Below are 57,671 nucleotides of genomic sequence, written 5' to 3'. Positions count from 1 at the left end.
ATCCGAGGCGCCACCGGCACCGAAAATCCGAGGTGCCACCGGCACCGAAAATCACAGTCGCCAATGCAGTTGATAACAAGGCGGTGACGGCCCCGCGTCGGGCTTCTCGGCCCCCGAACCCCTTGCTAGCTTGCCGTTGTCGGGGCAACGGACGGGGCGGCGGAAGGTGAATCGCACGTGACGGTCAGTGGGGTCCACATCTGGCGCGCGGTGATGGTATTTGCGCTGGCGGGGCTGCTGGTGTTCGCCGGGCAGCCGGCGCCCGCGGGCGCGTACTCGCAGAACCCCGGCGTCGAGCAGCTCGACGTGCCCTCCCCGTCGATGGGCCGCACCGTCCGGGTGACGTTCAAGAACAACGGGCCGCACTCGGTGTACCTGCTCGACGGGCTGCGCGCGCAGGACGACTTCAACGGCTGGGACATCAACACCGCGGCCTTCGACTGGTTCGACGGCTCGGGTGTCTCGGTGATCGCGCCGGTAGGCGGGCAGTCCAGCTTCTACTCCGACTGGTACCAGCCGGCCTGCGGGAACAACGGCTGCTCCACCTACAAGTGGGAGACCTTCCTGACCCAGGAGCTGCCGGCGTGGCTGGCGGCCAACCGCGGCCAGTCCCCGTTCGGCAACGCGGTGGTGGGTCTGTCGATGGCCGGCGGCGCCGCGCTCACGCTGGCCATCTGGCATCCGCAGCAGTTCGTGTTCGCCAGCTCGCTGTCGGGGTTCCTGAACCCGTCGCAGGGGCTGTGGCCGACGCTGATCGGGCTGGCGATGAGCGATGCAGGCGGCTACAACGCCCGCAACATGTGGGGCCCCTCCAGCGACGTGGCCTGGCGGCGCAACGACCCGATGATGAACATCAACCGGCTGGTCGCCAACGGCACCGCGCTGTGGATCTACTGCGGCAACGGCTTTCCGTCCGACCTGGACGGCGGATCCGACTTCGGGACCAACTTCAGCGCCCAGTACCTGGAGAACATCACCCTGAGCACCAACAAGGAATTCCGGCAGCGCTACCTGGCCGCCGGGGGCCGCAACGCGGTGTTCAACTTCCCCACCAACGGCACCCACAGCTGGGGGTACTGGGGCAGCCAGCTGCAGGCCATGAAGCCCGACATCGTGCGACTGCTCAATCCGCCACACCGGCTGCCGGCTGAGCGCCACGGCGCTAGGTTGAAGGCATGGTCGACACCGGCTGGGGCCTCGACGCCTCCGATGGCGAACTGACAGTGCACACCGGCGTGGACGGGCGGGCCGCGCGGATGGGCCACCGGCTGACGATCCGGATGCAGACCTGGCGCATCGCCGTGGACTGGAACGGGGACGTCCCGGTGTCGGGGCAGCTGGTCGTCGACGTGGACTCGCTGCAGGTGCTCAGCGGCGAGGGCGGGGTGACGCCGTTGTCCGGTCCGGAGAAGGGCATCGCCCGCTCCAACGCGCTCAAGACGCTGGGCGCCGAGAAGTTCCCGACGATCGAGTTCAGCGCCGAGACCATCGCTGCGCGCCCGGGTGGCTATCGGTTGAGCGGGCCGCTGCGGATCCACGGGGTCAGCCGGGCGATCGAGGTGGACCTCGACGTCGACCAGGACGGTGAGGGCGGGTCCCAGTGGCAGATGTCGACCTCCGCCACGGTCTCCCAGCGCGACTTCGGCATCAAGCCGTACTCGATGATGATGGGCACCATGAAGGTGGCCGACGAGGTGACCGTCCGGTTCGCCGCGCACCGGTCCAAACCCTGACCGAGTCCGTCGCCACCGCGTAAAAGTGCGTTAACACGCGAATGTCAGACTGACCCGTCCTCCCCCATATCGGGGCGAGCAGCAGGGAGAGAACCAGTGACCGATATCGCGCAGACACCCTCCGGGAATCCGACGTCCATCGACGGTGCGGCACTTCCGAATCGCGAACATTCGCGCACCGGCCTGTCGGCCGAGGCCCTGCGCCGGGCCGTCGCCGATCACCTGCTGTATTCGATCGGGCGCCCGCAGTCGGTGCTCCAGCCCGAGCACTACTACCGGGCACTGGCCCTGGCGGTGCGCGACCGGATGCAGCAACGCTGGATGGCCACCACCCAGGACTGGCTGGATCTGTCCAACAAGGTCACCTGCTACCTGTCGGCGGAATTCCTGATGGGCCCGCAGCTGGGCAACAACCTGCTGAACCTGCAGATCGAGGATGCCGCGCGGCAGGCATTGGCCGAGCTGGGCCAGGACCTCGACGAGATCATCGCCTGCGAGGAGGAACCGGGGCTGGGCAACGGGGGGCTGGGACGGCTGGCCGCCTGCTACCTCGATTCGATGGCGACGCTGCAGCGGCCGTCGATCGGGTACGGCATCCGCTACGAGTTCGGGATCTTCGACCAGGAGATCAAGGACGGCTGGCAGGTCGAGAAGACCGACAACTGGCTGGTGCACGGAAACCCTTGGGAGATCGACAAGCCGGACGCCAGCTACCTGGTGTGCTGGGGCGGCCATACCGAGCAGTACAAGGACGTCGCGGGCAAGCTGCGGGTCCGCTGGATCCCCCGCCGGGTGCTCAAGGGCATCTCCTATGACACCCCGGTCCAGGGGTACGGCGTCAACACCTGCAACACCCTGACGCTGTGGAGCGCGCGCTCGGTGCAGTCCTTCGCGCTGGACGCCTTCAACACCGGCGACTTCTACAAGGCCGTCGAGGACGAGGTCCTCTCGGAGAAGGTCTCCAAGGTCCTCTACCCCAACGACGAACCCGAGGCCGGCAAGAGGCTGCGGCTGCAGCAGCAGTACTTCTTCGTCAGCTGCTCGCTGCAGGACATCCTGCGCATCCACCAGGAACGGGTGGGGCAGCCGCTGCACACTCTTCCGCAGAAGTGGGCCATCCAGCTCAACGACACCCACCCGTCGATCGCGGTGGCCGAACTGATGCGCCTGCTGCTCGACGAGCACCACATGGACTGGGACGAGGCCTGGCGGATCACCGTGGCCACGTTCGGCTACACCAACCACACGCTGCTGCCGGAGGCGTTGGAGACCTGGCCGCTGGCGCTGTTCGGCCAGGCCCTGCCGCGGCACCTGGAACTCATCTACGAGATCAACGAACGCTTCCTCGACGAGGTGCGGGCGAAGTTCCCCGACGACGACGACCGGGTGCGCCGGATGTCGCTGATCGGCGAGGAGGGCGGCAAGAGCGTGCGGATGGCGCACCTGGCCACCGTCGGCAGCCACGCCGTCAACGGGGTCGCCGCGCTGCACTCCGAGCTGCTGAAAGACAGTGTGCTCAAGGACTTCTACGAGATGTGGCCGGAGCGCTTCGGCAATGTCACCAACGGGGTGACCCCGCGCCGGTTCCTGGCGTTGTCCAATCCGGGACTGCGCGAGCTGCTCGACGAGACGATCGGCGACGGCTGGCTGACCGACCTGCAGCAGCTGCGCGGGCTGGAGGCCCACGTCGACGATCCCGCCTTCCGGCAGCGGTGGCGGGAAGTCAAGCGCGCCAACAAGAGCCGGCTGGCCGAGTACGTGCATTCGGTGACCGGCATCGAGCTGGACCCCAGCTGGATGTTCGACGTCCAGGTCAAGCGCATCCACGAGTACAAGCGCCAGCACCTCAACGCACTGCACATCGTCACGATGTACCGGCGCATCAAGGCCAACCCGGGTCTCTCGATCTCACCGCGCGCCTTCATCTTCGGCGGCAAGGCCGCACCGGGCTACTTCATGGCCAAGCGGATCATCAAGATGATCACCGCGATCGGGGCGACGGTCAACAACGACCCCGAGGTCAACCGCTTCATGCGGGTGGTGTTCCTGCCGAACTTCAACGTCAAGAACGCCCACCTGGTGTATCCGGCGGCCAACCTCTCCGAACAGATCTCGACGGCCGGCAAGGAGGCCTCGGGCACCGGGAACATGAAGTTCATGATCAACGGTGCGCTGACGATCGGCACCCTCGACGGCGCCAACGTCGAGATCCGCGAGGAGGCCGGACCGGAGAACTTCTTCCTGTTCGGGCTGACCGAGGACGAGGTGGAGGACGTCAAGGCGCAGGGCTACCGGCCGGCCAACTACATCGAGCACGACCCGGAGCTGGCCGCGGTGCTCGAACTGCTCGCCGGTGGGCGATTCACCCACGGCGACACCGAGGTTCTGCGCCCGGTGGTGGATTCGCTGATCCACCACGACCCGTTCCTGGCGCTGGCCGACTACCGCTCCTACGTGGACTGCCAGGACATCGTGGGCGCCGCCTGGCAGAACGGCGAGGAGTGGACGCGCAAGTCGATCCTGAACTCGGCACGCAGCGGCAAGTTCTCGTCGGACCGGGCGATCGCGGAGTACTGCGACGACATCTGGGACGTCGGCCCCATGTCGGTGCGGCTGTAGGCGCCGGGGCGCGGGGACCGATCCCGGCGAAGCCCGCCGGACAGCAGCGCCGTTGGGCCCCCACGCCTTAGGGTCAAGACGTGAACCGCCTCGACCGCTTCTTCGAGATCTCCGCCCGCGGATCGTCGGTCGCCACCGAACTGCGCGGCGGCATCGTCACTTTCATCGCGATGGCCTACATCATCGTGCTGAACCCGATCATCCTGTCGGGCACCGCCGACGTCGCAGGCAACGAGCTGGGCTTCGGCCAGGTCTCGGCCGTCACCTCGCTGGCGGCCGGGTTCATGACCATCCTGTTCGGCGTGGTGGCCCGGCTGCCGTTCGCGTTCGCCGCGGGCCTGGGCATCAACTCGTTTCTGGCCAGCTCCGTGGTCGGCTCGCTGACCTGGCCGGAAGCGATGGGGCTGGTGGTCATCAACGGCCTGATCATCGTGGCGCTGGCGGTGACCGGGTTGCGCCGGCTGATCTTCGACGCGGTGCCGATGCCGCTGAAACTGGCCATCACCTCCGGTATCGGACTGTTCATCCTGTTCATCGGGCTGGTCGACGCGGGCTTCGTGGCCGCCACCGGCCTGCCGTCGCCACCGCTGGGGCTCGGTGGCGACGGTGCGGGATCGATCAACACGGTGCCGACGGCGATCTTCGTGTTCACGTTGCTGGTGACGGGCGTCCTGATCGCCCGCCGGGTGCGCGGGGCGATCCTGATCGGCCTGATCGCCGGGACGGTGGTGGCCGTCGTCGTCGAAGCGGTCTGGCACCTGGGACCGGCCACCGAGAATCCCGGCGGCTGGGGCCTGTCGGTGCCCACCCTGTCGGGATCGCCGTTCTCGCTGCCCGACCTGTCGCTGGTCGGCCAGGTGAGCCTCGACAGTTTCGGCCGGGTCGGCATCCTGGCCGGGGTGATGCTGGTGTTCACGCTGCTGTTCACCAACTTCTTCGACGCGATGGGCACCTTCACCGGGCTGTCCCGGCAGGCCGGGCTGGCCGACGACAGAGGCAACTTCCCCCGGCTGCAGTCCTCGCTGGTGGTCGAGGGCACCGGCGCGGTGGTCGGCGGCGCGGTCTCGGCGTCGTCGAACACGGTGTTCATCGAGTCGGGCGCCGGGATCGGGGAGGGCGCACGCACCGGGCTGGCCAGCATGGTGACCGGGACGCTGTTCCTGGCCGCGATGTTCCTCACCCCGCTCGCCGCGATCGTGCCCACCGAGGTCGCCGCCGCGGCCCTGGTCGTGGTGGGCATCATGATGGCCGCCCACCTGCGCGAGATCGATCTGTCCGACTTCACCGTGGCCCTGCCGGTGGTGCTCACGGTGGCCGTGATGCCGTTGAGCTACTCGATCGCCAATGGGATCGGCGTCGGATTCATCTCCTGGGCAGTGGTGCGCAGCGCCGCCGGAAAGGCGCGCGAGGTCAGCCCGCTGCTGTGGATCGTGGCGGTGGGGTTCCTGCTCTACTTCGCGCGCGGCTGGATCGACACCATGGTCGGGGTGTAGCGGGATCCTCCCCGCGTCACCAGATGCGCACGTAGTCCACCAGCATCTGCGCGGGATAGCTGCCGCCGCCGGGGTCGCCGCCGCCGGAGCCGGCGACCGCCAGGTTGAGCACCGGCACGAAGGTGTAGCCGGGGTTGTTGAACGGCCACGGGTCCATCGAGAAGGCCGGCACCTGGAAGTACGGCTGCATGCCGTCGACGTAGTCCTTCCAGAAGTAGAAACCGTTCTGGTCCCACATCGCCCGCCAGGTGTGCCAGTTGCCGTCCACGGACATCGGCATCGTTTCGTGTGACGTGCCGTCCAGGGTGGAGTGCACGGTGGTGCCCGAGGGCCACTCCCCGTTGCCGTACCACTCGATGAGGTCGACCTCGCCGCCGACGGCGGGGTGGTCGTTGAGGATCCACCAGGCCGGCCAGCACCCCGCGGTCAGGCATTCCATCTTGATCCGGGCCTCCCAGTTGCTGCCGATACCCACCGGCCGGGTGCCCCAGATCTTGGCGCTGACGTAGTTACTGCCCTGTTTGGTGGCGCGGATGACCAGGTTGCCGTTGCCGTCGAGGAACAGGTTCTCCCGGCTGTCGCGGTACTGCCCCATGTTCTCGGGGCGATCCCAGAACACCGGGTTGCGGATGGTCTCGCGCTCCAGCGCCGGGCGCCATTTCGAGTAGTCCGGCGGCGCACCGGCGGGGCCGTCGAACTCGTCGGCGAACAGCAGACCGCCCTGGTTGGCCGCTCCGGGCGCCGGCGGCGCCCCGGGACCCGGCAGCGGCGGCCCCGGCGGGTTGTCCGGTTGCGGCGGCTCGGCCAGGGCCTTCGGCGCAGACAGGGCCGCGCCGAGCACACCGACGCCGGTCATCAACATCATCTTGCGGCGATCGATCACAGTCGAAGAATAGGGGCCGATCCGTCGTCGTGAGGGGATTCCCGCCCCGCGTCGCCGCGATTCGGTGGCCGCGACCGCGCGGCGGTTCAGGCCGTCCGGTCGGCTTTCCTGGCCGCCGGAGCCGGTCCCACCAGGCCCGATTGCACCAGAGCGGCGTCGATGAACCGCTGCACGGGGCGGGTGAAGAAGCCGGTGTGCCCGCCGCGGTACCAGACGATCTCGGGTTTGCCCCAGTGCTCCCACAGCCGCTCCACCTGGTGGCGCGGGTGCACCACCCGGTCGGCGACCCCGCCGTAGACGAAGCGGCCCGACATCGGCACCCTGGGCTGCAGCGACAACGGGGAGACCATCCGGCCCAGCGGCGCCGCATGGTCCACGGCCTCGCGGCGGGGATCCTCGGGCCCCATCCAGGAGTGCCGGCCCAGGAGTTCCACCAGGTCGGCGACCGGAACACCGAGGATCGCGCAGGTCAGGCCGTCCTCGAGGCTGGCCACCAGCGAGGTGACGTAACCGCCCAGCGAGATGCTGTTGAGCCCGATGGCCGACTCCGGCTCCTGGGCCCGGATCCAGGACAGCACCCGACGAACGTCCCACACCGACTGGGCCGCGAAGTGCACGTCGTCGAGGACGTCCTCACCGGGGATGGACCTGCCCTTGGGCAGGTTGCGCGCCCGGGGGCCGTGCATCGGCAGCACCGGCAACAGCAGGTTCAGGCCGAAGTCCTCGTGCAGGTGCCAGGCCCGGAACAGGGTGAGGTCCACCCCGGCGCGGCCCATCTCGGCGCCGTGCACGCAGACCAGCCAGGGGCGGGGCTCCGGATGCCGCAGCAGCAGACCGTACACGCGCCGGTTTCCGGTGTAGCTCTGCCACCGCTCGGCGCCCGGTTCGGCGGGGTCCGGGGCGTATCCGCTGTCGAACACCAGACGCTGGTAGCTGTGGCGCCGGGTCTTGACCGGCTCCAGGGTCAGGTCGGTCAGCTTCGGCGGACGTTTGAAGAACTTCTCGGGTTTGTCCAGGTAACCCTTCGCGCCGTAGAACTCCAGCGCCTCGGTGACCTCGAGGTTGATCCGGTCGAAGGCGTCGCCCTGGCTCAGGGGGCGCTGCACCCGCAGGCCCTGCAGGACGATCTCGTCGCGGAGCGCGTGCGCCGCCAGGGACAGGGTCGGCCGGGTCAGCGGAAGCTCGCCGCGGCCCCGTCCGCTCAGGTAGTGACGCCACGAACCCGCGTAGTACCGCCCGGTCCTGGCCAGCGGGCCGATTGCGGCGTCCAGCAGGGCGTTGCCGGGAAGCGCTCGGTGCTGCTCCCCGGCACTCGGCTCCGCGGAATCGTCCGAAGCATCCGGTTCGGTCACAGTTCGATCGTAAGACGGCTTACGACGTCGTCAAGCCCCGGGGTAACGCCATTACCGATCGATCGATCGAATCCGCAGGCGAATCGCGGCTCCATCGACCGGGTGCGGCCTACACTCACCGGCGAGTCGCTCGAACCGGAATCGAGGCGCCGTGGTCGACCGCAGCCGCACCGCACCGCGCGTCCTCCTGCCCGCCCTGCTGCTGCCGGTGGCGCTGATCGGCGCCTGCGGCCACGGTCCGGGGCCAGCCAGCGGCACCGGCACTGGCACTGGCACCGGCACAGCCGCCTCCTCCCCCGCTGCGGCCGCACGGCCGGCCGCAACGCCGCCGTCCCCGGCGCCCGGGCCGCACCCGGAGCGCTGGATCGACCTGGCCGCCGGCGAATGCCTGTCCGCGGCGCCGCCCACCGACCCCGGCGTCGTCATGGTCACCGTGGTCGACTGCGCGGCACCGCATGCCGCCGAGGTGTACCAGCGGGCGCCGGTCGAGGTGAACGCGGCCGTCGCCGACGTGGCCAACCGCAGGTGCGCCGAGAGTCTCGCCGACTACACCGGCACACCGGTCGACGCCGGCGACTACGTGATCTCCTATCTGATCGACTCCCGCCAGGACCGCACCTCGGCGAATCCGTTGCCCAGCACCGTGATCTGCCTGCTCCAGGCCCCCGACGGTGCGACCCTGACCGGGTCGGCGGCCGGGCCCCGGTAGGCGTCGCCGCACACGCCGGCCCGATTCGTCCGACAGGACCGCCAGCGGCCCCGCGATGCACCGTGGCCGGGCACCCGCGTCCTAGAGCTCCATCTGGTCCCGCATCGCCTCGAACGTCGGTTCCCGGTCCCGCTCGATGTGTGCGTAGGCGACGGACTCCGCCACCCGTTCGTTGCCGGAGGCGATGGCGTCACGCAGCACAACGTGGTCATGGAAGGCCTCGTCGGCGGGCAGTCCGCTGGTCAGGTAGAACAGCCAGGTGATGCGCCCGGAGATGGTGCCCATCAGCCGGACCATCAGTTCATTGCATGAGGTTTCGACGACGGCTTCGTGAAATGCGGTACTGCCCTGGGCAATAGCGTAGGGGTCCCCGTCGGCGACGGTGCGCTGCGCGCGCTCCAGCGCTCCGTCGAGGATCTCCATCGACGCGCCCCGGCCCACCGCCCGGGCCGCGTAGCGGGCGGCCCCGACCTCCAACGACAACCGCACGTCGAAGAGATCGTCGATGGACTTGGCGTCCCACCGCGCCACCACCGCACCCCGGCGCGGATAGGAGTGCACGAATCCGTCACGTTCCAGCAGGGGAACGGCCTCACGCAGCGGCACCCGGGAGACGTGCAGTTCCTCCCCGATGCGCTGTTCGGGCAGCCGGCTGCCCTGCGGATACTGCCCGAGGATGATGCGCTCACGCACCGTGGCATAGATGTGCCGGGACAGTGATTCCCGGGCTGATTCCCGGGCTGATTCCCGGGACGACCCGTTGACCGTCTCCGCGGGCTCGGTCCCGAAGGCATCGACAGTGCCGGACATTTTCCTCGCTTCCAGACCGGCCTTCGGGCCGCACTCCGGGCCCGCCGGGGTGGGGTCGCACGCCTGCGCGTGCGACCCCACCGTCTCACGTGGACACACCGAGCAGTGAGAAGTTCAGCTCGTTGGCTCCGATGTTCTGACTTTCCGGCACACCGGTCAACCAGTCCTGGGCGAGCACCCAGTCCTGGTTGTAGGACAGGTTGAAAAAGCAGCCGGTCTTGCCGTAGAGATCGCCGGCCTTGACGTAGGTGGCCATATCGCCGGTGCGCAGGCCGTCGTCGAGCAGTGTGTTGACCTCCTCGGACTGGCAGCCGAAGTAATTGATCCCGCCGGAGGCGTCCCAGAACACGTGACCCCACATGTAGGGGTCTCCGCCGTCGGGCCCGTTGTTACCGTCGACGAAGGCGTCCGGGCCGGTGGGCGGATCGTTGATCCAGCCGAACACCGTCGAGGTGTCGTAGCCCTGCGCGGAGGCATCCAGCCCGATGGACTGCAGGTTGGCCACCACGATGTTGGCCATGGACTGCGCGTTGACGTTGCCGTTGGCATAGCCGATCACCAGCTTCTTGTCGGTGCCTGCGGGCAGCCCGTCGACGTAGCCCTTCAACGCGCCCGCGTCATACGAGATGGCCTGCTTGTCGACCACCGCGGGGTCATCGGAGTGGATCATGCCCTTGGCGTACATCGTGGTGGCCACCTCGGAGCGCTTGCCCAGCACCTGGTTCACCAGCGACTGCTGGTCGATCGACTTGAGGAACGCGACACGCGCGTCGGCCCCGGCGAAGAACGGGTGGGTGGGGTTGACGGTCACCATCGCCCCCTGCAGCGTCGGCAGGAAGTAGTTGGAGACACCCTCCCTGTCGGCGTACTTGTCCAGGCTCGACGAGGGCAGGGCGGCCACGATCACATCGACGGTGCCGTTGTCGAACGCCAGCTCCAGCGCCGACTCGTCGGTGTACACCGGCAGCTCGATCTTCGTGAAGGGCGACTTGGGACCCCAGTACCCGTCGTAGGCGCTCAGTTCGTACTTCACCCCGGTCTCCGCGGCGGTGAGCATGTACGGCCCGGTGCCCAGGTCGTGGCTGGACAGGTAGGTCTGGGCGTCGTCGCCGCCGGCATTGGCCTTGAGTCCTTCCGGCGACTCCATTTTCGGCCCGAACGGCGAGGCCAGGTAGCTCAGGAAGGCCGTGTTGGGCTCGTTGAGCGTGATCACCGCGGTGTAGTCGTCGGGTGTCTGGACGCTCTTGACGACGTCGACCATGTAGGCCGCCCCGCCCTTGACCGCGATCCGCCGTTTGAACGCGACGTCCACGGCGGCCGAGGTGAACGGGGTGCCGTCGTGGAAGGTCACCCCGTGCCGGAGGTGGAAGGTGTAGACGTCATTGGTCGGGTTGACCTCCCAGGACTCCGCCAGCCGCGGCGCGATCTCCACCTGGTCGGTGTTGTTCTTGTACTGCACCAGGCCCTCGTAGGCGTTGATCATGATCGCGGTGCCGTTGTTGGCGTAGTAGATGTCGGGGTCGGGCGGCTGTCCGATGTCACCGAGCAGACCGACGATCAGGGTGCCGTCGGCGGGGGCGGACCCGCCGCCACCCGACGAGTTGGGGGTGCCGGAACTACAGCCGGCCAGGGCCAGGGTCAGCGCGGCGCCAACGGCGGCGCCGATGCGCAACGGGCGGATGTGCATGTGTCTCCTAGATTCTGACGTGCGTTCGGTACGAGAACTGCCGATGCATCGCGCGGATGCGGGAAGAACCTTCACCTCCTCACTCGGCCGCGACACGGGGGTCCGCGGCAGCCTGCAGCAGGTCGACGACGACGTTGGACAGGACGTAGATGGCGCCGAGGACAAGCGTCACCCCGGCGATCGCCGGGAAGTCGGACACCGGTATCGAGGCGGCCAGGTAGTTACCGATGCCGGGCCAGGAGAAGATCTGTTCCACCACAACGACACCGGCGAACATGAAGCCCAGCTGCAGGCCTCCCATCGACAACGCGGGGCCCACCGCGTTGCGCACCACGTGGTGGGCAACAACCTGGCGCTCGGTGAGTCCCTTGGACCGCGCGGTGCGCACGTAGTCGACGTCGAGCACCCCGGTCACCGACGCGCGGAACACCCGGCCGATCGCGACCGCCGGGGCGATCGACAAGACGATCGCGGGCAACGCCAGGTGTTGCAGCGCGTCGAGGAAGGCGTCGGCCTGACCGTGCAGAGCGGTGTCGAGCAGCTGCATCCCAGTGGGCCCCGGATCCTGGAAGTCGCCGACCCCGCGGGCCGGCAACCAGCCGAGTTGACCGAAGAACACGATGATCCCGACCAGCGCCAGCAGGAACGGTGGGGCCGTTGCGAGCAGCAGCAGCACTCCCCGGCCCAGCGCCGCGCCGGGCCAGCGCAGCGCACCCGAGAGCGCGAACAACGTCGCGAACACCAGCGCGAGCAGGAATGCGGCGACGACGAGCTCGACGGTCGCGGGCAGGTAGGTGGCCAGGTCGGCGGTGACGGGCTGGCGGGTGCGCAGCGAGCGGCCGAGATCCCCGGTGACCAGCCCGCCCAGGTAATGGGCGTAGCGGGTGAAGAACGGGTCGTCCAAACCCAATCGGTGCCGTTCAGCGGCCACGGTCTGCGGGGAGGCGTTGGCGCCGACGTAGGCGCGCGCCGGGTCGCCGGGCGACACCGATTGCAGCACGAAGATCACCATCGTCAACACCAGCAGGATCACCACGGCCGCCGCGAGCCGGCGGGTCAGAAAGCTCACCATGGTCTCACCGCCCCACCAGGTTGCGGATGGCGTCGCCGCCCAGGTTGGCGATCAGGCTCAGCAGTAGCACCGCGATCCCGGGGATGCCCGGCACCCTCCACTGGCTGAGCAGCTGACTCAGGGCGCGTGCGGTGTCCGCACCCAGTTCGGGCGCCGGCGCCTTCTGGCCGAGTCCGAGGAAGGACAGCGCCGCCAGCAGCAACACCACGTTGCCGATGTCCAGGCTGGCGCTGACCACCGCCGTGGGCACCACACCGGGCAGCAGGTGCCGCAGCAGGATTCGCCGCCGCGGTACCCCGGACAGCCGCGCGGCCTCCACGTGGGGGCGGGCCGCCAGCGCCTTGACCTCGCCGCGCACGATGCGCGCGTAGTACGGCCACCAGACGATCGCCACCCCGATCAGCGTGTTGACCAGACCGGTTCCCAGGGCGGCGACGATGGCGATGGCCACCAGCGCGCCGGGCAGCGCCAGGAACAGGTCGGTGATCCGCATCAGCACCACCGAGTCGAGCCAGCCTCCGGTGGCGCCCGCGATCAGGCCGATGGTGCCTCCGATGAGCAGCCCGCCGGCCACCACCACCAGTGCGCTGAGCCAGCTGACCTGGATGCCGATCAGGGTCCGCGACAACAGGTCCCGGCCGATACCGTCGGTACCCAGCAGATGCCCGGGGCTCAGCGGAGGAAGGTTGACCGGGCCGACGGGCTGGATCGGGTCGTAGGGCGCCAGCATCCGGGCGCAGACCGCCAGCAGGGTCACCAGGCCGAGCAACCCCACCGGGACCCAGGCGCCGGTACGGGCCGCGCCGGCGGAACGGGTCGACGGTCGAGCCCGGGAACGGGTCATCAACGTCGCGATCATGGTGTGGCCCCCTCCGGCGCCGCGCGTGTGGCGCGGATCTCGGGGACCGCCGCCAGCAGGGTACGGGTGTAGTCCTCGCGCGGTCGGGCGATCACCTGTTCGGCGGGGCCCAGTTCGACGACACGCCCGGCCTGCATCACCGCGATGCGATCACCCATCAGCCGGGCCACCGCCAGATCGTGGGTGACGAAGAGCACCGTCATCCCGAGCCGGGCCCGCAGATCGCGGATCAGCGCGAGCACGCTCTTGGCCAGCGACGCGTCCAGCGCGCTGGTGGGTTCGTCGCACAGCAGGACCGCCGGCGGGATCATCGTCGCGCGGGCCAGCCCGACCCGCTGCCGTTGCCCGCCGGAGAGCTCCCCGGGACGGGCCCGGGCCACCTCCGGCGGCAGGCCCACGGCATCCAGGGCTGCCCGCACCCGCTGGTCCACCTCCGATCGCAGCAGGCCCCGGAACCCGCGGCCGCCACGCAACCGCTCCCCGAGAAGCTCTCCGACCCGCATCCACGGGGTCAGGGAGGAACCCGCGTCCTGGAACACCATCTGCGGCCCGCCGCCACCGGACAGCGTCACCGAGCCCGCCGTCGGTGTCTCCAGCCCGGCCACGATGCGCAGCAGGGTCGACTTACCCGAGCCGCTCTCGCCGACGATCGCCAGCGACTCCCCCGCCGCCACCTCCAGGTCGACCCCGTCCACCGCCGCCAGCTGCCCGGTACCGCCGCGGCGCAGGCCCCGTCGCCGGCCGGCGTTGCGCACCGCGAACGTCTTGTGCAGCCCACTGATCCGCAGTGCCGGCGCGGGACTCTCGGCGTCGCGGGTGAAGCGCTCGTCGCGCGGCATGGTCAGGGTCAGCCGCGCCGCCAGCAGCGAGCGGGTGTATTCGTGACGCGGGTCGCGCACCACGCGCGCGGCAGGTCCGATCTCGACGAGCTCACCGCGGTAGAGCACGGCCAGCCGGTCGGCGATCTGGTCGGCCACGCCGAGGTCGTGGGTGATCAGCAACACCGAGCAGCCGAAGTCGTCGCGGAGTTCGCGCAGCAGGTCGAGCAGCTGGGCCTGCACCGTGACATCCAGTGCGGTGGTGGGTTCGTCGGCGATCACCAGTGCCGGGCGCCCCGCCACCGCGATCGCGGCCATCACCCGTTGCCGCAGTCCGCCGGAGAGTTCGTGGGGGTAGACCCGCAGCCGCAGCGCGGCGTCTCGGACCCCGACCGTCTGCAGCAGCCGCACGGACTCGGCGTCGTCGTGGGTGGCCTCGCCGATCTGCCGACCGACGCGCATGGTCGGGTTCAGGGAGGTCATCGGGTCCTGGAAGATGGCGCCGAGCAGATCGCGGCGCACCCTGCGCAGTTCGGCCTCCCCGGCCCCCAGCATGTCCACACCCCCCACGGTGACGCTGCCGTGGGCCTGAGGCTGCGAGGCGCGGGGCAGCAGGCCGAGCAGGCTCAGCGCCAGCACGCTCTTGCCGGAACCGGATTCGCCGACCAGGCCGAGGATCTCGCCGGGCGCGATCCGCACCGAGACACCGTCGAGTACCCGGCTGCGGGTGCCGTTGCGCACCAACGACAGCGAGAAGTCCTCGACCGCCGCCACCGGCGGCGCGTCGGTCTTGATCACGGCGTTCACGTGCTCACCTCCGTGACCGCGGGCGGAGCCGCCGCGGATTCGACCACCGCGCGGTGGATCTGGGCCGGGGTGGTCGGCCACACGCTCTCGGCGGCGGCGATCCGTTCCAGGGCCCGGCCGACCGCGGCCAGCCGGAACGGCACACCGGTGATGAAACTGTGCAGCACCACCGACATCACCAGCGGTTGCCGGCTCGCGGCGCGGGACAGTTCGGCAAATTCGTCGTCGATCATCGCCTCGAACTCCCGGGCGGAGGCCTGCCGGCCGATCATCGTCGTGGAGTCGTTGAGCTCGGCGTTGTACGGGATGGCCAGCAGCGGGCCCGAGGCGGTGTGGATCCAGACGGGCTGGTCGTCGGGGCGCAGGTCCAGCAGGTAGCGGTAGCCGGTGCCGGCCAGCAGGTTCAGTGTGTCCGGTGAGTGGCTCAGCCACGGGCTGGACCATCCGCCCGGCGCGGCGCCCTCCTGGGTGCGGATACGCTCGGCGACGTCGGCCAGGTAGCGGCGTTCGTCGGCCGGCGTCATCCCGGACAGCACATCGGAGTTGGAGCGGCCGTGCCCGACCACCTCCGCGCCGACCCGCCGCGCGGCGGCCAGCACCGCCGGCGCCTCGTCGTAGACGTCGGTGTTCAGCAGCACGGTCGGCGGGATCCCCAGGGCCGCGAGGCGGTCGAAGAGCCGGAAGGCGCCGACCCGGTTCCCGTAGTCGCGCCAGGCGGTGTTGACCCGGTCGGGTGCGGGCACCCCGGGCATGATGTCCTCGGTGTGCCCGTCGCCGAAGCGGTAGGACTCGACCCCGACGCAGACGACGAGGGCCAGCCGTTTCCCGTTGGGCCAGCTGCCGGCCGGTCGTTCGGTGATGGGACTGTAGGCGTATCCGGCCGCTCCGGTCATGACGGCGACCTTCCGTTGTGCGCACCCACCCAACGGGTGAACCCCACGTCGGTGCCGGCGGCGCGCTCAACGATGTGCCGGTAGGCGGGTAGCAGTCCGGCGGCCCGGGCGCGGGCGGTCTCGACGGCGGGTCGCTTGCGGGCGAACAGTTCCCGCGCCTCGGCCAGCAGCGCGGGCTCGTCGACGGTGGTGAGCCGCCCGTCCTCGATGACGATGCGGCCGGCCACCATGGTCAGCACCACGTCGCGTCCGTCCTCGCAGTGCACCAGCTGTTCGCGCAGATCGTTGAGCGGAGTGAAGGCCAGCGAGTGCAGGTCGACGCAGACGAGGTCGGCGAGCATGCCGGGCACGACGGCGCCGAGGTCCTCGGGCCGGCGCACCGCGCGCGCCCCGCCGCGCCAGAGGGCGTCGAGAACCTCTGTGGGCGTGGGCCATTGGCCGCAGTCGGCACCGGAGATGTTGTGGATCAGCCCGGCGGTCTTGGCCACGGTCCAGATGTTGATGCTGTCGTCGCAGATGGCCTCGTCGGTGCCCAGCGCGACCGGCACTCCGTGGTCCAGCAGGGCCCGCCAGGGCGCCACCCCGCTGCCCAGCCGCAGGTTGCTGACCGGGTTGTGCACGACGGTCGCTCCGGCCGCGGCGATGTCGGTCAGGTCGGTGTCGTCGACCCACACGGCGTGGATGACGTTGGTGTGCGGCTTGAGCAGCCCGGCGGCCGCGGTGTAGCCGACCAGCGAGCGGCCGCCGAAGCGGGCCTGCTCGGTGATCAGCGTGCGTTGCACCTTGGTCTCCAGCATGTGGGCGTAGAGCGGGATGCCGTGCCGTTCGGCGAGATCGTCCAGGGCGGCGAAATAGTCCAGACTGACCCGCTGGGGCGCGGAGATGGACACCGCGGCGCGGATGCGGTCCTGCGCGGCACCGTGCCAGGTGCCGATCAGGTGCTCGTAGCCGGCCAGCAGTTGCGCCGCGCCCGCCGGTGCGGGCCGGTCGAGTTCGCGGCGCTGCCCGGCGGCGAGCTCACCGACGAACGGCAGCTTCTCGGCCTCGGTGAGTTCGGGTTGGTCCAGCGCGACGAAGGCCCGGATTCCGCTGTCGCGGTAGGCCGATACCACCGCGTCGATGATCTCGGGCCGTGGGTGGGGCATGAAGAACGCGTCATCCTGCACACAGGTGATCCCGTTGTGCAGCATCTCGATGGCCCCGAGCATGGTCCGCAGGTAGGCCTCCCGGGGGGTGGGCTCCAGGGCGGGGTCCACCGGGGACTCGTAGAGCATGAACAGCTCCAGCGGCATGCTGGGCACCGAACCCTTGAGGTGGTTGGCCGGGGAGTGGAAGTGCGCGTTGATCAGCCCGGGCAACACCAGATACCGCCCGGCGCCGTCGATCACCCTCGCCTCCGGCGGCGCCGCCACGTCGTCGCCGACGGCGGCGATGCGGTCACCGGCGACAAGCACGTCGGTGGGCCCGGTCATGGCCTCCGGCGCCGCGGCGTCGAAGACGTGGACCCGCCGCAACAGCACGCTCATGACGTCTCCAGCCGGTAGTCGGGCAGCTGCACCGCGGCGAAGGCGCCGGCGCGCGAGGTGTTCAGCCCCATCGCGACCAGGCCGGCGGCGATGCCGACGCCCGCGGCGACCCCGTCGATCACGGGCACCGACAGCCGTTCGGACAACGGTCGGGCCAGTTCGGCCAGCCCGGCACAGCCCAGCACGACGGCCTCCGCGCCGTCCCGCTCCATCGAGGCGCTGGCAGCCACGGTGAACGCCTGCAGCAGGTGCGCCGACCCGTCGACCAGATCGCCGACCGCGACGTCGACGGCGGCCACCGTGCACCGGTGTCCCAACCCGAGGGTTGCGATCACCCGTTCGGAGTGCGCGATGGTCCGCGGCGGCAGCGTCAGGATGGAGAATCGGTGCGCCAGCAGGCTGGCGGTCTGCAGCGCGGCCTCGGTCATCCCGACGACGGGGCAACCGGCCAGTTCACGGGCGGGTGCCACCCCGGTGTCACCGAAGCAGGCGACGACGAAGGCGTCGGTGTCGTCGCGGTGTTCGCGGACCTGTTCGAGGACCCCCAGCGCGGCGATCGCCTCCTCGGCGTGGCTTTCCACGCTCGACACCCCGACCGTGGGTGCCACCGCGCGGACCCGGACGTGCGGGGCGGCGACCGCGCGGGCGGCCCCGCCGATCGCGTCGGTCAGCGCCGCGGAGGTGTTGGGGTTGATGACGGTGATCCGGGTCATCGGGACAACCCCGGGAGTCGGCCGTCCGGAGAGTTCTGTACCGCGGCCAGCAGACCGCCCACCCCGGCGGCGCTGACGGCGATGCGGGCCACGGCGGCACCGGTTCTGGCCGCGGCCAGGGCGTCGCCGCTGCGCAGGTGTTCGGCGGTGAAGGCGCCGCAGAACGCGTCGCCGGCCCCGGTGGCGTCCACCGGGGCGACGACGTCGGTGGGCACCAGGACGGCACGGTGCTGCCGCCGGGTGGCCACCAGGGCGCCGGCGGCCGCCAGTTTGACCACCACCACCTGGGGGCCCAGGTCCAGGAAGGTGGCCGCGGCCCGGTACGGGTCGGCCGTGCCGGCCAGCGCGCAGGCCTCGATCTGGCTGGGCAGGAACACATCACAGGTGCGCACCGCGTCGCGCAGGGCGGCCACGTTGCCGGCGATGTAGTCCTCCTGCGGGTCGAAGTACAGCGTCGCGGCGGTGTTGGCCCGCATCCAGGCGGCCAGGGCCAGCTGGGCGTGCAGCGCCATCGCCGACATCAGCACGCCCGAGGCGGCCAGTGCGCCGGCGGGCACGTCGGCGGGATGCACCGACATCGCCTCGAAGTGCTCCTCGCCGTGAACGAGATCCCACGCCCGGCCGCCGGCCGCGTCGTAGCGCACTTCGTTGCGCACGGTGGGCAGGTCGCGGCGCGGCAGGATGGCGGGGTCGGTCCCGGCGGCGTCGAGGGCCGCCAGCAGTTCGGGGGTGGCGTCGTTGCCCAGCGGCGCCAGGATCGTCGCGTCGGCGCCGGCCAGCCGGGCTCCGAGCGCGGCGAAGAGCGCGTCCCCGCCGACGGAGCCGACACGCTCGCCGCCGGGGGCGACCGCCTCGTCGAGGGTGAGGTTGCCGATGCACACCACGGTGGGTCGGTCAGTCATCGGCGCCGCTGTCCTGTTCGGGCCCGGCATGTTCGGGCCGGGCATGGTTGGCGCCCACCGCCCGGCTGGCCGCCGCGTAGCAGCTGAGCCCGAGGTGGTAGCCGACCAGCTGGGCCGGCAGCAGATAGAGCAGCGGGGACAGCGGCTCGGGCACGGCCGGGAGCGGTATCAACCGGTCCTCGCCGGCCAGCTCTCCGAAGGCGCCCTCGCCGTCGGTGGTGACCACGTAGAGCCGCCCGCCCCAGCGCAGCGCGTCGGTGGCGGTGTCGACGGCCCGCGGCACCGAGGGCCCCGACGGCGCCAGCACGAACAGCGGCTCGCCGGCCTTCTGCGAGTTGTAGTGGTGGTACTCCTCGACCTGGATGTCGATCGCGTGCAGGGTGGTGCACTCCTTGACCTTGGCCGCCCCGACGATCGCCGAGGCCAGATTGGGGCCCGCGCCGGAGAACAACACCGTCTGTACCCCGGCGGCGACCTCGTGTTCGGCGATGCCGGCGATCTGCGGGTCGATGCGCTGCAGCACGCCGGCCATCGCGTCGGGCAGGGCGTCCAGGGCCGCGCGCAGCGGCGCCGCACCGGCCGGGTCGCGGCGCTCGCCGATCCGGACCGCCAGCTCCAGCAGCAGCGCCAGGGCCGCGGTGGAGGACTGGGTGGGCCAGCCGACCCGGGTCGCCTCAATGGTCAGGGCGACGTCGGCCTCGGCATGCAGGGTGGAACCGACGGTATTGGTCAGCGCGACGGTATACGATCCGGCGTTCTGGGCGACCAGCAGCGCTTCCACGGTGCGGGTGGTCTCCCCCGAGCTCGACAGGGCGATCACCGCGGTGCCCCGGTCGAGCAGTCCGGCCCGGTAGTAGGCGAACTCGAGACTCTGGACGGGTTCGCACGGCACCCCGAGGGTCTGTTCGAGTGCGCGGCGGGCGGCGATCATGACCGCCAGCGAGTCGCCGCAGCCGACCAGCGCCACGCGGCGTACACCGTCGCAGAGACGCTCGGCGATACCATCCAGGACGGTGGAGTTGAGCTGCAGTGTTTCGCGGATCGCGGCGGGCTGGCCGAACAGTTCCGGTCCGGTCGCCTGCACCCGCGCGCGCAGTGTGGCGTCCAGCGGGTCGTTGCTGGGCAGGGCCAGGATGTGGGCGCGCTCGGCGTCGGAGACGCGGCGTACGACGGCTCGTTGACGGGCGTCCAGCGGGCTGGTCCGACTGTCCAGCAGCGGGCTCACCACAGCACTCATCGGGAGGGACACCGCCTTTGCTCAGCGTTGGTGCGGACCACTTCGACGCGGGCCGGCTGCGGACCAACAGGAGGCAAACGGTATACCGTTTCTGTTTCGTCGGGGTGACGCGCGGTAGCGCCGGGGTTACGGCGCCGAGCGGGACACCGGCTCGCGGACAATGGCTTCTCGACATGGTCGAGACCCCCGATACTCCCGAGAACCCCGGGACCCCCGAGAGCGCGTCCCGGTGGCGGCACATCCTGCGGTTGGCGCTGTTCGCCGGATTCCTGCTGGGGCTGTTCTATCTGGTGGCCATCGCCCGGGTCATCGACATCGGCGGGATCCGCGACGCGGTCGCCGCCGCGGGCCCGCTCGCACCGCTGCTCTATGTCGTGGTGTCGGCCGCCCTGGGTGCGGTGTTCGTGCCCGGGCCCATCCTGGCCGCCGGCAGCGGCGTGCTGTTCGGCCCGCTGCTGGGCACGTTCGTCACGATCGGCGCGGCGGTGGGAACCGCGGTGATCACCAGCCTGGCCGGGCGCCGGGCCGGGCGCCAGAGCGCGCGCGCCCTGCTGGGCCCCGAGCGTGCCGACCGGCTCGACACGCTCATCGAGCGCGGCGGCCTGTGGGCGGTGGTCGGCCAGCGTTTCGTCCCGGGAATCTCCGATGCGCTGGCCTCCTACGCCTTCGGGGCATTCGGGGTGCCGCTGTGGCAGATGGCCGCCGGGGCGTTCATCGGGTCGGCGCCGCGGGCCTTCGTCTACACCGCGCTGGGGGCCTCGATCGGTGACCTGTCGGCCCCGCTGGTCTACGCGGCGATCGCGGTGTGGTGCGTGACCGCCATCGTCGGCGCGTTCGCCGCGCGGCGGGGCCTACGGAGTTGGCGTAGGAGTTGACGCGACCACTGTGACCGCGGCCGGTGAGCCCGCCTTGCGCGCCAGCAGCCACGCCAGCCCGTCGCCCTCCCCGGCGTCGATGACCGTCAGGCCGGCGAAGGCGGCGGGCAGTTCGCCCGCGGCGACCCGGAACGGCCCCGGCCGGGCACCCACTTCGCTGAGCGCCGCGACGGCCAGCAGGCCGCCGGGTGCCAGCCGCTCGATGATCGCCCGGTCCAGCCGGGCGTCGCGGAACCGATGGCACAGGATGACGTCGGCCGGCGGGCCGGCGGTCAGGCCAGCCGGCAGGCCGTCGTCGAGGTCGGCGACGCTGAACCGGCAACGCTGCGCCACCCCGCACCGGCGGGCCAGCGTGCGGGCCTGCGCCACCGCCACCGGCGAGACGTCGACACCGTGGACCCGCAACCCCCGCAGGGCCAGCCACACACTGGCCTGACCTGCGCCGCAAGCCAGCTCCAGGGCCGTGCCCGAGGTGCCGAACACCTCGGTGTGCTGTGCGAACGCTGTGGGTGGTCCCGGCTCGCGGTCGGTCGGGCCGCCCCCCGTGTACCGTTCGTCCCAGCGAACGCGGTCGGCTTCGCTCATCGAGGCCAGCCTAGGAGCGGGCCCGGGATCGCGGCGCCGGCACGCGCAGACAGGTGCCGGTCGGCGGCGCGGTCTGGTAAGACAGGGGGCGGATCATTGGCGGCACGGCGAGGGAGGACAGCCAAAGTGCCCATCCCGCACGTCGCGCATCCCAGGCCGTCCCACGGTGCACGCCGGTGTCGCTGACCAGGCTCGATCCGCTTTCGGTGACCGGGTGATGCGCGGGTGAAATCCGACACCGCCGAGACCACCTCCGGGCGCCCGGCCACCCATTCGGGGATCCCGCTGTGGATCCGGCGCTTCTCCATTCCGATCATCATCGGCTGGATCGCGCTGGTGGCGGTGCTCAATGTGGCCGTCCCGCAGCTTGAGGTGGTCGGGCAGATGCGCACGGTCTCGATGAGCCCGCAGGATGCGCCGTCGGTGATCGCGATGAAGCGCATCGGCAACGACTTCCAGGAGTTCCACTCCGACAGCTCGGCGATGATCGTGCTCGAGGGTCAGGAACCACTCGGCGACGCCGCGCACCGGTACTACAACGACCTGGTCGCCAAGCTGGAGGCCGACACCAAGCACGTCGAGCACGTCCAGGACTTCTGGGGCGACCCGCTGACCGAGGCCGGCGCGCAGAGCCACGACGGCAAGGCCGCCTACGTGCAGGTCTTCCTGGCCGGCAACATGGGCGAGACCCTGGCCAACGAGTCGGTGCGCTCGGTGACCGACCTCGTGGACAGCATGGCTCCGCCGCCGGGGGTCAAGGTGTACGTGACGGGGGCCTCGGCGATGCTCGCCGACCGCCAGCTCGCCGGCGACCGCAGCATCCAGATCATCGAGCTGCTCACGTTCGCGGTGATCATCACCATGCTGCTGCTGGTCTACCGGTCCATCATCACGGTGCTGCTGGTGCTGGTCATGGTGGTGCTCGAGCTGTCCGCGGCGCGCGGCGTGGTGGCGTTCCTGGGCTTTCACAATCTGATCGAGCTATCGACGTTCGCGACCAACCTCCTGGTCACGCTGGCGATCGCGGCGTCCACCGACTACGCCATCTTCCTGATCGGCCGCTACCAGGAAGCCAGGACACTGGGCGAGGATCGCGAGACGGCCTACTACACGATGTTTCGCGGCACCGCCCATGTGGTGTTGGCCTCGGGCATGACGATCGCCGGAGCCACGTTCTGCCTGCGGTTCACCCATCTGCCGTATTTCCAGACGCTGGGCGTTCCGATGGCGGTCGGGATGGTGGTCGCGGTGAGCGCCGCGCTGACCCTGGGACCGGCGGTGATCACCGTGGCCAGCCGGTTCGGCAAGGTGCTGGAACCCCGGCGCGCCATGCGCATCCGCGGTTGGCGCCGACTGGGCACCATCGTCGTGCGCTGGCCCGCGCCGGTCCTGCTGGCCACGATCGCGTTGTCGCTGGTCGGTCTGCTGACCCTGCCCGGCTACCGGACCAACTACAACGACCGCAACTACCAGCCTGCAGATCTGCCCGCCAACGAGGGCTACGCGGCGGCCGAACGGCATTTCGGGCCCGCCCGGATGAACCCGGAGTTGCTGCTCATCGAGACCGACCACGACGTCAGGAACTCGGCGGACTTCCTGGTGATCGACAAGATCGCCAAGGAGGTCTTCGACCAGTCCGGCATCGGCAACGTCCAGGCGATCACCCGCCCGCAGGGCGATCCGCTGGACTTCTCCACCATCCCGGCGCAGCTGAGCATGAACGGCACGCTGCAGACGATGAACCGCGACTACCAGATGGCCCGGATGGCCGACATGCTCGTCCAGGCCGACGACATGCAGAAGACGATCGACACGACGAACCAGATGATCGCGATCATGAAGGAGATGAGCGCGACCACCCACAGCATGATCGGCAAGACCCACAACATGGTGGCCGACGTGCAGGAACTGCGCGATCACATCGCCGACTTCGACGATTTCATCCGGCCGATCCGCAACTACTTCTACTGGGAACCGCACTGTTACGACATCCCCGTCTGCTGGGCGATGCGCTCGGTGTTCGACACCCTCGACGGTGTCGACATCATGACCCGTGACATCGAGCAGCTGCTTCCCGACCTGGACCGCCTGGACTCCCTGATGCCGCAGATCGTCGCGCTGATGCCGCAGACGATCCAGACCATGGAGACGGCGCGGAACATGATGCTGACCATGTACCAGACCCAGAAGGGTCTGCAGGATCAGATGGCCGCCATGCAGGAGAACCAGACCGCCATGGGGGAAGCGTTCAACGAATCCAAGAACGACGACACCTTCTACCTGCCGCCGACGATCTTCGACAACAAAGACTTCAAGCGGGGCATGAAGAGCTTCATCTCCCCCGACGGCAAGGCCATCCGGTTCATCATCTCCCATGACGGCGATCCGCTGACGCCCGAGGGCATCAAGATCATCGACAAGATCAAGCTGGCCGCCAAGGAGGCCATCAAGGGCACGCCGCTGGAGGGGTCCAGGATCTACGTGGCCGGCACGGCGGCGGCGTTCAAGGACATGCAGGAGGGCAACAACTACGACCTGCTGATCGCCGGTATCTCGGCGCTGTCGCTGATCTTCATCATCATGTTGCTGATCACCCGGAGCCTGGTGGCCGCGGCCGTGATCGTCGGCACGGTGGTGCTGTCGCTGGGTGCGTCGTTCGGGCTGTCGGTGTTGTTGTGGCAGCACCTGATCGGGCTGGAACTGCACTTCATGGTGATGGCGATGGCGGTGATCATCCTGTTGGCCGTGGGCGCGGACTACAACCTGCTGCTGGTGGCGCGGATGAAGGAGGAACTGCCCGCCGGCATCAACACCGGAATCATCCGTGCGATGGGCGGCAGCGGGTCGGTGGTGACCGCGGCCGGGCTGGTGTTCGCGTTCACCATGCTGTCGATGTCGATCAGCGAGCTGACCGTGATCGCCCAGGTCGGTTCGACGATCGGGCTCGGTCTGCTGTTCGACACGCTGGTGATCCGGGCCTTCATGACGCCGTCGATCGCCGCGCTGCTGGGCAAGTGGTTCTGGTGGCCGCAGGTGGTGCGGCAGCGGCCGGCCCAAGGGGTGGTCGCGCGCTCCATGGCCCGCGACGGGTGACCCGCCGGGGGGCGCCCCGCCGCACCCGCCGATCTGAGCGCACACTCGCTGCGCCCAGGCCCACCACCACACCCACCCACCGATCCACACGCACACTCGCTGCGCCCAGGTCCACCACCACACCCACCCACCGATCCACACGCACACTCGATGCACCCAGGCGGCCGACGGCTGAACCCGCGCTTGCCCGGCGGGTCACGGCGGGAGGGGTGAGGATGGTTGTCATGGACCACATCACCTTCGTGCCGACGGCGGAGCAGCTGAGCTACACCTTCGGCGGTGCGCAGGCCGTGATGCGGATCCGGACCCCGAGCTTGCTGACCCTGTGGACCGAGGACGCCTACGGCGGGCGGATCACCAGCCGCGACGACGTCGCGAGCATCGCGCTGGACACCGAGGACCTCAACCCGCAGACCGGTCCGTTCTTCATCGAGGGCGCCGAGCCCGGCGACACCCTCGCCGTCCACTTCGTGGATCTCACCCCCGCGCGCAGCTGGGGAGCCTCCACGCTGATCCCGTTCTTCGGCGGGCTGACCAGCGTTCCGGCCAGCCCCACCCTGCAGCCGGCGCTGCCCGAACACACCTGGATCTACGAATACGACCCGAGCACGCACACCGTCGGCTTCACCGCCCACTTCGGCGCCCGCGGAAGCGATTTCGAGCTCGCCCTGCCCGCCAACCCGATGCTGGGCACCGTCGGGGTGGCCCCCGCCCGCCGCGAGGTGCGCACGTCGCTGGTGCCCGAGGCGTTCGGCGGCAACATGGACACCCCGGAGATGGCGCCGGGGGCGACCTGCTATCTGCGCGTCAACGTCGAGGGTGCCCTGTTCTCCCTGGGCGACGGCCACTACCGTCAGGGCGAGGGCGAGTCCTGCGGGACCGCGGTGGAGGGCGCGATGAACGTCACCGTCATCGTCGAGCTGATCAAGGGCGGCGGCCCGGCGTGGCCGCGGCTGGAGACCGACACCCATCTGATGGCGGTCGGGTCGGGGCGCCCGCTGGAGGAGGCGTGGCGGGCCAGCCAGGTCGAGATGACCACCTGGCTGGGCGAGCTGTACGGCCTGCATCCGCTCGACGCCTACCAGCTGCTGACGCAGATCTCGCAGGTGCCGATCGCCAACGTCGTCGACGTCAACTACAGCGCCGTCACCAAGATCGACAAGCGGCTACTGCCGGCCGCGACCGCCTACGACGGCGTCCACGCCGAATTGCGCGGCGCCGCGCGGGCGTTGGGCACCATCACCTACTAGCACCTACTAGCACCTACTAGCCGAAAGCCGAGGCACATCATGGAACTGGGACTGTCAGGCAAGCGTTTCGCCGTCACCGGCGGCACCCGCGGCATCGGCCGCGCCGTGGTGGAGGGACTGCTGGCCGAGGGTGCACGGGTGGCCTACTGCGCCCGCACGGCCGAGGCGGTGGCCGACACGCAGAAGGAGCTGGCCGCCGAGGGGGCCACCGTGCTGGGCAGTGCGGTCGACGTCGGTGATCCCGCGGCGCTGGCCGACTGGGTGGCAGGAACCGCCGAGTCGCTGGGCGGGCTCGACGGGGTGGTCGCCAACGTCAGCGCGCTGGCCATCCCCGAGTCGGCCGAGAACTGGCAGACCACCTTCGAGGTGGACCTGCTGGGCACGGTGGGCCTGGTGGACGCCGCGCTGCCGCACCTGCTGGCCGCCGGGGCGGGCTCGATCGTCACCATCGCCAGCGTGTCCGGCCGCGAAATCGACTTCGCCGCAGGGCCGTACGGAACCATGAAGGCCGCCATCACCCACTACACCCAGGGCGTGGCCTACAAGTACGCCGGGCAGGGCATCCGCGCCAACACCGTCAGCCCCGGCAACACCTACTTCCCCGGCGGGGTGTGGTCCTCGATCGAGGAGAACGACCCGGAACTGTTCGCCACCGCCCTGGCGCTGAACCCGACCGGCCGGATGGCCACCCCCCAGGAGGTGGCCAACGCCGTGGTGTTCCTGTCCAGCACGGCCGCCAGTTTCATCACCGGCACCAACCTCCTGGTCGACGGCGCACTGACGCGCGGCGTGCAGCTCTGAGAGCGCCGCACAGACCGCTACCGAGCCACCACCGGGGCCGCTACGGTGGAGGTCATGAAGTTCCTCGACGTCGACGGCCTCGGACCGGTCAGCCGAATCGGCCTGGGCACCTGGCAATTCGGCTCGCGGGAGTGGGGGTACGGCGACTCCTACGCCGCCGGGGCGGCCCGCGACATCGTCGGCCGCGCCCGCGCCCTGGGTGTCACGCTGTTCGACACCGCCGAGATCTACGGGTTCGGCAAGAGCGAACGCATCCTCGGTGAGGCACTCGGCGACGAGCGCGCCGACGTGGTGGTGGCCAGCAAGGTCTTCCCCGTCGCCCCGTTCCCGGCGGTGATCCGGCAGCGCGAGCGGGCCAGCGCCCGCCGGTTGGGCCTGGACCGCATCCCGCTCTACCAGGTGCACCAGCCCAACCCGGTGATCCCCGATTCGGTGATCATGCCGGGCATGCGCAGCCTGCTCGACGAGGGCCGCATCGGCGCGGCCGGGGTGTCGAACTACTCGCTGGAGCGGTGGCGCAGGGCCGACGCCGCGCTGGGCCGGCCGGTGATCAGCAACCAGGTGCACTTCTCGCTGGCGCATCCGCAGCCGCTGGAGGACCTGGTGCCCTTCGCCGAACGCGAGAACCGGATGGTGATCGCCTACAGCCCGCTGGCCCAGGGCCTGCTGGGCGGCAGGTACGGCGTCGACAACCGGCCCGGCGGCGTGCGCGCGGTCAACCCACTGTTCGGGACCGAGAACCTGCGCCGCGTCGAGCCGCTGCTGAACACGCTGCGCGAGGTCGCCGCCGAGGTGGACGCCAAACCGGCGCAGGTGGCGCTGGCCTGGCTGATCAGCCTGCCCGGCGTGGTGGCCATCCCGGGTGCCTCCAGCGTCGAACAGCTGGAGTTCAACGTCGCCGCCGCCGATATCGAGCTGTCCGCCGACTCCCGGGACGCCCTGACGGCCGCCGCGCAGTCCTTCCGGCCCGCGCCGGCCACCCGCACCCTGACCGACATGGTGCGCGAGCGGATCGGCCGCTGACGCGAGCGGTCGTCGACTCACCGGGGTCGCCCCGCACAGGGACCTTTGGCCACCATCCACGGGCCGAACGCCCGACGCGCGGAGCCGCCGGCCCGCCCCAGGATGGAGTCATGGGCTGCGATGCTCCCGGTACCCCAGGCCTGACGCCACCGACGGCGGTGTTCGACGAGACGGGCCTGGACCGCCTCGTCACCGTGCTGCGCGAGCGCGGCTGTGAGGTCATCGGCCCGGTCCGGGGCGAAAGCGCCATCGAGCTGGGTCCGCTGCACTCGGCCGACGATCTGCCCCGCGGCTGGGGGGTGCACACCGAGCCCGGGGTCTACCGCCTCGAAAACCGCGGCGACGGTGCGCGGTTCGGCCACTCGGCCGGCCCCCAGTCCTGGAAGCAGTACCTGCATCCCCCGCGCCGCAGACTGTGGTCGAGCGGCCCCGACCTGACCGGTGACCCCGAACCCGCACAACCCGAGGCTGTCCCGCGCTACGCCTTCCTCGGGGTCCGCGGGTGCGACCTCGCCGCCATCGCCACCCTGGACCGCGTCCTGGGCGGCGGCGGCCACGAGGACTCGCACTACACCGGCCGGCGCCGGCGGGTGTTCGTCGTCGCGGTGAACTGCACCGAACCCGGTGAGCTGTGCTTCTGCGCCTCGATGCACACCGGACCGGCCGCCGGGCCCGGCTACGACCTGGCGCTCACCGAGCTCGTCGACGGGCAACGCTGCCGCTATGTCGCCGCGGCCGGCAGCGACGAGGGCGCCGAGGTGCTCGCGCAGATCCCGCACGAGGCCGCCGCACCGGCCGATCGCGACGCCGCCGCCGACGGGGTGCGCCGGGCCGCCGACCAGATGGGCCGGCGGATGCCCGACACCGACCTGCGCGCGCTGCTGCTGGAGTCGCGGGAGTCCCCGCACTGGGACGACGTCGCCTCGCGCTGCCTGACCTGCGGGAACTGCACCATGGTCTGCCCAACCTGTTTCTGCACCAGCACCGAGGACGTCACCGACCTCACCGGCGGGCACGCCGAACGCTGGCAGCACTGGGCGTCGTGTTTCGAGCTGGACTTCTCGCTGGTGCACCAGGGCAGCGTCCGCCAGTCCGGTGCCGCCCGCTACCGGCAGTGGATCACCCACAAGCTGGGCACCTGGCACGACCAGTTCGACATGTCGGGCTGTGTGGGGTGTGGGCGTTGTATCGCCTGGTGCCCCACCGGGATCGACATCACCGCGGAGATGTCCACCCTGGCCGGGCTGGCCGAACGTACCCGGGACGGTGACGATGACTGACACCGCCGCACCCACCCGGCCGACCCCGTCGCCCGCGACCGGCTCCGGTCCTGGTGCCAATGCTATGGCCCCGGTGCCCTACCGGGTGTGCTCCCGCACGGTCGAGAACAGCGAGTCGGCGACACTGCGGTTGGAGCCGCTGCGCGAGCGCCTCGCCACCCCGCTGCCCGGCCAGTTCGTCATGCTCTACGCCTTCGGGATCGGCGAGATCCCGATGTCCTACAGCGGCGACCCGGTCCGCGACGGGGCCGTGCTCACCCACACCATCCGTCGCGTCGGGGCGGTCAGCGCCGCGCTGCGCGACGCCGCCGTGGGCGATGTGGTGGGTGTGCGCGGCCCGTTCGGCACCGACTGGGACCTGGCCTCCGCGACCGGGCGGGATCTGGTGATCGTGGCCGGCGGCTGCGGGCTGGCGCCGCTGCGCCCGGTGGTGCTCTCGGTGCTCGCCGAGCGCGACCGCTACGGCACGGTGGCGCTGATCGTCGGGGAGCGCACCCCGGCGCATTTCCTGTTCGGCCCGGAGATCGGCGGGTGGGCGGGCCCGCGGCTGTCGCTGGTGGCCACCGTCGACCATCCCGGCGACGACTGGACCGGGCGGGTCGGCGCGGTCACCGAGCCGCTGCGTGATCTGCCGGTGCGACCCGACCGGACCACCGCGCTGGTGTGCGGCCCGGAACCGATGATCGTCGCCGGCGCCGCGGTCCTGATGGGGAAGGGTGTTGCGGCCCGGGACATCCGGGTGTCCCTGGAACGCAACATGCGCTGCGGGATCGGCTGGTGCGGGCACTGCCAGCTGGGGCCGCTGCTGCTGTGCCGCGACGGGCCCGTCGTCGGCTATGACGTCGCGGCGCCCCTGCTGCAGGTCGAGGAGCTCTGAGATGGCCACACCGAGCCTGGCGGTGTTCAAGTTCGCCTCCTGCGACGGCTGCCAGCTGACGCTGCTCGACTGCGAGGACGAGTTGCTCTCCGTGGCGGCACGATTCGAGATCGCCGATTTCGCCGAGGCCTCCAGCGCGCGCATCGACGGTCCCTACGACGTGACGCTGGTCGAGGGGTCGATCACCACCGGGGCCGACCGGGAGCGCATCCAGCGGATCCGCGAGCAGAGCCGGGTGCTGGTGACCATCGGGGCGTGCGCCACCGCGGGCGGGATCCAGGCGCTGCGCAACCTCGCCGACAGCGACACGTTCAGCGAGAAGTTCGCCGCCGCCGTCTACCCGCACCCGGAGTACCTGGACACCCTGGCCACCTCCACCCCGGCCTCGGCGCACGTCAAGGTCGACTACGAGCTGCACGGCTGCCCCATCGACCGGGGCCAGCTGCTGGAGACGCTGTCGGCCCTGGCGATCGGGCGCAAGCCGCGGCTGCCGGAGTCCAGCGTGTGCACCGAGTGCAAGCGCCGCGGCACCGTCTGCCTGACGGTCGCCGAGGCCATCCCGTGCCTGGGGCCGGTCACCCGGGCCGGCTGCGGCGGGCTGTGCCCGGCGCACCACCGCGGCTGTTTCGGCTGTTTCGGGCCCGCCGACCGGCCGGCCACCCCGACGCTGATCCCGCTGCTGCGCCGCGACGGGATGTCCGGGGACGAGGTCGACCGGGTGTTCTCGACCTTCACCGTCGGCGCCGACTGGAACACCGGACCGGAGACGCGATGACCACCACGACGCGCAACCTCTCGCTGGATCTGATGACCCGCGTGGAGGGCGAGGGTGCCTTCGACGTGACCTTCGACGGTGACCGGGTGGCGCGCGCCGAGCTGCGCATCTTCGAACCGCCGCGGTTCTTCGAGGCGTTCCTGCGGGGCCGCTCGGCGCTGGAGACCCCCGACATCACCGCGCGCATCTGCGGGATCTGCCCGGTGGCCTACCAGACCAGCGCCTGCAACGCGGTGGAGGACGCGCTGGGTGTGCGGCTGGACCCGATGATCGCCGCGCTGCGCCGGCTGCTGTACTGCGGCGAGTGGATCTCCAGCCATGCGCTGCACATCTATCTGCTGCACGCCCCGGACTTCCTGGGCTATCCCGACGCGATGACGATGGCGGCCGACCACCGTGAGGCGGTCGAGCGGGGCCTGGCGCTGAAGAAGACCGGCAACCAGCTGCTGGAGCTGCTCGGCGGGCGCGCCGTGCATCCGGTCAACGTGCGCGTCGGCGGGTTCTACTCGCTGCCCTCCGACGCGGATCTGCAGGTGATGGCCGGGCGGTTGCGCACCGCGCTGGAGGCCGCGGTGCAGACGGTGCACTGGGTGGCCGGGTTCGAGTTCCCCGAGCTGGAGGTCGACCACGACCTGCTGGCCGCCCACACCCCCGAGCAGTACGCCATCGAGACGGGCACCGTCACCACCAGCACCGGGTTGCGGTTCGAGGCGGCGCAGTTCGCCGAGCACGTCGTCGAGTCCCAGGCGCCCTACTCCACCGCACTGCAGGCCCGCCTGGACGGGCGGCGCTACCTCACCGGCCCACTGGCCCGCTATTCGCTGAACTCCGCGCAGCTCTCGCCGCTGGCCGCCGAGGCGGCGCGGTCGGCCGGACTGGGTGCGCAGTGCCGTAATCCGTTCCGCGCCATCGTGGTCCGCGCCGTCGAGGTGGTGTATGCGATCGAGGAGGCGCTGCGCATCATCGACGACTACCGGCGACCCGCGCGGCCGTTCTCCGCGGTGACACCGGGTCCGGGCACCGGGCACGGGGTCAGCGAGGCGCCGCGGGGCCTGCTCTACCACCGCTATGCCCTCGACGCCGAGGGCATGGTCACCGCGGCGAACATTGTGGCACCGACGTCCCAGAATCAGGGCGCGATGGAACACGACCTGACCACCGTGGCCACGGCCAACAACGGCCTGGACGACGCGGCGCTGACGACGTTGTGCGAGCGCACGATCCGCTGCTACGACCCGTGTATCTCCTGCGCGGCGCACTTCCTGACGGTGCGGGTGCGGCGGCGGTGACCGCGCTTCCGGGGCACGCCGTGCTGGTCGGTGTCGGCAACCGCTACCGCCGTGACGACGGTGTGGGCCCGGCCGTCGCGGCGGCCTGCGCGGCCCGCGGGCTCCCCGGGGTCCGGGTGTGTGCCGAGCCGGCCGACCCGACCGAACTGCTCGAGGTGTGGACGGGTGCGCCGCTGGCCGTGCTGGTCGACGCGGTGGTCAGCGGTGCGGTCCCGGGAACGGTGACCCGCCGCGCGGTCGACGAGTTGCACGACGCGGCGGCCGTCAGCTCGCACGGCATGGACATCGCCTCGATGGTCCGGCTGGGACGGGCGCTGGACCGGCTGCCCGCCGAACTGATGGTGATCACCGTCGAGGCCGCCGACACCGGCCACGGGGCCGGACTGACGCCGGCGGTCGCCGCGGCGGTGCCCGACGCGGTGCGCGCGGTGTGCGCCCTGCTCGGTGAGGTGACCCGCGCCGGCGTGCGCCCCCGGCTCTAGTCCCCGACCACGCCGACGGCCCGCTCCAGTTCGGCCAGCGCCGCCTCGGTCATCGGGATCAGCGTCTGGATGTCGGGTACCAGGTTGCGGCCCGCGACGTAGCCGATCGAGACGGTGCCCGCGTAGCTGCACATCGTCACGTTGAGGCCCAGGCCGTCGAACACCGTCGAGATCGGGTACAGAGCGTCGAGGTGGGCGCCGTTGAAGTACAGGTCGGTCTCGGGCCCGCGCACATTGGAGATCGGCACGTTGTATCCGGTGCGCCACTTGGGGATCAGCGGCACCAGCGACAGCAGCAGGCTGGGCACCAGGTTGGGCACGGTCAGCACGGCGGTGGCGCTCGAGCCGCGCCGGGCCACCTCCCGTTTGGCCCAGCGCATCGAGCGGTTGATGAGAGTGAGCCGGGCGACGGGATCGTCGAGGTCGGTGCCCAGCGGGCACTGCTCAAGGCCGAACAGGTTGCCGCGTTCGGGCTCGGGTTGCCCGTCGGCGATCCGGACCGCCACCGGGCAGAACCCGACCAGAGACCGGCGCGGCAGCTCGTCGTGGGCCTGCAGCCAGGCCCGCAGCGCTCCGGCGATCACGGCGGTCAGCACGTCGTTTGTGGTGACACGGTTTGTGGTGACACGGTTTGTGGTGACACGGTTTGTGGTGACACGGTTGTCGGCCGCGCCCGCGGCGTCCTCGATCGCCCGGATGCGGCTCAGCGGCCAGCTGCCGCCGGCGACCGCGCGCCGGTGGCCCAGCCGCTTGTTGAACCGGGTGAACGGCGCGGTCAGCGGCGGCGGGCTGTCGCCGCGGACCGCGCCGGCCAGGTAGTCCGCACCGCCGCCGATGATGCTGCGCGCCAACGCGACCGAGGACGTCGCCACGCCGGCCAGCGACGACAGTGTCGATCTCTGCGTCGATCTCTGCGTCGATCTCTGCGTCGGGCGCTCGTCGGGCGGTGGTTGCCCGGGCGCCGCGTAGAAGTGCTTGCCGTTGCGCTGCTTCGGGTCGGGGCTGAGACCGTCGATGATCATCTGCATGCCGGCCACGCCGTCGACCAGGGTGTGGTGCACCTTGATGTAGAACGCGAACCGGCCGTCGGGCAGCCCGTCGATGAGGTAGGCCATCCACTGCGGGCGCCGGCGGTCCAGCGGGATGCCGTGCAGGTCGGCGATCAGCTGCCACAGCGCCCGTTCGGATGCGTGACGGTCCAGGCCCGGGGGCAGGATGCGCCGCTGCAGGTGTGCCGAGAGGTCCACCTCCACGTCCTGCCAGGTCCACATCCCCAGGGTCTCCGGGCCGATGTGGGGACGGCGGCGCATCCGCGGGTCGAGCGGGTCGGTGCCCAGCACCGCCGCCCGGTACAGGTCGTCGACATAATGCTCGTCGACATGCTCGTCGACACCGTGTTCGGCGGCACCGGGCGGCGGGCTGAAGACCAGCAGCGCGCCGACGTGCATGGGGCTCGCCAGCGCGTCGCCGGTCATCATCGCCGCGGCCAGCGGCTCCATCACGTGCACGGTCCGGCCCTCGCCGCCGCGGTCAGTGCGCTCCGGTCGCCGTTCCGGCCGCGTCCATCAGGCCCGGCGCCGGGTAGCGCAGCAGGGCCGCGACCCCGTCGACCAGGTCGATGTCGTCGGCCGAGCGGGTCACGCAGGCACCGACGGTGAGCGCGACGAACGGCAGCACCTCGTCGGCACGCACCACCGCACCCGGCGCCTCGCCGAGCTCGGAGAGGGTGTCGGCGTCGGGAGCCACGACGGGGCGCGGGGACCCGATGACCACCGTGGCGTCGGCGAGGTCACCGACGATGAGCGTGTCGACGTCGCCGGCCCGCAGTGCCGCGCACACGGCCGGCAGGCCCTCGGCGGCTAGATCGGAGCCGCGGCCGATCTCGGCGCGCAACCGCGCGTCGGTGTCGGCCATCGCGGCGTCGCGGCGGCGGTCCAGTTCGGCGGTGATCAGCTCCTCGGCGTCGTCCTCCTCCATCCGGCGCCCCGAGGAACCCGCCGGCAACGCCACCACCCGGGCGGCGATCCGTTCGGGCAGCGCGGCGAGGGTCTCGGTGCGGGCGCCGACCTCGGCGGAGACGAACAGCACCTCGGCCCCGGTCTCGTCCACCACGGCGGTGAGCCGGTCCGCGACGGCGCGGGCGTTCATCCGGGCCGCCTCCTCCGCGGAGTGCCCGACGTCGCCGTAGCCGTGCCAGCCGGCGGCCTTGGGCTTGTGGACCGGGTACCCGTCGCCCTCGACGTGCTCGGTGCGGGTGGTGTCACCGTGGTGCGCGGTGATGTCGGCGCCGAGGTGGTCGACGGCGGCGAACACGTACGGCGGGCGCCAGGCGTCCAGCAGCGGCAGGAAGTAGGGGTACTCGCCGACCCGTACCAGGGTGTGCAGCGGCGGGCCGGAGAGCTGGACGTCGACGAGGACCTTGCCGCCGGCGGCGATCACGGCACGACCGCGCCGGCCGACCGGGGCGGGTCCGTGCTGGATCACCTGGTCCACCGCGGTGGCGGTGGCCTCGTCGGCCCCGGCGTCGAGCGCCTGTCGCATGATGTCGCGGCGGCGGGCGTCGACCTCGGCCGCGGCCTCGGCGCTGTCCCGGGAGTCGTCGAGATACACCGACAGGTAGGGCCCGTGGGCGCTGGTCAGTGCTTTGAGGTGGTCCGACTTCATTGTCATTCTCCTTCTCACTCGGCTAGTCAGCGCGAGCAAACTTCACATACCGGTCGACGTCGAACCGGTGGTACAGGTCGCGGCGCCGGGGCGGCAGCTGCGGTTCGGCCGTGTCGGCGTCGATGACCTCCGGGTCGCTGACCTGGTAGGTGCGTCCGTGCGTGGTGATGGTGGCCTGCCCGTCGGCGAGCACGTTGCGCAGCCAGTCGACGCCGGTGCCGTAGGGCAGCGGGACGATGATCCCGTCGGCGACCACGTCGGCGACCACCGGTGTGGAGTAGGACCTGCCCGACCGGCGCCCGGTGTGCCGCAGCATCGAGGCGTACCAGTAGCGGCGCCCGGCCAGCAGCCGCATGACGGGATTGAGCACGCGCTTGTTGAACGCGCGCACGGCGTCCCGCACCCGGGGATTGGTGTAGGTCGGCATGATCCCAGCCTTCCCTGGCACGGGGCCCCCCACCAGGGCCGCGGGCCCCAATTTCAGGGACTTCGGTCCCGGGCTGAGATCGCCGGCGGTTTCAGCTCGGCCGGGCGTAGCGGGAGGTGAAGCGCCGCAGGATCGACGGCGGATGATGGGCGTCGCGCTTGCGGGCGGCGGTCTTGAGTTCGTCGGCGGTCTCCGGCGCGAAGTACCCATAGTGGCGGTAGACGTCGATGCGGGTGCAGATGCCGTCGGCGTCGAGTTCGGGGTGGAACTGGGTGGCGTAGACGTGCTCGCCCACCCGGAACGCCTGCACCGGGCAGTCCGCCGAGGACGCCAGGTGCAGGGCGTGGGCGGGCAGCGCGGCGGCGGCCTCCTTGTGCCCGCCGTAGGCGTCGAACTCCTCGGGCAGATCGGCGAAGAGCGGGTCCGCACGCCCCGCGGCGGTCAGGCGCACGGTGAGGCCGCCGACCGGCTCGCTGTAGGTGCGGTCGATCGTCGCTCCGATCACCGCGCCCAGCGTGCCCACCCCGTAACAGCAGCCCAGGAACGGGAAGTCGGCCGCCACGATCCGCTCGACGAGTTCCAGCAGCTCCGCCTCGGCCCGCCGCTGCGTCGGCGACTTGTCCGCCGCCGGGTCGCTGACGTTGTAGGGCCCGCCGCCGAGGATGACGCCCGACCAGTCGTCGAGGTCGATGTGCCCCAGCGGCTGGTGGGTCAGGTTGATCCGGTGCAGCCCCGTGTCGTCGAGCCCGCCGAAGCGCTGCATGGCGCGGTACTCGTCGTCGGCGGCCTCGGCCTCGGCACGGATGGACAGCAGCAGAAACGGCGCGCTCGCGGGGGTCATGCCGGGTCAGATCAGCGTGACCCCGCGGGCGGCCGCGGTCAGCTCGGCGCGGAAATCCGGGTGCGCGATCGAGATCAGCGCCTCCGCGCGCTCCTTGGTGGACCGCCCGCGCAGATTCACCGCACCGAACTCGGTGACCACCCATTCGACGTCGTTGCGGATGTCGGTCACCATGCCCACCTTCGGCACGATGCTCGACACCGTGCCCTTGCGGGCCGTCGACGGCAACGCAACGATGGAGCGGCCGTTGCGGGCCATCGAGGCGCCCTTGACGAAGTCGAACTGGCCACCGGATCCGCTGAACTCGTGACCGGCGATGAACTCGGCGTTCACCTGCCCGTACAGGTCGATCTCGATGGCGGTGTTCACCGACACCAGGTTGTCGTTGGCGGCGATGACACGCACGTCGTTGACGTAGGAGGAGGGGTGGCTCTCGAAGGCGGCGTTGTCGTTCATGAACTCGTAGGTGTCCGCGGTGCCGACGGCGAAGGTGAACACGTGCTTGTGCTGGTGCAGGTTCTTGCGGCGGCCGGTGAGCACGCCCTTTTGCACCAGCTCCGCGATGGCCGGGGTGAACAGCTCGGAGTGCAGGCCCAGATCGGAGTGCCCGCTCAGCGCCCGGGCCACCCCGGTCAGCAGCTTGCCGATGCCCAGCTGGATGGTGGAGCCGTCCGGGATCATCGGGGCCACGATCTCACCGATCAGCGTGCCCTCCTCCGAGGGTTCGGAGGAGCCCAGCTCGAGGAGAGGCACGTCGTTCTCGATGATCGCCGACACCTCCGAGACGTGCAGCAGCGACTGCCCGAAGACCCGCGGCATGTTGGGGTTGACCTCGACGATCAGCCGCTTGGCGCGGCGGGCGGCCACCGAGGTGAAGTCGTTGTTGGTGCCGAAGGAGAAGTAGCCGCCGCGGTCCATCGGTGAGACGGTGACCAGGAAGGTGTCCAGGTCGATGGTGTCCTCGAAGACCCGCGGCACCTGGCTGAAATGCACCGGCACGTAGCTGACCACCTTGCGGCCGCTCTTGATCTGCCCCTTGATCAGCTCGTGGTCGCGGCCGTGGATGAACATCGTGTGGGCATCCACCTTCTCGATCACGTCGTCGGCCAGCAGCGTGGTGGCCAACGGGTCGAGGGCGAACTTGTAGTACAGCCGGATGCCGGACAGGTCGCCGCTGCGCAGCCGGTCGGCCAGCGCGGACAGCAGCGCCGGCGGCTGGGCGACGGCCATCGCGCAGGAGACGTACTCCCCCGCGGCGATCGGGGCGACGGCCTCCTCGGCGGTGGTGAGCTTGGCGGAATACTGCTCTTGGGCGCTGTCGCCGGCCAACGGAACCTCCCTGACGGACCCTGAGTGTCGACGCGGCCATGCTAAACGCCGGGCGGCCGTTTCGGGCGCCGAGGCGTACCGGGCTCATTCCACCGGCCGGGCCCGCCGTTCGAAGTCGTCGAGGGTCTCCTGGCCGCGCAGCTTGTTCAGCGCGTCGACGACGCAGAAGTCGACACCGGACGGGTCCCGCATGATCACCCAGCGCCCGGGGTGATCCGCGAAGGAGTCGTCGACCATGGTCGCGCCCAGGCCCAGCAGGCGCTGCACCTCGGCGTCCAGGTCGTCGGTGTGGATGTCGAAGTGGACGCCGGCGCGCCCCGGGCCGACGTCCTGGACCACGATCCGGTTGCCCGGGGAGGCGTCTTCGAGGATCTGGTACTCGTCGAGCCCGGTCGGGGTGACGGTCGCCCCCAACGCGCCCGCCCAGAACTCCGCGGTCTGGTGGTAGACCCCCGACGGGGCGTCGATGATGAACGTCTTCAACAGGTTCCGGTGCACGGGTCGTCCCTTCGTTGCTGGGTGGTCGTTGCTGGGTGGTGGTGATTCGGTGTGGTGGTGGGGTCAGGCGCGGGAACGCGCGGGCGGGTCGGGGTGCAGCGAGCGGGCGTGGGCCAGGATGCGCTCCCGGGCGCGGGGCCGGGCGATCGTCAACAGGCACAGGTCGAAGGCGTGCCGCGCGCCGGCGCGCAGCTCGTCGGTGTCGATCTCGCCGGCCGTCCAGCGCCGCTGCAGGTGGAACAGCACCATGGCGGCGTGGTCGGCCAGCACCGCCGGGTCCACGTCGTCGCGCAACACCCCGCGGCGGGTCGCCGCACGGATCTCGGCGACGATCGGCTCCCAGCCCGTCCAGTCGCGGTTGACCTCGTTGACCATGCGGTCGTCCATCAACACCGCACGCACCACCGACCTCGGGATCTCGGTGACGAGGGTGTCGATCGACACCGCGGCGGCCTCCCAGATCCGGTCGAGCGGATCGGTGGACGAGAGTTGTTGGGTCGCAACGTCCAGTGAGTCCAGCGAGTCCCGGATCAGCGCGGTCAGCAGCCCGTCGCGGTCACCGAAGTGGTTGTAGAGGGTGCGCACGCTGACCCCGGCCTCGTCGGCGAGGCGGCGCATCGAGAGCTGTTCGACACCGTGTGCGTCCAGGTAGGCCCGCGCGGTGTCCAGCACCCGGCGCCGGGTGCGCTCCTGCGCGCGGGAGATCACGACCACCCACGGTTGACACACACGTGCAAAAGTATAACGGTGTTGAACTTCCGTGCCGCCGGCCCGGCGATCGTCGCAGTTCACCGGATTTCGCCGCCGGCCGGTCTACCATCGAGGGGCCTTGCCGCCCACCGAGGACCCCGCCGTGCAGATCCGTGACGAGCCCGCATCGCCGGCGCATCTGCTCGGTCGCGGCAACGGGGCGCGACTGTTCCCCGTGGTCGGCGCGCTGGGGGTGGTGTTCGGCGATATCGGCACCAGCCCGATCTACACCATCCAGACGGTGTTCAACCCCACCACTCCGCATCCGGTGCCGATGAGCACCCAGCATGTGTACGGGGTTGTATCGCTGATCTTTTGGACGCTGATGCTGATCGTCACGCTGACCTACGTGACGCTGGTGATGCGCGCCGACAACGACGGCGAGGGCGGCATCATGGCGCTGATCACGATGGTGACCCGCTGGGGCCGGGCCCGCGGGGACCGCACGGCGCTGGCGCTGGCCGGGCTGGGCATCTTCGGGGCCGCGCTGTTCATCGGCGACTCGATGGTCACCCCGGCGATCTCGGTCCTCTCGGCGGTCGAGGGCCTCAAGGTGCTGCAACCCGAGCTCGCGGCCTGGGTCGTGCCCATCACCGTGGTGATCATCGTGGTGTTGTTCTCGGTGCAGCGGCATGGCACCGGCACCGTCGGCAGGCTGTTCGGGCCGGTGATGGTGGTGTGGTTCACGGTGATCGGCGTGTGCGGGATCGGCGGGATCGCCGCACACCCGCAGATTCTGCGGGCCCTCTCACCGACCTACGCGCTGCAGTTCGTCGCCGGCGACTTCCGGGTGGCGTTCTTCGCGCTGGCCGCGGTGGTGCTCGCGGTCACCGGGGCCGAGGCGCTCTACGCCGATATGGGCCACTTCGGCCGGCGGGCGGTCACCGTGGCCTGGCTGGGCCTGGTGCTGCCGGCGTGCGCGCTGAGCTACCTGGGGCAGGGCGCGTCGCTGCTGGGCGACGAAACCGTCACGCACGCACCGTTCTTCCTACTGGCGCCGGAGTGGGCGCGGCTGCCGATGGTGGTGCTGGCCACCGCGGCCACGGTGATCGCCTCCCAGGCCGTCATCGCCGGGGTGTTCTCGGTGGCCTCGCAGGCCGGGGCGCTGGGGTTCCTGCCGCGGCTGCGGATCGTGCACACCTCGGCCTCGCGGCCCGGCCAGATCTACGTGCCGCTGATCAACGCCACGGTGGCGGTCGCGGTGGTGATCCTGGTGGTCAGTTTCGGCAGCTCGGCGGCCCTGGCCTACGCCTACGGCATGGCGGTCACCGGGACCATCACCATCACCACCCTGCTGTTCTTCTACGTCGCGCGGAAGCGCTGGCACACCCCGCTGTGGCTGGTCATCACCGGCGGCACGGCCCTGTGCACGGTGGACCTGCTGTTCCTGGCGGCCAACACCACCAAGCTGGTGCACGGCGCCTGGCTCCCGCTGGCCATCGCCCTGGCCTCGTTCACCGTGATGATGACCTGGCAGAAGGGCCGCACGATCGTCACCCGCGCCCGCCACGCCGTGGAGGGCAGCCAGGAGGAGTTCCTCGACGAGCTCTCGCGGCGGCGCCCACCGGTGCAGCGGGTGCCCGGCACCGCGGTGTTCCTGACCCGCAACACCTCGACGGCTCCCCTGGCGCTGCGGCTCAACGTCGCCCACAACCGGGTGCTGCACGAGCGGGCGGTGATCCTGTCGATCACCACGCTGACGGTGCCGCACGCCGGCCCGGCCGAGCTCACCGTGGAGCGACTCGACGGCGCCGGAATCGTGCACGTCGGGGTGTCCCTGGGCTACATGGACAACCCCGACGTGCCCGCGATTCTGCGGTCGCTGGGCCCCACCGCAGCCGTCGGGCACCACACCGATGACGGCGCCGACTCAGCAGCGGTGTCCTACTTCCTGTCGAAGCTGGAACTGCGCGCGGGCAAGGAGCCCACGATGGCGCACTGGCGCAAGCGACTCTTCATCGCAACCTCCCTTGTCGCCCACGACGCGGCCGAACACTTCGGGCTGCCGAGCGAGCGCACGGTGTTCCTGGGCTCGCGCATCGAGATCTGAGCGGGGCGGCCAGTCGCGGTCTGTCCGGCCGAGGGAGCCCCGCAAGATCGGCGATGCCGAACCGCATGGCGGTACCGGCGCGGTCGCGGCCGGTCGACGGCGGCGGCGGCGACGGCGACGGCGTTGTCAGCGCACGCCGACCTCTTCGGGAGGCGAGGGTGATCCGGGCCCGGCGTCCGCGTTGGCCGCCGTGGCCTGACTGCGTAGCGCGTTGGCGGCCACTGCGGCGGTGTCGTTGAGGTGGCGCAGCGTGATCGCGGTGACCGCGTCGGCATTTCGGATGCGGTAGGCGGCGATGAGCGCGTTGTGGTCATCGCGGGCACGCCGACGGCGCTCCGGGTCGGTCTGTACCGAAATGCCAACGTACAGCGCCGAGATGTCGGCCAGTCGACGCAAGAAGGCGTGCAGGTGCGGCTGGCTGGGCGCCCCGTCGAGCACCGTATGCAGCGCACGGTTGGCGTCGACCCATTCGGAGTCGCTCATGTCGAGGTTCATCCGCTTGGCGATGCTGTCGGCCTGGTCCAGTTCCTCGTCGGTGATGGTGGTGACTCGCTCGCGGATGGCGAGGGGAACGAGCACACGCCGCAGTTCGTAGATCTCCTCGAGCTCGTCGAGGGCGACGGCGTGCACCGTTGCGCCTCGGAAGGGATCGAAATCGACGAGCCCCTCGTTCTCGAGTTCGCGCAGGGCTTCACGCACCGGGGTCACGCTCACGTTCATGGTCTGGGCCAACTCAACCTGTGTCAGGTGAGTGCCGCTGGGCAGGACTCCGGACACAATCGCGTGGCGGAGTCGGTCTGCAACGTCGCGATGCGCAGTACGCGCGGTGCTGAGGCCCATGGGCGGCAGCGGTGCCCGCGCCGCTTTACCAGCGTCCTTCGACGGCGTCATGGTCTGGAGTCCCTCCCCTGTCGTTCACATGTGTTCTCCGGTGTCCCAGTCCGGTCAAAGAAAACAGCCACGCCCGGATTCGAAGGCGGCGACGACGGTACCCGGCAACGGAACGCCGCGGAAAGCCGCGCGCCGCGACTCCTGGCCTGGCCATAATCCCACAGGTCCGGTGGGCCCCGGGTCGACGATGAGCCTGGCACGCGACAGAGCCGCGCTGGGACGAAAGACCGCTTCTGCCCCTGTGGTCGACTTCTCCAGCGCGGTGGACAATGCCATCACATCCTGCTCGACTAGGGCGAGTAGCGCCGGCAGCAGGTGCTGCTCGATCTCCAGGCCCGGTCCGGTGTTACCGAGGATGGGCGCGTTGTGGTCGCTGGCGATCAGGTCGACGTGCTCGGCAAGCACCCCACGCAGGCTGCTGCGGGCGGGTTCACCGGGCACCGGTGGCAGCACGTGAAGCTCGGATGGACGCTCCGGTGGCAGCTCGACAAGAAAATGCGGTGACGTCTGACAGGTGGAGTCCGCACGTGAACCGATGTCGTCCGACATGGACTTGTCGATGACGTGGCGGAAATGCACCGGACCGGCGCTCTGCAGCACCCGCTCGTAGGACGATCGGTCGTAGAAGTAGATCGCGGCGCGGCATCCCGCGGCCCAGATGGCTTCGAGATTACGCCAGAAGTTGGGATCGTTCGAGTACAGCTTGATCGTAGGCATCCATGTGCTGCGGATCTGATCCCCGAAGCTCTCCAGCCAGGCCGCGAAGCCTGCACTGGAGGGGGAGTCGGCCACCGAAAGGATCGGCAGCATCCGGGGAAACGCCGTCGCGGCCAGGAATGTCGTGACCGCGTCGAGGTCCAGCGGTTCGAGCAGATGCCACGGCACCGCGGTGTTCAGGGACGTGACCCCGCCCGCGAGCGCCCGCCAACGGTCGGTCTCGCGCACACCGCGGTCCAGCACCGGGAGATGCGCGTCGGCATCGTAGAGGCCGGGCAGGACCCACAGCCCAGCCCCGTCGATGACGGGTTCGGGTGTGGCCCGGACCGGGCCGGGCACATCGAAGCTGATATCGGTCCGTTCACCGGTCAGCGGATCGAGGACGTCGGTGAGGCGAACCGGCGTATGGGTGTTGGGCACGTAGACCACCGTTTCTCTTCAAGGGTTCATCGGGGTGTGAGCGCATCGGGCAGGGCCCAGCTTGCCATATTTTATAGATTCTTCGTCGTTTCTTTGCCTTGCAGGGTGGATGCACGACGGGCCGACAGCGCATTCTGCGCGCGATAAGATCGCCCCTACCCGCCACGACAACGTATTTCGTGCAAGTAAACGTCATGTTGATTGAGGTGGTGTCGGTGGACGCATCGCACTCATGCTGGTTCACTTTTTATATGATGCGAAATAACTCCGGTATGGCAGAGCCCGGACAGGCCCCGGCCGCGGGAGCCGACGTGCTGGAGCGACTGGAGAGGCTCGAGGCCCAGGACACGATCCGCAGACTGAAGGCGGCCTACATGCAGGGTCTCGACGACCGCCTCCGCGGTGCGGTCGCCGACCTTTTCTGGGAGGACGCGATCTGGGAGAGTCTGCCCGACCGCCCGCTGGAAGGCGACGAACCGGTGAGCGCGGGCAGTCGCATAGTCGGCAGGGAGGCCATCGCCGAATCCTTCGTCGCGGCGGCAAGTGCGATGTCGTTCACCTCCCATTTCCTCACCAATGAGGAAATCGCCGTCGACGGTGACGCAGCGACCGGACGCTGGAAGCTGTTGCAGACCTGCAACGCAGGTCGTGACCGCGCCTTTTGGCAGGCCGGCATCTACATCGACGACTTCGTACGGCGCGAGGGCCAGTGGAAGTTCTCCCACCTGCGCCTGGCCCTGGACTTCCGAACTCCGTTCGACGTGGGCTGGCTCGATGTCCGGATGTGGGATCCCGCGCGACCCGGCTGAAGTGCTCCTACGGCACGGCCCAGCACGCACAGTACGACACAGCAGGAGGACCGAATCAGATGAGGGTAGCGAAGTTCCGCCACGGTGGCGCTGTATCCGCCGGTCTCGTCACCGGCGATGCCGTTGTGGCCGTCCGGCAATCGCTCGACGAGTTGATCGCCGGCGTGGCTGCCGAGCCGGCCGCGGAGGAAATCCCGCTTTCCGACGTCCAATTGCTGGCCCCGCTGGCGACCAATTGCCGAGGCGTGCTCTGTGTCGGCATCAACTACTTCGAGCATCAGCGGGAGTCGGCCGAGGCCTTCGTTGCCGAGGTGCCCGAGCACCCCATCGTGTTCTTCAAGACCGTCGCGGCTGTCACGGGACCTCGCGACGATCTGAAGCTCAGCCCCGATGTGTCGAGCGAATTCGACTGGGAGGTCGAGCTGGGCGTGGTGATCGGAACCGGAGGACGTGACATCGCCCGCGCGGATGCGGGTACACACATCTATGGCTACACCGTCGTCAACGACATCACTGCCCGCGATGTCCAACACCGCCACAAGCAGTGGCACCTGGGTAAGAACGTCGACGGCTCCACTCCGGTGGGACCCTGGATCGTCACTTCCGACGAGTTCGCCCGGCCGCCCGAGCTGGACATCACTCTGGAAGTCAACGGTGAGCTCATGCAGCGCGCCAACACGCGCGACATGATCTTCGGTATCCCCGAGCAGATTGAGGTGATCTCGCGCTATGTAACACTGCAGCCCGGCGACGTGATCGCCACCGGAACCCCGTCGGGAGTCGGGTTCGCTCGCACCCCACCGAGATTCCTCGTAGATGGTGATGTCGTAGACACCGCCATCACAGGAATCGGCTCGCTGCACAACCGCGTGGTGACCCACACCGACACCCCGGATGCGATCGCACTGGCCAGTGGGGCGGTGTCCTGATGGGCGCCAACGGCGTAGCCGGCACCGGCGGCAAGACCGTCGGGTTCTACTCCCCGGCGGTGATCTGCCCGCCCGGGGCCTCCCTGGCCGCGATCAGCGGGGTGCTGTCCGTCGACCGCGCCGGCGCGACCGTCGGCGCCGGTGACTTCGAACTGCAGATGCGCACCGTGTTCACGCTGCTGGGGCAGACGCTGACGGCGGCCGGGAGCTCGTTCGGCGAACTGGTCAAGATGACCACTTACCTGGTCGACCCGACCCATATCGACGACTTCTACCGCATCCGCGAGGACATATTCGCACAGCTGTACCCCCAGCGTCGGCCACCGGGCAACACCCTGCTGGTGGTGGCACGACTGGTACGCCCGGAGTTCCTGATCGAGATCGAAGGCATTGCAACAACGCACAACCAGGGAGTCACAGATGAGTTCGTCGGCTGAACAGATCACCTATCCCAGCGGTAGCCAGGTAGTCAGCGCTGCCGCGATGGACGCCGACAACGCCGCCGACGCCGGTGGCGCCTCCGGCGGACTGTCGCGTGGAACCGCCGCCTCAGCGGGTGGAATGTGGATGGGAGTCAGCGTGCTGCCACCCGGTCATCATTCGCTGGCACACCATCACCAGGGACAAACCACGATAGTATGCATCATCTCCGGCGCCATGCGCTTCCTTGTCGACGGCCCGCAGGGCGAAGAAGACTTCACCGCATTCTCGGGCCAGATCGTCGTGGTACCAGGCGGTCTGGTACACCGCGAGGAGAACCCTGGGGACGTCGACTGCCTGTGCGTCGTCGCCCGCAACGCCGAGGAGCCCGCAGTCGTCAACATCGGCTGACCGTAATACCACAGCATCCCAACTCTTTCCAGGAGCCCACCATGACTCGGCTGACCCGAGAGGTACGCGCGATCCTCGACGCGCTCGACACTGAATCGACCGACTACACGACCGCTCGCACCATGCCGTCGGCGGTCTACACCTCCGAGGAGTTCTACGAATTCGAGAAAGAGGCGGTTTTCGCCCGGGAATGGCTGTGCCTTGGGCATGTCAGCCAAATCCCCAACGAAGGCGACTACTTCACCATCGACGTGGCCGACGAACCGCTGATCGTGGTTCGCACCGGCGACGGTGTGGTGCGAGTGATGTCATCGATCTGTCAGCACCGCGGTTATCCGGTCACCGTTGACGGCGACAAGGGCAACACCAAACAGTTCCGCTGCGCCTACCACTACTGGGCCTACGACCTCAACGGAGATCTCGTCGCGGCCCCCGAGATGACCCGTACCTGCCCGCTGGCCGAATTACGTTCTGAGACTTCGCTTCCTCAGCTCAAAGTCGAGCTCTGGTACGGCATGATCTTCGCCAATATGGACCCTGATGCTGCGCCGCTGGCGCCGACGCTCGGCAAGCTGGCGCCGGAGATGGAGGCCTACGACGTAGGCAATCTCACAGTGGTGAAGACCATGGAGTACAAGAACCAGCCCTGGAACTGGAAGGGCATGCACGAGAATGCACTTGAGCCCTACCACACTTCGTTCGTGCACCAGGGCTATCACGACATGGCGCCGGCGTCGATGGCCGAGTTCCTGCCGTGGGACGACTCTGACGGCCAAGTCATGCATCCCACGCACTACCGGTGGATGGACGCCGGGTTCAACCCGACCGGCAAGGTCATCCTCCCGGTACTACCGAACCTGTCCGACGAGCGCCGCAAGCGAATCACTTTCGCGTCGGTGCTGCCGACCGTGTTCTTCGCGCTGAGCCCCGACCAGGTGTTCTACTTCCTGATCACCCCCGAGTCCGGCAACGCCATGACGCTTCGTATGGCGTGGCTATTTCCGGAGAGCTCGACAAAGTCCCCCGGGTTCGAGTGGGCTTTCGACATGCAGAACGCCGTCAACGAAGTCATCAACGAGCAGGACATCTACTCAAATACCCGGATGCAGTGGGGCCAACGTTCCCGGTACGCCAAACGCGGCCGCTACAGTTGGCAGGAGGGGACCCTGCCCCAGATGAACCGCTGGTTGACGCTGCGCTACCTGAGGTACGCGGCCGAGGTCGATCCCGGATCCGTCGAGTTGTCCACCCGGGTTGGCTGATCGATGGCGATGAGCCAACCCACACCAGTCGGCGGCGCCCGGCGACCCGTATCGGCGGTGCTGCGGTGACCCAGCTGGCGATGCCGCGCCGAGCCGCCGGGATGCAGCGCGCCTCCACACCCGGACGACGCCACAGCGTGCGCACCACGGCGCGAGTCGTCGCGCGCGGTGCCCTGGATGCGTTGTGGCCACTGGTCGCGCTGTTGGTGGCGTGGTGGCTGTGGGTGCGTCTGGCGGACCTACCGCCGGCCGTCGCACCGGATCCCGTTGATGTTATGGCCTACATCGCCTCTCAACCGGGAGGTTTCGCCCTCAACGCTTGGCACACCGTTGAGGTGGTTCTGGGTGGCATGCTGCTAGGGGTGGCCGCCGGGGTGCTGTTGGCTTCGGCCTCGTGGTTTTCCACCACCGCCCAGGCGATGATCAGCGGCCCGGTGTTGCTCACCCAGTGCCTGCCGGTGGCGGTGATTTCGCCGATCCTGGCGCGGGTGTTCGGCTACAACACCTCGACGATCGTCATCATCGCCGCGCTGATCGCGTTCTTTCCCGTCATGGTGTTCACAACATCAGGTCTGCTGGCCGTGCCCACGGGATCCGCCGACCTGTTCACCGTGCTCGGTGCCACCCGTTGGCAGCGATTCATCCGGCTCGCCGCGCCCGCAGCGTTGCCGCGCACCTTGGTGTCGCTCCGGCTTTCGGTGGTTGCTGCCGTCGCCGGCGCGATGCTGGCTCAGTGGATCATGGGCACCAACGGCCTTGGCTACCGACTGATCGTTGCGCAGGTGTCCTACCGCACCGCCGAGGCCTGGGCCTGCTCGGCGATATCCATTGCTTTGTCCGTCGTCCTGTTCTCCCTGGTTTCCAGCCTGTGTCGTCTGGCCAGTGAGCGATTCGAGTAGTACGTACCGACCAACAAACCATCGTCCCGAATCTGGAGCACCCGTGTCACCTCACCCAGCCACCACCGTCGCCGCCACCGCCATCTCCCGCCGCCGCCTGCTCGGCGTGATCGGGGCCGGCGGGGCCCTGGCCGCTGCCACTCCGTTGCTGACCGCCTGTGGATCACCCAGCGGCAGCGGCTCTTCGGCCAACAGTGACAGCACCGGCGCGTCGCCGGACGGGGTCAGCGACTTCTCGATTCAGCTGTCCTGGGTGCCCGACACCGAGTACGCACCACTGTTTCTGGCAGACTCCAACGGCCACTACGAGGATCAGAATGTCGCCGTCAGTTTCATCCCGGGCGGTTCGGACATCGGCGCCATCGAGGGCATCGTTGCCGCCGGCAAGGCCGACATCGGCATCGCGACCGACATCACCACCGTGGTGGCAGCGATCGCGGACGGCAATCCCCTAGTGTGCCTGGGCACGATGTATCAGAGCAATCTCAATGTCCTGATGTCGGACTATGAATCGCCGATCACGACGGTTCCCGACCTCGTGGGCAAGCGCCTGGGTGGGCCGCAAGGCATCCAGACCAAGTTTGACGCCATCTTCAAGCTCAATGGCATGGACCCCAACTATACGTTCGTGCCCACCGGATACGGCCCGGATGCTCTGATCAACGGTGACTGCGATGTGCTGGCCGGTTTCATCACCGATGAGGTGTTGTCATACAAGGCCGCGGTGGGTCACATGCCGGGCATCCTGTCCTTCACCGATGCCGGCCTACCCGCCTACACGCTGTCCATCTTCGTCACCACCGACACCCTCGAGGCCAAGCGGGACGCCTTAAAGGGATTCCTGGCCGCGACCCTGCAGGGTTTCGACGAAGACATCGCCGACCCCACCGCCGGGCCCAAGCTCGCCGTCGACGTCTACGGCAAGACGGATGGCCTGACCCTGGACAGCGAGATCGAGCACAATGCCGCGTATATCCCACTGGCCAGCAGTGAGGGCACCAACGAGCATGGGTACATGTGGATCGACGAGGAGTATCTCGCCGGGCCGATCTACCGGGGCATGGAGGCATCCGGCCTCAAGACCGTCGACGCCGCCAAAGTGGTCGACATGTCCCTGCTGAGCGAGCTGCACGGAGGGTCGTGAACACCTCCACGGCGACTGCCCGTCAAGTTCGCGGTGCCCCCATCGAGATCGACTACGTCGGCAAGGTCTACCCGATGCGGCGGGGGCGTTCAGTAGAGGCCGTCAAAGACGTTGCGCTCAAAATCAAGCCAGGCGAGTTCATCGCGCTGATCGGGCCGTCAGGCTGCGGCAAATCGACACTGCTGCGCATGATCGCCTCATTGGAGGAACCGACCACCGGCGCGGTCCGCGTCGGTGGCGCCGAGCCAGGCACGTTGGCAGTCGACCACCGGCTCGGAGTGGCGTTCCAGGACAATGCGCTGCTCCCATGGTTGACGGTGTACGGCAATCTCGCGTTGCCTTTCCGGGTGGCTCATCGGCCGGTCGACAAGCAGCGGATCACCGACCTCATCGCACTCGTCGGCCTGCAGGGATTCGAACAGGCACGGCCAAAACAACTTTCCGGTGGCATGCGTCAGCGCGTCTCCATCGCACGTTCCATTATGCTTGAGCCCGAGGTGCTGCTGCTCGATGAACCGTTCGGCGCGCTCGATGCCGTCACCCGCCGCCGGCTCAACGGTGAGCTGCAGCGAATCTGGATGGCCGATCCTGTGACGACCGTCCTGGTCACGCACGACGTCGACGAGGCCCTGCTGTTGGCCGACCGGGTCGTCGTGCTCTCCCCGCGGCCCGGCCGGGTGAGCATGATCCGGGAGGTGACCTTTACCCGCCCGCGGACCACGGATTCAACCCGCTCGCCGGAGTTCCACGCCCTCGTCGACGAGCTCACCGCAGAACTGGACACGCTCAGCGGAAACAACGACGCCGATGGCTGACACATCGGTCAACCCCGCCGCCCGCGCGAGGTTCTTCGCCGGAGTCGGCCTACTGGCCTGCCTGGTGGTGTGGCAGATTGTCGCTGCGAAGGAGGTTTTCGGGACCACGATCGCGGCACCCGACGCTGTCGTGCGAGTTTTCGCCGATACCGCGCAACGACATTCGCTTCTCGACGGAATGCGGGTGACAGGATTGGAATCGTTGCAGGGCTTTTCCTGGGCGTTGGCAGCGGCCGCTGTCATCGGACTGGTCGCAACGATGGTGCCGGCGCTGCGCCGGGGCATCGACCAACTCGGCACCATCGTCAGTGCTATCCCCTTCGTCTCATTGGCCCCGATCCTGCTGGCGCTTTTCGACCGTGACATGGTGCCCTCGGCGATGGCCGCCTGCACCGCCTTTTTCCCGTTGTACATCGCTTTGGTCTCCGGGCTGGCCGCCCTGCCGGGGAGTGTCGTCGACCTGCTCACGGTGCTCGGTGCATCGCGGTGGAATGTGCTGCTGCGTGCGAGGATTCCAGCCGGCCTGCCGGTGTTGACTACGGGCGCCAAGGTCGCCATGCCGCTCGCCATTGTCGGTGCGGTGATCGGTGAATGGTTCGGCAGCCAGGGCGGTGTGGGACCGATCATGCTCGTCGCGATGCGAAACTACCGCATGCCCACCATGTGGGCTGCCGTCATGGCGACCGTGGTGCTGGCGCTGGCGCTGTACGGGTTATGCGTCCTGGCCGACCGGATCGTGGCTACAAGATTCGGCTGATGCCGGCCACGCGGAGCGCGTCGTGCACCCGCTCCGGTGTCATCGGCATCGCCGTCGGACGCACACCGGTCGCGTCGCGGATGGCGTTGGCCACCGCCGCGGGAATCCCCACCATGGGCGCCTCGCCGAGCCCCTTGGCGCCCAGCTTGCCGCGTGCGCGACCGTCGGTCACATAGACATCGCGGATGTCAATCTCGGTGAGCATGGTCGGAATCGCGTGATCGAACAGGTGTACGTCGACGGCGTGCCCCTCGAGGTGGCGGGCCTGTTCGGTGAGTGCGACACCCGTGCCCTGCACGACACCGCCGACCACCTGCCCACGGGCCGAGTCCGGGTCGATCACCCGCCCGACGTCGTGCACCGAGGTCACCCGCTCTACCAGCACCCGTCCCGTGTAGGTGTCCACGGCAACGTCGACGAGCTGACCGCCGATCACCAGGCCGTTATCCGAGCCGAGCGCCTGGCCGTCCGCGCTGAGCCCGGTCAGTTCGTGCCAACCGACCGGCTGTTCGCCGTCCCGGCACGGTCCGGACGGAGTCCAGCGCAGCTGGCCGGCCGGCCAGCCCAGCTTGTGTTCGACCTGGACAGCGAGTTCGTCGATGGCATCGACGACGGCATTGCCGGTCATGTAGACGCCGCGGCTGGCGAACGTGCCCTCATCGTCGGGGCCGTGCGCGCTGGACAGCTGCTCGACGCGGATATCGTCGGGTTCGGCGCCGAACAGTCCGGCGGCCACCGATGCCAGCATGGAGTGCAGGCCCTGGCCCATATCGGGCACGACGGTTCCGACGACCGGACCATGCTCATCGAGCCGACACCGGGCACCGGCGATGTCCTGGTGCACCGCCGAAGAAGCGGCGCTGACGATCGCGAACAATGCCAGGCCGCGGCCCGGGAGCCAGCGCCCAGACCGGTCACGCGGTGGCGCTGGGGCGACGCGGCCGGCCTCGGCGAGCGCGTCAAGGCAGGCCTCGGAGGCGAACGAACGCACTGACCAGCCGTTAACGGGGTCAGTCTGGCCGGGACGCAAGACATGTCGGCGCCGGTAGACCACCGGGTCGACGCCGAACGCGCGGCACAACTCGTCCATGTGGCCTTCCATCGCGAACGACAGTTCAGCCGAACCGTAACCACGAAATGCGCCGGAGTTGGCGACGTTGGTCAGGACCGCACGCCCGGCCGCGCGGCTGACCGCGACCGGGTAGAGGCTCATCGCCAGCAACAACAGGTTCTCCAGGACCAGGCCGCTGTGGCTGACCTCGCCGCCGGCGTCGAGATCCACCCGGACGTCACGGACCAGGATCGTGCCGTCGACGGTGGTGCCCGAGGTGATGGTGACCGTGCCGCCGTGGCGGCGTCGGGAGCGGCCCAGCTGAGCCCGGGTCAGTTCCACTCGCACCGGATGGCCGCCCACAGCGCGCGATGCCACTGCAGCGGCGGGTTCAAGGAACATCTCCTCCTTGAGTCCGAAACCGCCGCCGAGCGCGACGGCTTCCAGATCGACGTCTTCGAGGTCGATTTCGAGTAAGGTCGCCAATCGGCGGCGTACCACCTGCGGAGTCTGTGATGTGGACCAGACGCGACAGCGACCGTCGTGCCAAGTAGCAACCGCTGCCGGGCGCTCCATGGCAGCGACCGGGCCCGGCAGGATCCGCACCGAATGGGTGAAGGTCCGGGCGGCGGCGTCTAGGGCGGCGTGGACTTCCTGTTCGGTGGCGCCGAATGCGAGTTGCACTGCGATGTTGTCCGGGTCGCCGGAACGGGCCAACGGCGCGTCGATGGCCAGCGCCTCGGCGAGCGTGTGCACGGCCGCAAGCTGTGTCTCATGCTGGTCGACCCGGGCGGCCATCTCCCGTGCGGCCTGGGGCGTTTCAGCGACGACCATCCCGACGATGTCGCCCTGGTACCGCGCTTCGGCAGTGAAGACGGCGTTTTCAGCCGGCCCCAGCACCGGGTCCTCGATATGCGGATTGGACCCGAATCGGCCGGGGGGCGAGTCCTGCGGCCCCAGAACGGCGACGGCACCGGGGACGTCCAGCGCAGTTCCCGGGTGTACGGTGACGCGAGCGTGGCTGCTGCGGCTGGTCAGGAGCAGGCCGGTGTAGGCACCGCCCGCGGCGTGGTCGGCGGCGAAGCGCTGGGTGCCCGCGACCTTTTCCGGGCCGTCGACCCGGGTGGAGGCGTTCCCGTCGGCGCCGGCGGCGACACGCAACACCGCGTCGACGAGGCCTTCGTAACCGGTGCAGCGGCACAGGTGACCCGACAACGCCCGCCGCACTTCGGATGCGTCGATCGGCACCCCCGCCGAGCCTCGTTCGAGAAGGGCGACCGCCGAGCAGACGACGCCGGGCACGCAGAACCCGCACTGCAGCGCGCCCCGGCGGGCCAGTTCGGTTCTCAATCCCGCTCCCGACCGAGTACGAACCGCCCCCGTCGCGCTCTGTACGTCGCGGCCGACGGCACGTGCCGTGGGCGTAACGCAGGCCAGTGCCGGCGCACCGTCGAGGAGTATCGTGCATCCGCCGCAGCTGCCCTCGCCGCACGGCATTTTGACCGCGGTCGTGCCCGCCTCACGCAATGTCTCGACCAGCGGCCGGGCGAACTCCTCGCCGGTGACCGGCACCGCCACGCCGTCAACGGTGATCTTCATGCGGCACCACCGAGCACGCCGAGGACCTCCGAGCCCAGCACGGCCAGCAGGCTGTGCCGGTACCGGGCGGAGGCGCGCGTGTCGCTGCGCAGCAGATCCATCCCCGGCGCGGCGGTCCCGGAGAAAGGAATGGGCACCGCGGTCGGCCCAACCGCCCCGGCGTACATCCGTGGATGCCCGGCAACGCGCACACCAGCGACGACGGCGATGGCCGGGCTAGGACCCACACGAAGGGCGAAACGACGATGGGCGCCGGGTGCAACGAGCCGGGGACGCACCGCCAATACCAGGTGGATGGGAGGAGCGTCGCTGAGATAGTCCGCAATGGGCATGTCCACGGTCCCACCGGCGACGCGGACACTCACCACCGTGTCGTGGGCGACCAGCGCGGCGAACAGGTCGCTCGTGGGTAGCCGGGCACCCAACGTGCCGCCGACAGTGGCTGCGGCGCGGACCTGCGGGGTGCCCATCGCGGAGGCGGCCTGCGCGATGGCCGGCCAGTCACGGCGAACCCGGGCGTCGGCGGCCAACTCCGCGATGGTCGTACCGGCGCCGATTGCGCCACCGTGCAGACCGGCCGGCAACACCTCGCACAGATCGACGGCAACCTGACCGAGTGCCGGGGCGAGGGCGGCAGACAGCAGCGCCACCGCGCCACCGACGGCGGTACCGCCGGCCGCCACCAGTGCTAAGGCTTCGTCCAGATCAGTGGGCCGTTGCCAGCGGACAGGACGGTGGGCGGCAGTCGGGTGGCCACGGCGGGCCGGAGGCGTCTCCACCCGAGATATTGCATCATATAATTGTTTCCCGCCGGTGACATGATCTGTAGACATCCAGCGCCGGCTGCAACAGCGCCGAGGCGCCCGACTCCACCGGCCGGGGCACCGGCTCGGGCATCCAGAGCACGGCGGTGTAGAACGCCTGGCGCCACGAAGGTGCTGGCCGCGGCCTCCAGGATGCGGCCGGCCGGTCCGACGAATGGCTGGTCGGTGCTCCTCGCTGTCGCCGGGCTGCTCGCCGCCGAGGGCCCTCCGGCACCGAAGGCCGTCTGGGTCGCGTCGGGGTGCAGATCGCGGCCCCGGCACTCGTCGGCGAGCGCACGCAGATCCCTTTCTGACGCCGGGAGGCCCCGCGGGTCAGCGTGGCCACCCACTACCACGGGTACCAGCTGACGCTCGGCCACATTCACGGCGCTTGGGTTGAACACAATTACACAGGGGAGCTAAAGGAATTTTGACCGGAGGTGTTTTAGTTCGGCCATTAGGAGGTACTTCACAGACATGAGGTACACAACTTTGACATCCAAAATCGCTGCACCGCTTCTTTTTGCGGGCGCCCTGGCAGCTGGCGGCGCGATGGCCCCGATGGCCGTGGCCGCACCGGCGCCGGGTGTCGTGACCGCACCGGCCGAGGCTCCCGCGCCTCCGCCTCCTCCGCCGCCCCCGCCGGCTCCCGGCGGCAGCGGCTGCGTGGACGGCGTGGGCTGCGGGGGTGGCAACAACCTCGGCGGCTGGGGCTGCATCCCGGGCGTGGGCTGCGGTGAGGGCGGCCTGCCGGGTGCTCCGAACCCGCCCGCCTGATCCGGCCGGACACAACTTCATACCGCGCGGCGTGTGCCTGCCGGGGTCGTCGTCGGCCCGGCAGGCACTTCGCTTGCGAGGGACGTGCGGGGGCCGGACCGCCGGCCCGGCCCCACGGGCGTGAGGGCTCACTCAGGTACGAGATTCCATGCGATTTTCGTACCTGAGTGAGCGCTCACGGTCGGCTGGACCATTTCGGGCCGGCCTTGCGCGATCCCGACGGCTCGGAGGGCCTCGGGGAGTGAGGTCCCGGTGGCGAATGACCAACACCGGCCCAGGCCCCGCATCCATGCAGATATGCGCATATCGGAGCTGGGACGCGTCGACGGCCGGCTGGCCGAGTTCGTCTTCGTGCACCCGGCGACCGCGGACCCCGTCGCGCATGGCAAATGCGGCCACGTGACAGCACCGACGTCCGGCGTAATGATGTAAACCCTACGGCCTCAAGGACTCTGCGTGGTCTGCGCAAAGCACTGCTCCGCGACCCATAGGCTGGGTGGCATGCAAGACCAGCGTCGCGCGAAGTGGATCGCAGCCGGCAAGCTGCTGCTGTTCTGCGAGCTGGCCGGACTGCTGGTCGCCGCCATGCTGTTCCCGGTCGCCGGCGGCGCCGGCGTGGTGGCCATGCGGGTGTCCAACTCGGTCACCGAGGACTCCACGGCGCTGGTGACCGGCGAGGTGCCGGTCGTGTCCACCATGGTCGACGCCACCGGTCAGCCGATCGCCTGGCTGTACGCCCAGCGCCGGTGGGTGGTGCCCAGCAACCGGATCGCCAACACGATGAAGCTGGCCATCGTCTCCATTGAGGACCGTCGCTTCGCCGAACACAACGGCGTCGACCTGCCGGGCACCCTGACCGGGCTGATCGGCTACCTGCGTGGTGACCTGGACACCCGCGGCGGGTCGACCATCGAGCAGCAGTACGTCAAGAACTACAACCTGCTGGTCGCGGCCCAGAACGACGCCGAGCGGCGGGCCGCCGTGGAGGTGACGCCGGCCCGCAAGCTGCGCGAGATCCGGGTGGCGCTGGCCCTGGACAAGACGCTGCCCAAGTCCGAGATCCTGGCCCGCTACCTCAACCTGGTGTCCTTCGGCAACGGCGCCTACGGCGTGCAGGAGGCCGCCCGCACCTACTTCGGCATCAACGCCGCGGACCTGAACTGGCAGCAGGCCGCGCTGCTGGCCGGGATGGTGCAGTCCACCAGCATGCTCGACCCGTACACCAACCCCGAGGCGGCGCTGGCCCGGCGCAACCTCGTCCTGGACACGATGATCGAGAATCTGCCCGGCAAGGCCGACGAGCTGCGCGCCGCCCGGCAGACGCCGCTGGGCGTGCTGCCCCAGCCCGACCCGTTGCCCAACGGCTGCATCGCGGCCCGTGACCGGGCATTCTTCTGCGAGTACGCGTTGCAGTACCTGGCCCGCGCGGGCCTGAGCAAGGACGAGGTGGCCCGCAACGGCTACCTGATCCGCACCACCTTGGACCCGACGGTGCAGGACAGCGTCAAGTCCGCGATCGACGAGGTCGCCGACCCCGACGCCGAGGGCGTGGCCAGCGTGATGAGTGTGATCACGCCCGGCAAGGACGCCCACCGGGTGGTGGCGATGGGCGACAACCGCACCTACGGGCTGGAGCTCGACGAGGGCCAGACGGTGCAGCCGCAGCCGTTCTCGCTAGTCGGCGACGGCGCCGGGTCGATCTTCAAGATCTTCACCACCGCGGCGGCGCTGGAGATGGGCATGGGCATCAACGCTCAGCTCGACGTCCCGCAGACGTTCCAGGGCAAGGGGCTGGGCAGCAGCAACAGCCCCGGCTGCCCCAAGGAGACCTGGTGCGTGAAGAACGCCGGCGGGTACCGCGGCTCGATGAACGTCACCGACGCGCTGGCCCAGTCGCCCAACACCGCCTTCGCCAAGCTGATCGCCCAGGTCGGGGTGCCGCGGGCGGTGGACATGGCCGTCAAGCTGGGGCTGCGCTCCTACGGCGAGCCCGGAACCGCCCGCGCCTACGAACCCGACACCAACGAGAGCCTGGCCGAGTGGATCAAACGCCAGAACCTGGGTTCGTTCACCCTGGGACCGTTCGAGCTCAACGCGCTGGAGTTGTCCAATGTCGCCGCGACGCTGGCCTCCGGCGGCGTGTGGTGCCCGCCCACCCCGATCGAGGCGATCTTCGACCGCGACGGCAACGAGGTCGCCGTCGACGCCCCCAAGTGTGAGCAGGTGGTGCCCGAGGGGTTGGCGAACACGCTGGCCAACGCGCTGAGCAAGGACGACACCAGCGGCACCGCGGCCGCCTCGGCGGGCTCGGTGGGCTGGAACCTGCCGATGTCGGGCAAGACCGGCACCACCGAGACGCACCGCTCGTCGGGTTTCCTGGGCTTCACCAACCGGTACGCGGCGGCCAGCTACATCTTCGACGACTCGACCAACCCGTCGGGCCTGTGCTCCTACCCGCTGCGCAAATGCTCGTCGGGCAACCTCTACGGCGGCAAGGAGCCCGCACGCACGTGGTTCCTGGCGATGAAGCCGATCGACGAGGAGTTCGGACCGGTGGAGCTGCCGCCGACCGATCCGCGCTACGTCGAGGGCGGCCCGGGCAGCACCGTGCCCAGCGTCTCCGGGCTGAAGCTGGACGCGGCCCGCACGAAGCTCTCCGACGCCGGCTTCCAGGTGGCCGAGGACCCGACCCCGGTCCCCAGCGGCTACCGCAAGGGCACCGTCGTGGGCACCACCCCCAGCGGCAAGACCATCCCGGGCTCGATCATCACGATCAACACCAGCAGCGGCGTGCCGCCGGCGCCGGTGTACCAGCCGCCGCCACCCGACCAGGGCCCGCCGCCGCCGGCCGCGCCCGAGGTGCCGCCGGCGGCACGCCGCTGCCTGGCCCTTATACACATCCCCATCCCCGCGCCCACGAGACCGAGGCTGACATCGTATGCCGGCTGCTGCTTGAAAAAACTGA

Annotated in this window: 51 protein-coding genes; 27 read left to right on the top strand and 24 right to left on the bottom strand. The window is 69.6% G+C overall.

What is annotated here, in order from left to right; translation table 11 throughout:
• Positions 1–213 precede the first annotated feature (213 nt).
• The 4 genes from CSR00_RS11060 (at position 214) to CSR00_RS11045 (ending at position 5,845) form a co-directional block, all read left to right on the top strand.
• A complete protein-coding gene (locus tag CSR00_RS11060; protein WP_099022465.1) occupies positions 214–1,221 on the top strand; it encodes an esterase family protein in 1,008 nt (335 codons plus the stop codon).
• Positions 1,176–1,733, top strand: a complete 558-nt coding sequence (locus tag CSR00_RS11055) for a YceI family protein (protein ID WP_099022445.1) — start codon at positions 1,176–1,178, stop codon at positions 1,731–1,733. Before CSR00_RS11060 ends, CSR00_RS11055 begins: the two co-directional genes overlap by 46 nt.
• Positions 1,734–1,829: 96 nt before the next feature.
• Complete coding sequence (locus CSR00_RS11050) at positions 1,830–4,352, top strand: glycogen/starch/alpha-glucan phosphorylase (RefSeq protein WP_176562006.1); 2,523 nt, start codon at positions 1,830–1,832, stop codon at positions 4,350–4,352.
• 80 nt (positions 4,353–4,432) lie between these two features.
• Positions 4,433–5,845: an NCS2 family permease gene (locus CSR00_RS11045; protein ID WP_099022444.1), complete on the top strand. Its 1,413-nt coding sequence runs from the start codon at positions 4,433–4,435 to the stop codon at positions 5,843–5,845.
• 16 nt (positions 5,846–5,861) lie between these two features.
• On the opposite strand, the gene CSR00_RS11040 is transcribed toward CSR00_RS11045, so the two are convergent.
• Positions 5,862–6,725 (bottom strand): glycoside hydrolase family 16 protein, encoded by an 864-nt coding sequence (locus CSR00_RS11040; protein WP_245905945.1) that lies wholly within the window; start codon positions 6,723–6,725, stop codon positions 5,862–5,864.
• A gap of 89 nt (positions 6,726–6,814) precedes the next feature.
• Positions 6,815–7,987, bottom strand: a complete 1,173-nt coding sequence (locus CSR00_RS11035) for an alpha/beta hydrolase family protein (protein ID WP_245905944.1) — start codon at positions 7,985–7,987, stop codon at positions 6,815–6,817.
• A 244-nt stretch (positions 7,988–8,231) separates the two neighbouring features.
• Here CSR00_RS11035 and CSR00_RS11030 point away from each other — a divergent pair, with 244 nt between their 5' ends.
• The gene (locus CSR00_RS11030; protein ID WP_099022443.1) at positions 8,232–8,789 is read left to right on the top strand and encodes a hypothetical protein; all 558 of its coding nucleotides are present in this window, start codon (positions 8,232–8,234) and stop codon (positions 8,787–8,789) included.
• An 81-nt stretch (positions 8,790–8,870) separates the two neighbouring features.
• Here the strand turns inward: CSR00_RS11030 and CSR00_RS11025 are convergent, their stop codons facing one another.
• The 10 genes from CSR00_RS11025 to CSR00_RS10980 form a co-directional block, all read right to left on the bottom strand.
• Positions 8,871–9,599: a GntR family transcriptional regulator gene (locus tag CSR00_RS11025; RefSeq protein WP_099022442.1), complete on the bottom strand. Its 729-nt coding sequence runs from the start codon at positions 9,597–9,599 to the stop codon at positions 8,871–8,873.
• An 85-nt stretch (positions 9,600–9,684) separates the two neighbouring features.
• Positions 9,685–11,286 (bottom strand): ABC transporter substrate-binding protein, encoded by a 1,602-nt coding sequence (locus CSR00_RS11020; protein ID WP_099022441.1) that lies wholly within the window; start codon positions 11,284–11,286, stop codon positions 9,685–9,687.
• A gap of 79 nt (positions 11,287–11,365) precedes the next feature.
• Complete coding sequence (locus CSR00_RS11015; protein ID WP_099022440.1) at positions 11,366–12,358, bottom strand: ABC transporter permease; 993 nt, start codon at positions 12,356–12,358, stop codon at positions 11,366–11,368.
• Positions 12,359–12,362: 4 nt separating this feature from the next.
• On the bottom strand, positions 12,363–13,217 hold the full coding sequence (locus CSR00_RS11010) for an ABC transporter permease (protein WP_099022439.1): 855 nt from the start codon (positions 13,215–13,217) through the stop codon (positions 12,363–12,365).
• Complete coding sequence (locus CSR00_RS11005; protein ID WP_176562005.1) at positions 13,214–14,842, bottom strand: ATP-binding cassette domain-containing protein; 1,629 nt, start codon at positions 14,840–14,842, stop codon at positions 13,214–13,216. Before CSR00_RS11005 ends, CSR00_RS11010 begins: the two co-directional genes overlap by 4 nt.
• A complete protein-coding gene (locus CSR00_RS11000) occupies positions 14,839–15,735 on the bottom strand; it encodes a polysaccharide deacetylase family protein (RefSeq protein ID WP_099022437.1) in 897 nt (298 codons plus the stop codon). The genes CSR00_RS11005 and CSR00_RS11000 overlap by 4 nt, the downstream gene beginning before the upstream one ends.
• On the bottom strand, positions 15,732–17,261 hold the full coding sequence (locus tag CSR00_RS10995) for an amidohydrolase family protein (protein WP_099022436.1): 1,530 nt from the start codon (positions 17,259–17,261) through the stop codon (positions 15,732–15,734). Before CSR00_RS10995 ends, CSR00_RS11000 begins: the two co-directional genes overlap by 4 nt.
• Positions 17,258–17,974, bottom strand: a complete 717-nt coding sequence (locus CSR00_RS10990) for an aspartate/glutamate racemase family protein (protein ID WP_099022435.1) — start codon at positions 17,972–17,974, stop codon at positions 17,258–17,260. The genes CSR00_RS10995 and CSR00_RS10990 overlap by 4 nt, the downstream gene beginning before the upstream one ends.
• Complete coding sequence (locus CSR00_RS10985; RefSeq protein ID WP_176562004.1) at positions 17,971–18,876, bottom strand: carbohydrate kinase family protein; 906 nt, start codon at positions 18,874–18,876, stop codon at positions 17,971–17,973. Before CSR00_RS10985 ends, CSR00_RS10990 begins: the two co-directional genes overlap by 4 nt.
• A complete protein-coding gene (locus tag CSR00_RS10980) occupies positions 18,869–20,113 on the bottom strand; it encodes an SIS domain-containing protein (RefSeq protein WP_099022434.1) in 1,245 nt (414 codons plus the stop codon). The genes CSR00_RS10985 and CSR00_RS10980 overlap by 8 nt, the downstream gene beginning before the upstream one ends.
• A gap of 173 nt (positions 20,114–20,286) precedes the next feature.
• Between CSR00_RS10980 and CSR00_RS10975 the strand changes: the two genes are divergently transcribed.
• Positions 20,287–20,988, top strand: a complete 702-nt coding sequence (locus CSR00_RS10975) for a TVP38/TMEM64 family protein (RefSeq protein WP_099022433.1) — start codon at positions 20,287–20,289, stop codon at positions 20,986–20,988.
• Here CSR00_RS10975 and CSR00_RS10970 read toward each other — a convergent pair.
• The gene (locus CSR00_RS10970) at positions 20,965–21,573 is read right to left on the bottom strand and encodes a class I SAM-dependent methyltransferase (protein WP_099022432.1); all 609 of its coding nucleotides are present in this window, start codon (positions 21,571–21,573) and stop codon (positions 20,965–20,967) included. The genes CSR00_RS10975 and CSR00_RS10970 overlap by 24 nt on opposite strands.
• Positions 21,574–21,798: 225 nt before the next feature.
• Between CSR00_RS10970 and CSR00_RS10965 the strand changes: the two genes are divergently transcribed.
• From CSR00_RS10965 to CSR00_RS10925, 9 genes are all read left to right on the top strand, one after another.
• Complete coding sequence (locus tag CSR00_RS10965) at positions 21,799–24,666, top strand: MMPL/RND family transporter (RefSeq protein WP_407662422.1); 2,868 nt, start codon at positions 21,799–21,801, stop codon at positions 24,664–24,666.
• Positions 24,667–24,890: 224 nt separating this feature from the next.
• Complete coding sequence (locus CSR00_RS10960; RefSeq protein WP_099022431.1) at positions 24,891–25,916, top strand: acetamidase/formamidase family protein; 1,026 nt, start codon at positions 24,891–24,893, stop codon at positions 25,914–25,916.
• 39 nt (positions 25,917–25,955) lie between these two features.
• Positions 25,956–26,717 carry an SDR family NAD(P)-dependent oxidoreductase gene (locus CSR00_RS10955; RefSeq protein WP_099022430.1) on the top strand — a complete coding sequence of 254 codons (762 nt, stop codon included), beginning with the start codon at positions 25,956–25,958 and terminating at the stop codon, positions 26,715–26,717.
• A 54-nt stretch (positions 26,718–26,771) separates the two neighbouring features.
• Complete coding sequence (locus tag CSR00_RS10950; RefSeq protein ID WP_099022429.1) at positions 26,772–27,740, top strand: aldo/keto reductase; 969 nt, start codon at positions 26,772–26,774, stop codon at positions 27,738–27,740.
• Positions 27,741–27,850: 110 nt separating this feature from the next.
• Entirely contained in the window at positions 27,851–29,020 is a 1,170-nt protein-coding gene (locus CSR00_RS10945) for a 4Fe-4S dicluster domain-containing protein (RefSeq protein WP_099022428.1), read from the top strand.
• A 64-nt stretch (positions 29,021–29,084) separates the two neighbouring features.
• On the top strand, positions 29,085–29,897 hold the full coding sequence (locus CSR00_RS10940) for an FAD/NAD(P)-binding protein (protein ID WP_099022427.1): 813 nt from the start codon (positions 29,085–29,087) through the stop codon (positions 29,895–29,897).
• Position 29,898: 1 nt separating this feature from the next.
• Positions 29,899–30,672: an NADH-quinone oxidoreductase subunit B family protein gene (locus CSR00_RS10935; RefSeq protein WP_099022426.1), complete on the top strand. Its 774-nt coding sequence runs from the start codon at positions 29,899–29,901 to the stop codon at positions 30,670–30,672.
• Positions 30,669–31,961, top strand: a complete 1,293-nt coding sequence (locus tag CSR00_RS10930; RefSeq protein WP_099022425.1) for a Ni/Fe hydrogenase subunit alpha — start codon at positions 30,669–30,671, stop codon at positions 31,959–31,961. Before CSR00_RS10935 ends, CSR00_RS10930 begins: the two co-directional genes overlap by 4 nt.
• Positions 31,958–32,443: a hydrogenase maturation protease gene (locus CSR00_RS10925; RefSeq protein ID WP_245905939.1), complete on the top strand. Its 486-nt coding sequence runs from the start codon at positions 31,958–31,960 to the stop codon at positions 32,441–32,443. The genes CSR00_RS10930 and CSR00_RS10925 overlap by 4 nt, the downstream gene beginning before the upstream one ends.
• On the opposite strand, the gene CSR00_RS10920 is transcribed toward CSR00_RS10925, so the two are convergent.
• The 7 genes from CSR00_RS10920 to CSR00_RS10890 form a co-directional block, all read right to left on the bottom strand.
• The gene (locus tag CSR00_RS10920; RefSeq protein ID WP_328514701.1) at positions 32,440–33,942 is read right to left on the bottom strand and encodes a wax ester/triacylglycerol synthase family O-acyltransferase; all 1,503 of its coding nucleotides are present in this window, start codon (positions 33,940–33,942) and stop codon (positions 32,440–32,442) included. The two genes, CSR00_RS10925 and CSR00_RS10920, sit on opposite strands and share 4 nt — an antisense overlap.
• 31 nt (positions 33,943–33,973) lie before the next feature.
• The gene (locus CSR00_RS10915) at positions 33,974–35,107 is read right to left on the bottom strand and encodes an Rv2629 family ribosome hibernation factor (RefSeq protein WP_099022423.1); all 1,134 of its coding nucleotides are present in this window, start codon (positions 35,105–35,107) and stop codon (positions 33,974–33,976) included.
• A 22-nt stretch (positions 35,108–35,129) separates the two neighbouring features.
• Positions 35,130–35,534, bottom strand: coding sequence for a nitroreductase/quinone reductase family protein (locus CSR00_RS10910; protein WP_099022422.1), 405 nt, complete (start codon positions 35,532–35,534; stop codon positions 35,130–35,132).
• 91 nt (positions 35,535–35,625) lie between these two features.
• Positions 35,626–36,375 (bottom strand): glutamine amidotransferase, encoded by a 750-nt coding sequence (locus CSR00_RS10905; protein WP_099022421.1) that lies wholly within the window; start codon positions 36,373–36,375, stop codon positions 35,626–35,628.
• Between the two features lie 6 nt (positions 36,376–36,381).
• Complete coding sequence (locus CSR00_RS10900; protein WP_218014471.1) at positions 36,382–37,704, bottom strand: acetyl-CoA hydrolase/transferase family protein; 1,323 nt, start codon at positions 37,702–37,704, stop codon at positions 36,382–36,384.
• Between the two features lie 84 nt (positions 37,705–37,788).
• A complete protein-coding gene (locus tag CSR00_RS10895; RefSeq protein WP_099022420.1) occupies positions 37,789–38,202 on the bottom strand; it encodes a VOC family protein in 414 nt (137 codons plus the stop codon).
• Between the two features lie 63 nt (positions 38,203–38,265).
• Positions 38,266–38,931 (bottom strand): TetR/AcrR family transcriptional regulator, encoded by a 666-nt coding sequence (locus CSR00_RS10890; RefSeq protein ID WP_176562003.1) that lies wholly within the window; start codon positions 38,929–38,931, stop codon positions 38,266–38,268.
• A gap of 160 nt (positions 38,932–39,091) precedes the next feature.
• Here CSR00_RS10890 and CSR00_RS10885 point away from each other — a divergent pair, with 160 nt between their 5' ends.
• Positions 39,092–41,002, top strand: a complete 1,911-nt coding sequence (locus CSR00_RS10885) for a potassium transporter Kup (RefSeq protein WP_407662423.1) — start codon at positions 39,092–39,094, stop codon at positions 41,000–41,002.
• A gap of 126 nt (positions 41,003–41,128) precedes the next feature.
• Here the strand turns inward: CSR00_RS10885 and CSR00_RS10880 are convergent, their stop codons facing one another.
• Together CSR00_RS10880 and CSR00_RS10875 are read right to left on the bottom strand one after the other, a co-directional pair.
• A complete protein-coding gene (locus CSR00_RS10880) occupies positions 41,129–41,842 on the bottom strand; it encodes a GntR family transcriptional regulator (protein ID WP_245905943.1) in 714 nt (237 codons plus the stop codon).
• Between the two features lie 105 nt (positions 41,843–41,947).
• A complete protein-coding gene (locus tag CSR00_RS10875; protein ID WP_141564330.1) occupies positions 41,948–43,030 on the bottom strand; it encodes an amidohydrolase family protein in 1,083 nt (360 codons plus the stop codon).
• A 194-nt stretch (positions 43,031–43,224) separates the two neighbouring features.
• Here CSR00_RS10875 and CSR00_RS10870 point away from each other — a divergent pair, with 194 nt between their 5' ends.
• The 9 genes from CSR00_RS10870 to CSR00_RS10830 all read left to right on the top strand — a co-directional run bounded on the left by CSR00_RS10870 (position 43,225) and on the right by CSR00_RS10830 (position 50,476).
• The gene (locus CSR00_RS10870) at positions 43,225–43,839 is read left to right on the top strand and encodes a nuclear transport factor 2 family protein (RefSeq protein WP_141564329.1); all 615 of its coding nucleotides are present in this window, start codon (positions 43,225–43,227) and stop codon (positions 43,837–43,839) included.
• Complete coding sequence (locus tag CSR00_RS10865; protein ID WP_218014470.1) at positions 43,815–44,768, top strand: fumarylacetoacetate hydrolase family protein; 954 nt, start codon at positions 43,815–43,817, stop codon at positions 44,766–44,768. Before CSR00_RS10870 ends, CSR00_RS10865 begins: the two co-directional genes overlap by 25 nt.
• Positions 44,768–45,205: a RidA family protein gene (locus CSR00_RS10860; RefSeq protein ID WP_099022415.1), complete on the top strand. Its 438-nt coding sequence runs from the start codon at positions 44,768–44,770 to the stop codon at positions 45,203–45,205. Before CSR00_RS10865 ends, CSR00_RS10860 begins: the two co-directional genes overlap by 1 nt.
• Entirely contained in the window at positions 45,189–45,599 is a 411-nt protein-coding gene (locus tag CSR00_RS10855) for a cupin domain-containing protein (RefSeq protein WP_099022414.1), read from the top strand. Before CSR00_RS10860 ends, CSR00_RS10855 begins: the two co-directional genes overlap by 17 nt.
• A gap of 41 nt (positions 45,600–45,640) precedes the next feature.
• Complete coding sequence (locus CSR00_RS10850; RefSeq protein ID WP_099022413.1) at positions 45,641–46,861, top strand: aromatic ring-hydroxylating oxygenase subunit alpha; 1,221 nt, start codon at positions 45,641–45,643, stop codon at positions 46,859–46,861.
• 65 nt (positions 46,862–46,926) lie between these two features.
• Complete coding sequence (locus CSR00_RS10845; protein WP_099022412.1) at positions 46,927–47,760, top strand: ABC transporter permease; 834 nt, start codon at positions 46,927–46,929, stop codon at positions 47,758–47,760.
• Positions 47,761–47,803: 43 nt separating this feature from the next.
• The gene (locus tag CSR00_RS10840; protein ID WP_176562002.1) at positions 47,804–48,904 is read left to right on the top strand and encodes an ABC transporter substrate-binding protein; all 1,101 of its coding nucleotides are present in this window, start codon (positions 47,804–47,806) and stop codon (positions 48,902–48,904) included.
• Positions 48,901–49,719 carry an ABC transporter ATP-binding protein gene (locus CSR00_RS10835; RefSeq protein WP_245905938.1) on the top strand — a complete coding sequence of 273 codons (819 nt, stop codon included), beginning with the start codon at positions 48,901–48,903 and terminating at the stop codon, positions 49,717–49,719. The genes CSR00_RS10840 and CSR00_RS10835 overlap by 4 nt, the downstream gene beginning before the upstream one ends.
• Positions 49,712–50,476, top strand: coding sequence for an ABC transporter permease (locus tag CSR00_RS10830; RefSeq protein ID WP_099022410.1), 765 nt, complete (start codon positions 49,712–49,714; stop codon positions 50,474–50,476). Before CSR00_RS10835 ends, CSR00_RS10830 begins: the two co-directional genes overlap by 8 nt.
• Here CSR00_RS10830 and CSR00_RS10825 read toward each other — a convergent pair.
• A complete protein-coding gene (locus tag CSR00_RS10825) occupies positions 50,460–53,126 on the bottom strand; it encodes a molybdopterin-dependent oxidoreductase (protein ID WP_099022409.1) in 2,667 nt (888 codons plus the stop codon). The two genes, CSR00_RS10830 and CSR00_RS10825, sit on opposite strands and share 17 nt — an antisense overlap.
• On the bottom strand, positions 53,123–53,959 hold the full coding sequence (locus CSR00_RS10820) for an FAD binding domain-containing protein (RefSeq protein WP_099022408.1): 837 nt from the start codon (positions 53,957–53,959) through the stop codon (positions 53,123–53,125). The genes CSR00_RS10825 and CSR00_RS10820 overlap by 4 nt, the downstream gene beginning before the upstream one ends.
• 522 nt (positions 53,960–54,481) lie before the next feature.
• Between CSR00_RS10820 and CSR00_RS10815 the strand changes: the two genes are divergently transcribed.
• Both CSR00_RS10815 and CSR00_RS10810 read left to right on the top strand, forming a co-directional pair.
• Positions 54,482–54,706, top strand: a complete 225-nt coding sequence (locus CSR00_RS10815; protein WP_245905936.1) for a hypothetical protein — start codon at positions 54,482–54,484, stop codon at positions 54,704–54,706.
• A 501-nt stretch (positions 54,707–55,207) separates the two neighbouring features.
• A partial coding sequence (locus CSR00_RS10810) for a penicillin-binding protein (RefSeq protein WP_141564328.1) occupies positions 55,208–57,671 on the top strand: 2,464 nt, incomplete at its 3' end.

This window comes from Mycolicibacterium palauense (assembly GCF_002592005.1).
In the GTDB taxonomy this organism is placed as follows: Bacteria; Actinomycetota; Actinomycetes; order Mycobacteriales; family Mycobacteriaceae; genus Mycobacterium; species Mycobacterium palauense.
This window is presented reverse-complemented; position numbering and strand designations above follow the sequence as displayed.

Bases quoted from the DNA above. Each gene is read 5' to 3' on its own strand.
- CSR00_RS10915 (WP_099022423.1), bottom strand. From the start codon at position 35,107: ATGAAGTCGGACCACCTCAAAGCACTGACCAGCGCCCACGGGCCCTAC.
- CSR00_RS10825 (WP_099022409.1), bottom strand. From the start codon at position 53,126: ATGAAGATCACCGTTGACGGCGTGGCGGTGCCGGTCACCGGCGAGGAG.
- CSR00_RS10980 (WP_099022434.1), bottom strand. From the start codon at position 20,113: ATGAGTGCTGTGGTGAGCCCGCTGCTGGACAGTCGGACCAGCCCGCTG.
- CSR00_RS10940 (WP_099022427.1), top strand. From the start codon at position 29,085: ATGGCCCCGGTGCCCTACCGGGTGTGCTCCCGCACGGTCGAGAACAGC.
- CSR00_RS10955 (WP_099022430.1), top strand. From the start codon at position 25,956: ATGGAACTGGGACTGTCAGGCAAGCGTTTCGCCGTCACCGGCGGCACC.
- CSR00_RS10850 (WP_099022413.1), top strand. From the start codon at position 45,641: ATGACTCGGCTGACCCGAGAGGTACGCGCGATCCTCGACGCGCTCGAC.
- CSR00_RS10945 (WP_099022428.1), top strand. From the start codon at position 27,851: ATGGGCTGCGATGCTCCCGGTACCCCAGGCCTGACGCCACCGACGGCG.
- CSR00_RS10995 (WP_099022436.1), bottom strand. From the start codon at position 17,261: ATGAGCGTGCTGTTGCGGCGGGTCCACGTCTTCGACGCCGCGGCGCCG.
- CSR00_RS10990 (WP_099022435.1), bottom strand. From the start codon at position 17,974: ATGACCCGGATCACCGTCATCAACCCCAACACCTCCGCGGCGCTGACC.
- CSR00_RS10930 (WP_099022425.1), top strand. From the start codon at position 30,669: ATGACCACCACGACGCGCAACCTCTCGCTGGATCTGATGACCCGCGTG.
- CSR00_RS10830 (WP_099022410.1), top strand. From the start codon at position 49,712: ATGGCTGACACATCGGTCAACCCCGCCGCCCGCGCGAGGTTCTTCGCC.
- CSR00_RS10905 (WP_099022421.1), bottom strand. From the start codon at position 36,375: ATGACCCCCGCGAGCGCGCCGTTTCTGCTGCTGTCCATCCGTGCCGAG.
- CSR00_RS10920 (WP_328514701.1), bottom strand. From the start codon at position 33,942: ATGGAGCCGCTGGCCGCGGCGATGATGACCGGCGACGCGCTGGCGAGC.
- CSR00_RS10815 (WP_245905936.1), top strand. From the start codon at position 54,482: ATGGCCCCGATGGCCGTGGCCGCACCGGCGCCGGGTGTCGTGACCGCA.
- CSR00_RS11015 (WP_099022440.1), bottom strand. From the start codon at position 12,358: ATGGTGAGCTTTCTGACCCGCCGGCTCGCGGCGGCCGTGGTGATCCTG.
- CSR00_RS11010 (WP_099022439.1), bottom strand. From the start codon at position 13,217: ATGATCGCGACGTTGATGACCCGTTCCCGGGCTCGACCGTCGACCCGT.
- CSR00_RS11020 (WP_099022441.1), bottom strand. From the start codon at position 11,286: ATGCACATCCGCCCGTTGCGCATCGGCGCCGCCGTTGGCGCCGCGCTG.
- CSR00_RS10880 (WP_245905943.1), bottom strand. From the start codon at position 41,842: ATGGGCCTCAGCACCGCGCGTACTGCGCATCGCGACGTTGCAGACCGA.
- CSR00_RS10935 (WP_099022426.1), top strand. From the start codon at position 29,899: ATGGCCACACCGAGCCTGGCGGTGTTCAAGTTCGCCTCCTGCGACGGC.
- CSR00_RS11000 (WP_099022437.1), bottom strand. From the start codon at position 15,735: ATGACCGGAGCGGCCGGATACGCCTACAGTCCCATCACCGAACGACCG.
- CSR00_RS10960 (WP_099022431.1), top strand. From the start codon at position 24,891: ATGGACCACATCACCTTCGTGCCGACGGCGGAGCAGCTGAGCTACACC.
- CSR00_RS10970 (WP_099022432.1), bottom strand. From the start codon at position 21,573: ATGAGCGAAGCCGACCGCGTTCGCTGGGACGAACGGTACACGGGGGGC.
- CSR00_RS10950 (WP_099022429.1), top strand. From the start codon at position 26,772: ATGAAGTTCCTCGACGTCGACGGCCTCGGACCGGTCAGCCGAATCGGC.
- CSR00_RS10855 (WP_099022414.1), top strand. From the start codon at position 45,189: ATGAGTTCGTCGGCTGAACAGATCACCTATCCCAGCGGTAGCCAGGTA.
- CSR00_RS10870 (WP_141564329.1), top strand. From the start codon at position 43,225: ATGTTGATTGAGGTGGTGTCGGTGGACGCATCGCACTCATGCTGGTTC.
- CSR00_RS10820 (WP_099022408.1), bottom strand. From the start codon at position 53,959: ATGTCTACAGATCATGTCACCGGCGGGAAACAATTATATGATGCAATA.
- CSR00_RS10860 (WP_099022415.1), top strand. From the start codon at position 44,768: ATGGGCGCCAACGGCGTAGCCGGCACCGGCGGCAAGACCGTCGGGTTC.
- CSR00_RS11060 (WP_099022465.1), top strand. From the start codon at position 214: ATGGTATTTGCGCTGGCGGGGCTGCTGGTGTTCGCCGGGCAGCCGGCG.
- CSR00_RS10975 (WP_099022433.1), top strand. From the start codon at position 20,287: ATGGTCGAGACCCCCGATACTCCCGAGAACCCCGGGACCCCCGAGAGC.
- CSR00_RS11055 (WP_099022445.1), top strand. From the start codon at position 1,176: ATGGTCGACACCGGCTGGGGCCTCGACGCCTCCGATGGCGAACTGACA.
- CSR00_RS10985 (WP_176562004.1), bottom strand. From the start codon at position 18,876: ATGACTGACCGACCCACCGTGGTGTGCATCGGCAACCTCACCCTCGAC.
- CSR00_RS11025 (WP_099022442.1), bottom strand. From the start codon at position 9,599: ATGTCCGGCACTGTCGATGCCTTCGGGACCGAGCCCGCGGAGACGGTC.
- CSR00_RS10910 (WP_099022422.1), bottom strand. From the start codon at position 35,534: ATGCCGACCTACACCAATCCCCGGGTGCGGGACGCCGTGCGCGCGTTC.